This window comes from Bacillus sp. PK3-037, from assembly GCF_054161355.1.
Genome location: NZ_CP096408.1, coordinates 1,268,772 through 1,326,442 on the forward strand (window position 1 = coordinate 1,268,772; position 57,671 = coordinate 1,326,442).

Annotated in this window: 57 protein-coding genes and 1 other annotated feature (2 of these 58 cut by a window edge); of the genes, 47 read left to right on the forward strand and 10 right to left on the reverse strand. The window is 44.8% G+C overall.

Annotated features, from left to right (window positions below; all coding sequences use genetic code 11):
* From argH to M1D69_RS06545, 5 genes are all read left to right on the forward strand, one after another.
* A protein-coding gene (gene argH, locus M1D69_RS06525; RefSeq protein ID WP_458104220.1) for an argininosuccinate lyase crosses the window boundary here: on the forward strand, positions 1 to 535 show its final stretch. Its footprint begins 851 nt before the window's first position; the window shows 535 of its 1,386 coding nt (coding positions 852–1,386); the start codon falls outside the window, past its left edge; its stop codon occupies positions 533 to 535.
* A gap of 64 nt (positions 536 to 599) precedes the next feature.
* Positions 600 to 731, forward strand: a complete 132-nt coding sequence (locus M1D69_RS06530; protein WP_458104219.1) for a hypothetical protein — start codon at positions 600 to 602, stop codon at positions 729 to 731.
* 127 nt (positions 732 to 858) lie between these two features.
* On the forward strand, positions 859 to 1,626 hold the full coding sequence (locus M1D69_RS06535; protein WP_458104218.1) for an SDR family oxidoreductase: 768 nt from the start codon (positions 859 to 861) through the stop codon (positions 1,624 to 1,626).
* A gap of 63 nt (positions 1,627 to 1,689) precedes the next feature.
* Positions 1,690 to 2,373: a metal-dependent hydrolase gene (locus M1D69_RS06540; protein WP_044156693.1), complete on the forward strand. Its 684-nt coding sequence runs from the start codon at positions 1,690 to 1,692 to the stop codon at positions 2,371 to 2,373.
* Positions 2,374 to 2,490: 117 nt separating this feature from the next.
* On the forward strand, positions 2,491 to 3,810 hold the full coding sequence (locus M1D69_RS06545) for a DRTGG domain-containing protein (RefSeq protein ID WP_458104217.1): 1,320 nt from the start codon (positions 2,491 to 2,493) through the stop codon (positions 3,808 to 3,810).
* A gap of 19 nt (positions 3,811 to 3,829) precedes the next feature.
* Here M1D69_RS06545 and M1D69_RS06550 read toward each other — a convergent pair whose 3' ends face one another.
* The gene (locus M1D69_RS06550; protein ID WP_024122467.1) at positions 3,830 to 4,132 is read right to left on the reverse strand and encodes a YtpI family protein; all 303 of its coding nucleotides are present in this window, start codon (positions 4,130 to 4,132) and stop codon (positions 3,830 to 3,832) included.
* A 130-nt stretch (positions 4,133 to 4,262) separates the two neighbouring features.
* Here M1D69_RS06550 and nrnA point away from each other — a divergent pair, with 130 nt between their 5' ends.
* Entirely contained in the window at positions 4,263 to 5,204 is a 942-nt protein-coding gene (gene nrnA / locus M1D69_RS06555; protein ID WP_458104216.1) for a bifunctional oligoribonuclease/PAP phosphatase NrnA, read from the forward strand.
* A gap of 17 nt (positions 5,205 to 5,221) precedes the next feature.
* On the opposite strand, the gene M1D69_RS06560 is transcribed toward nrnA, so the two are convergent.
* From M1D69_RS06560 to ytrH, 3 genes are all read right to left on the reverse strand, one after another.
* The gene (locus tag M1D69_RS06560) at positions 5,222 to 5,413 is read right to left on the reverse strand and encodes a hypothetical protein (RefSeq protein WP_010335284.1); all 192 of its coding nucleotides are present in this window, start codon (positions 5,411 to 5,413) and stop codon (positions 5,222 to 5,224) included.
* A 100-nt stretch (positions 5,414 to 5,513) separates the two neighbouring features.
* Positions 5,514 to 6,017: a sporulation membrane protein YtrI gene (gene ytrI / locus M1D69_RS06565; RefSeq protein WP_024122465.1), complete on the reverse strand. Its 504-nt coding sequence runs from the start codon at positions 6,015 to 6,017 to the stop codon at positions 5,514 to 5,516.
* Positions 6,014 to 6,355, reverse strand: a complete 342-nt coding sequence (gene ytrH / locus M1D69_RS06570) for a sporulation membrane protein YtrH (protein ID WP_024122464.1) — start codon at positions 6,353 to 6,355, stop codon at positions 6,014 to 6,016. The genes ytrI and ytrH overlap by 4 nt, the downstream gene beginning before the upstream one ends.
* Before the next feature lie 140 nt (positions 6,356 to 6,495).
* On the opposite strand from ytrH, the gene dnaE reads away from it, so the two are divergent.
* The 7 genes from dnaE (at position 6,496) to M1D69_RS06605 (ending at position 16,806) form a co-directional block, all read left to right on the forward strand.
* Positions 6,496 to 9,843 carry a DNA polymerase III subunit alpha gene (dnaE, locus tag M1D69_RS06575; protein ID WP_458104215.1) on the forward strand — a complete coding sequence of 1,116 codons (3,348 nt, stop codon included), beginning with the start codon at positions 6,496 to 6,498 and terminating at the stop codon, positions 9,841 to 9,843.
* A gap of 136 nt (positions 9,844 to 9,979) precedes the next feature.
* Positions 9,980 to 11,212 (forward strand): NADP-dependent malic enzyme, encoded by a 1,233-nt coding sequence (maeB, locus tag M1D69_RS06580; RefSeq protein ID WP_044153862.1) that lies wholly within the window; start codon positions 9,980 to 9,982, stop codon positions 11,210 to 11,212.
* 334 nt (positions 11,213 to 11,546) lie between these two features.
* Positions 11,547 to 12,419 carry an acetyl-CoA carboxylase, carboxyltransferase subunit beta gene (gene accD / locus M1D69_RS06585; RefSeq protein ID WP_044153863.1) on the forward strand — a complete coding sequence of 291 codons (873 nt, stop codon included), beginning with the start codon at positions 11,547 to 11,549 and terminating at the stop codon, positions 12,417 to 12,419.
* Positions 12,404 to 13,381, forward strand: coding sequence for an acetyl-CoA carboxylase carboxyl transferase subunit alpha (accA, locus tag M1D69_RS06590; RefSeq protein WP_458104214.1), 978 nt, complete (start codon positions 12,404 to 12,406; stop codon positions 13,379 to 13,381). The genes accD and accA overlap by 16 nt, the downstream gene beginning before the upstream one ends.
* A gap of 185 nt (positions 13,382 to 13,566) precedes the next feature.
* Positions 13,567 to 14,526, forward strand: coding sequence for a 6-phosphofructokinase (pfkA, locus tag M1D69_RS06595; protein WP_044153864.1), 960 nt, complete (start codon positions 13,567 to 13,569; stop codon positions 14,524 to 14,526).
* A 43-nt stretch (positions 14,527 to 14,569) separates the two neighbouring features.
* Positions 14,570 to 16,327, forward strand: coding sequence for a pyruvate kinase (gene pyk / locus M1D69_RS06600; protein ID WP_458104213.1), 1,758 nt, complete (start codon positions 14,570 to 14,572; stop codon positions 16,325 to 16,327).
* Positions 16,328 to 16,422: 95 nt separating this feature from the next.
* Positions 16,423 to 16,806: an FxsA family protein gene (locus M1D69_RS06605; protein ID WP_024122457.1), complete on the forward strand. Its 384-nt coding sequence runs from the start codon at positions 16,423 to 16,425 to the stop codon at positions 16,804 to 16,806.
* A 29-nt stretch (positions 16,807 to 16,835) separates the two neighbouring features.
* Here M1D69_RS06605 and ytvI read toward each other — a convergent pair whose 3' ends face one another.
* Complete coding sequence (gene ytvI / locus M1D69_RS06610; protein ID WP_458104212.1) at positions 16,836 to 17,951, reverse strand: sporulation integral membrane protein YtvI; 1,116 nt, start codon at positions 17,949 to 17,951, stop codon at positions 16,836 to 16,838.
* A gap of 95 nt (positions 17,952 to 18,046) precedes the next feature.
* On the opposite strand from ytvI, the gene M1D69_RS06615 reads away from it, so the two are divergent.
* The 10 genes from M1D69_RS06615 to coaE all read left to right on the forward strand — a co-directional run bounded on the left by M1D69_RS06615 (position 18,047) and on the right by coaE (position 30,206).
* Positions 18,047 to 18,511 (forward strand): DUF441 domain-containing protein, encoded by a 465-nt coding sequence (locus M1D69_RS06615; RefSeq protein ID WP_010335274.1) that lies wholly within the window; start codon positions 18,047 to 18,049, stop codon positions 18,509 to 18,511.
* A 331-nt stretch (positions 18,512 to 18,842) separates the two neighbouring features.
* Entirely contained in the window at positions 18,843 to 19,961 is a 1,119-nt protein-coding gene (gene citZ / locus M1D69_RS06620) for a citrate synthase (RefSeq protein WP_458104211.1), read from the forward strand.
* Between the two features lie 160 nt (positions 19,962 to 20,121).
* Entirely contained in the window at positions 20,122 to 21,393 is a 1,272-nt protein-coding gene (icd, locus tag M1D69_RS06625) for an NADP-dependent isocitrate dehydrogenase (RefSeq protein WP_458104210.1), read from the forward strand.
* A 43-nt stretch (positions 21,394 to 21,436) separates the two neighbouring features.
* Positions 21,437 to 22,375 (forward strand): malate dehydrogenase, encoded by a 939-nt coding sequence (gene mdh / locus M1D69_RS06630; RefSeq protein WP_010335270.1) that lies wholly within the window; start codon positions 21,437 to 21,439, stop codon positions 22,373 to 22,375.
* Between the two features lie 226 nt (positions 22,376 to 22,601).
* A complete protein-coding gene (phoP, locus tag M1D69_RS06635) occupies positions 22,602 to 23,324 on the forward strand; it encodes a two-component system response regulator PhoP (RefSeq protein ID WP_458104209.1) in 723 nt (240 codons plus the stop codon).
* The gene (gene pnpS, locus M1D69_RS06640) at positions 23,317 to 25,056 is read left to right on the forward strand and encodes a two-component system histidine kinase PnpS (RefSeq protein ID WP_458104208.1); all 1,740 of its coding nucleotides are present in this window, start codon (positions 23,317 to 23,319) and stop codon (positions 25,054 to 25,056) included. Before phoP ends, pnpS begins: the two co-directional genes overlap by 8 nt.
* 243 nt (positions 25,057 to 25,299) lie before the next feature.
* Positions 25,300 to 27,942, forward strand: a complete 2,643-nt coding sequence (gene polA, locus M1D69_RS06645; protein WP_458104207.1) for a DNA polymerase I — start codon at positions 25,300 to 25,302, stop codon at positions 27,940 to 27,942.
* Positions 27,943 to 27,966: 24 nt separating this feature from the next.
* Positions 27,967 to 28,794 (forward strand): DNA-formamidopyrimidine glycosylase, encoded by an 828-nt coding sequence (mutM, locus tag M1D69_RS06650; protein WP_458104206.1) that lies wholly within the window; start codon positions 27,967 to 27,969, stop codon positions 28,792 to 28,794.
* 170 nt (positions 28,795 to 28,964) lie between these two features.
* The gene (gene ytaF / locus M1D69_RS06655) at positions 28,965 to 29,597 is read left to right on the forward strand and encodes a sporulation membrane protein YtaF (RefSeq protein WP_059293433.1); all 633 of its coding nucleotides are present in this window, start codon (positions 28,965 to 28,967) and stop codon (positions 29,595 to 29,597) included.
* 15 nt (positions 29,598 to 29,612) lie between these two features.
* Positions 29,613 to 30,206 (forward strand): dephospho-CoA kinase, encoded by a 594-nt coding sequence (coaE, locus tag M1D69_RS06660; RefSeq protein ID WP_458104205.1) that lies wholly within the window; start codon positions 29,613 to 29,615, stop codon positions 30,204 to 30,206.
* A 35-nt stretch (positions 30,207 to 30,241) separates the two neighbouring features.
* Here coaE and M1D69_RS06665 read toward each other — a convergent pair whose 3' ends face one another.
* Together M1D69_RS06665 and M1D69_RS06670 are read right to left on the reverse strand one after the other, a co-directional pair.
* A complete protein-coding gene (locus M1D69_RS06665) occupies positions 30,242 to 31,084 on the reverse strand; it encodes an aldo/keto reductase (RefSeq protein WP_458104204.1) in 843 nt (280 codons plus the stop codon).
* Positions 31,085 to 31,108: 24 nt separating this feature from the next.
* On the reverse strand, positions 31,109 to 32,299 hold the full coding sequence (locus tag M1D69_RS06670; RefSeq protein WP_458104203.1) for an MFS transporter: 1,191 nt from the start codon (positions 32,297 to 32,299) through the stop codon (positions 31,109 to 31,111).
* A 183-nt stretch (positions 32,300 to 32,482) separates the two neighbouring features.
* Between M1D69_RS06670 and M1D69_RS06675 the strand changes: the two genes are divergently transcribed.
* From M1D69_RS06675 to thrS, 9 genes are all read left to right on the forward strand, one after another.
* Positions 32,483 to 32,863, forward strand: coding sequence for a winged helix-turn-helix transcriptional regulator (locus M1D69_RS06675; RefSeq protein ID WP_024122445.1), 381 nt, complete (start codon positions 32,483 to 32,485; stop codon positions 32,861 to 32,863).
* A 206-nt stretch (positions 32,864 to 33,069) separates the two neighbouring features.
* The gene (locus M1D69_RS06680) at positions 33,070 to 34,092 is read left to right on the forward strand and encodes a glyceraldehyde-3-phosphate dehydrogenase (RefSeq protein ID WP_059293437.1); all 1,023 of its coding nucleotides are present in this window, start codon (positions 33,070 to 33,072) and stop codon (positions 34,090 to 34,092) included.
* Between the two features lie 237 nt (positions 34,093 to 34,329).
* Positions 34,330 to 34,710, forward strand: coding sequence for an adenosylmethionine decarboxylase (speD, locus tag M1D69_RS06685; RefSeq protein WP_003223584.1), 381 nt, complete (start codon positions 34,330 to 34,332; stop codon positions 34,708 to 34,710).
* Positions 34,711 to 34,983: 273 nt separating this feature from the next.
* Positions 34,984 to 35,442, forward strand: a complete 459-nt coding sequence (gene nrdR / locus M1D69_RS06690) for a transcriptional regulator NrdR (RefSeq protein ID WP_059335579.1) — start codon at positions 34,984 to 34,986, stop codon at positions 35,440 to 35,442.
* Between the two features lie 113 nt (positions 35,443 to 35,555).
* The gene (gene dnaB / locus M1D69_RS06695; protein ID WP_458104202.1) at positions 35,556 to 36,977 is read left to right on the forward strand and encodes a replication initiation membrane attachment protein DnaB; all 1,422 of its coding nucleotides are present in this window, start codon (positions 35,556 to 35,558) and stop codon (positions 36,975 to 36,977) included.
* A 27-nt stretch (positions 36,978 to 37,004) separates the two neighbouring features.
* Positions 37,005 to 37,937, forward strand: coding sequence for a primosomal protein DnaI (gene dnaI, locus M1D69_RS06700; protein WP_458104201.1), 933 nt, complete (start codon positions 37,005 to 37,007; stop codon positions 37,935 to 37,937).
* Between the two features lie 36 nt (positions 37,938 to 37,973).
* Positions 37,974 to 38,615 (forward strand): TVP38/TMEM64 family protein, encoded by a 642-nt coding sequence (locus tag M1D69_RS06705; protein ID WP_044153927.1) that lies wholly within the window; start codon positions 37,974 to 37,976, stop codon positions 38,613 to 38,615.
* A 78-nt stretch (positions 38,616 to 38,693) separates the two neighbouring features.
* Positions 38,694 to 39,539: a putative sporulation protein YtxC gene (ytxC, locus tag M1D69_RS06710; protein ID WP_458104200.1), complete on the forward strand. Its 846-nt coding sequence runs from the start codon at positions 38,694 to 38,696 to the stop codon at positions 39,537 to 39,539.
* 395 nt (positions 39,540 to 39,934) lie between these two features.
* Entirely contained in the window at positions 39,935 to 41,866 is a 1,932-nt protein-coding gene (thrS, locus tag M1D69_RS06715) for a threonine--tRNA ligase (RefSeq protein ID WP_458104199.1), read from the forward strand.
* A gap of 39 nt (positions 41,867 to 41,905) precedes the next feature.
* Here the strand turns inward: thrS and M1D69_RS06720 are convergent, their stop codons facing one another.
* On the reverse strand, positions 41,906 to 42,691 hold the full coding sequence (locus M1D69_RS06720; RefSeq protein ID WP_458104198.1) for an HAD family hydrolase: 786 nt from the start codon (positions 42,689 to 42,691) through the stop codon (positions 41,906 to 41,908).
* 174 nt (positions 42,692 to 42,865) lie between these two features.
* Here M1D69_RS06720 and lytS point away from each other — a divergent pair, with 174 nt between their 5' ends.
* The 4 genes from lytS to lrgB all read left to right on the forward strand — a co-directional run bounded on the left by lytS (position 42,866) and on the right by lrgB (position 46,642).
* Positions 42,866 to 44,647, forward strand: coding sequence for a two-component system sensor histidine kinase LytS (gene lytS, locus M1D69_RS06725; protein WP_458104197.1), 1,782 nt, complete (start codon positions 42,866 to 42,868; stop codon positions 44,645 to 44,647).
* Positions 44,625 to 45,350, forward strand: coding sequence for a LytR/AlgR family response regulator transcription factor (locus tag M1D69_RS06730; protein ID WP_458104196.1), 726 nt, complete (start codon positions 44,625 to 44,627; stop codon positions 45,348 to 45,350). The genes lytS and M1D69_RS06730 overlap by 23 nt, the downstream gene beginning before the upstream one ends.
* Positions 45,351 to 45,484: 134 nt before the next feature.
* Positions 45,485 to 45,925, forward strand: a complete 441-nt coding sequence (gene lrgA, locus M1D69_RS06735; protein WP_458104195.1) for an antiholin-like murein hydrolase modulator LrgA — start codon at positions 45,485 to 45,487, stop codon at positions 45,923 to 45,925.
* Positions 45,926 to 45,946: 21 nt separating this feature from the next.
* Positions 45,947 to 46,642 (forward strand): antiholin-like protein LrgB, encoded by a 696-nt coding sequence (gene lrgB / locus M1D69_RS06740; RefSeq protein ID WP_339233740.1) that lies wholly within the window; start codon positions 45,947 to 45,949, stop codon positions 46,640 to 46,642.
* A 29-nt stretch (positions 46,643 to 46,671) separates the two neighbouring features.
* Here lrgB and M1D69_RS06745 read toward each other — a convergent pair whose 3' ends face one another.
* Positions 46,672 to 47,322, reverse strand: a complete 651-nt coding sequence (locus tag M1D69_RS06745) for a hypothetical protein (RefSeq protein ID WP_458104194.1) — start codon at positions 47,320 to 47,322, stop codon at positions 46,672 to 46,674.
* Positions 47,323 to 48,047: 725 nt separating this feature from the next.
* Positions 48,048 to 48,178: a sequence feature (ribosomal protein L20 leader region), on the forward strand.
* A 57-nt stretch (positions 48,179 to 48,235) separates the two neighbouring features.
* Here M1D69_RS06745 and infC point away from each other — a divergent pair.
* From infC to M1D69_RS06765, 4 genes are read left to right on the forward strand one after another with little or no spacing between them, the layout of a single operon-like run.
* Entirely contained in the window at positions 48,236 to 48,757 is a 522-nt protein-coding gene (infC, locus tag M1D69_RS06750; RefSeq protein WP_071543361.1) for a translation initiation factor IF-3, read from the forward strand.
* A 12-nt stretch (positions 48,758 to 48,769) separates the two neighbouring features.
* Positions 48,770 to 48,970 carry a 50S ribosomal protein L35 gene (rpmI, locus tag M1D69_RS06755; RefSeq protein ID WP_003222418.1) on the forward strand — a complete coding sequence of 67 codons (201 nt, stop codon included), beginning with the start codon at positions 48,770 to 48,772 and terminating at the stop codon, positions 48,968 to 48,970.
* A 31-nt stretch (positions 48,971 to 49,001) separates the two neighbouring features.
* The gene (gene rplT / locus M1D69_RS06760; protein ID WP_003222420.1) at positions 49,002 to 49,361 is read left to right on the forward strand and encodes a 50S ribosomal protein L20; all 360 of its coding nucleotides are present in this window, start codon (positions 49,002 to 49,004) and stop codon (positions 49,359 to 49,361) included.
* A 53-nt stretch (positions 49,362 to 49,414) separates the two neighbouring features.
* Positions 49,415 to 49,684, forward strand: a complete 270-nt coding sequence (locus M1D69_RS06765; RefSeq protein WP_059352217.1) for a DUF1294 domain-containing protein — start codon at positions 49,415 to 49,417, stop codon at positions 49,682 to 49,684.
* Between the two features lie 16 nt (positions 49,685 to 49,700).
* On the opposite strand, the gene ysdB is transcribed toward M1D69_RS06765, so the two are convergent.
* Positions 49,701 to 50,093, reverse strand: a complete 393-nt coding sequence (gene ysdB, locus M1D69_RS06770; RefSeq protein ID WP_024122432.1) for a sigma W pathway protein YsdB — start codon at positions 50,091 to 50,093, stop codon at positions 49,701 to 49,703.
* 187 nt (positions 50,094 to 50,280) lie between these two features.
* Here ysdB and M1D69_RS06775 point away from each other — a divergent pair, with 187 nt between their 5' ends.
* The 7 genes from M1D69_RS06775 to egsA all read left to right on the forward strand — a co-directional run.
* Positions 50,281 to 51,366 (forward strand): M42 family metallopeptidase, encoded by a 1,086-nt coding sequence (locus M1D69_RS06775; RefSeq protein WP_458104193.1) that lies wholly within the window; start codon positions 50,281 to 50,283, stop codon positions 51,364 to 51,366.
* Positions 51,367 to 51,563: 197 nt separating this feature from the next.
* Positions 51,564 to 52,535 (forward strand): glycoside hydrolase family 43 protein, encoded by a 972-nt coding sequence (locus tag M1D69_RS06780; protein ID WP_458104192.1) that lies wholly within the window; start codon positions 51,564 to 51,566, stop codon positions 52,533 to 52,535.
* Positions 52,536 to 52,715: 180 nt separating this feature from the next.
* The gene (araA, locus tag M1D69_RS06785; RefSeq protein WP_458104191.1) at positions 52,716 to 54,206 is read left to right on the forward strand and encodes an L-arabinose isomerase; all 1,491 of its coding nucleotides are present in this window, start codon (positions 52,716 to 52,718) and stop codon (positions 54,204 to 54,206) included.
* Positions 54,207 to 54,221: 15 nt separating this feature from the next.
* Complete coding sequence (araB, locus tag M1D69_RS06790) at positions 54,222 to 55,907, forward strand: ribulokinase (protein WP_458104190.1); 1,686 nt, start codon at positions 54,222 to 54,224, stop codon at positions 55,905 to 55,907.
* Positions 55,908 to 55,919: 12 nt separating this feature from the next.
* Positions 55,920 to 56,609: an L-ribulose-5-phosphate 4-epimerase gene (araD, locus tag M1D69_RS06795; RefSeq protein WP_458104189.1), complete on the forward strand. Its 690-nt coding sequence runs from the start codon at positions 55,920 to 55,922 to the stop codon at positions 56,607 to 56,609.
* Positions 56,587 to 57,405, forward strand: coding sequence for an HAD-IIA family hydrolase (locus tag M1D69_RS06800; protein ID WP_458104188.1), 819 nt, complete (start codon positions 56,587 to 56,589; stop codon positions 57,403 to 57,405). Before araD ends, M1D69_RS06800 begins: the two co-directional genes overlap by 23 nt.
* Positions 57,402 to 57,671, forward strand: partial view of a sn-glycerol-1-phosphate dehydrogenase gene (gene egsA, locus M1D69_RS06805; RefSeq protein WP_458104187.1) — the beginning only. It continues 915 nt past the right edge of the window; only the first 270 of its 1,185 coding nucleotides appear in the window; its start codon is at positions 57,402 to 57,404; its stop codon lies off the right edge, out of view. Before M1D69_RS06800 ends, egsA begins: the two co-directional genes overlap by 4 nt.

Sequence of the window (57,671 nt, forward strand, 5' to 3'; positions counted from 1 at the left end):
AAACCCGGATATGGCTGAGCTGATCCGCGGCAAAACGGGGCGCGTGTACGGTGACATGATAGGGCTGTTTACGATCATGAAAGGCCTTCCGCTCGCTTACAACAAAGATCTGCAGGAAGACAAAGAAGGCATGTTTGACACGGTGAAAACGGTCGAAGGCAGCCTGCAAATCTTCACAGGCATGATTCAAACAATGACTGTTAACAAAGACGTCATGAAGCAAGCGACAAAACAAGACTTTTCAAATGCGACGGAACTGGCCGATTATTTAGCGAAAAAAGGAATGCCATTCAGAGAAGCGCACGAAGTGGTCGGAAAGCTTGTGTACACATGCATCGAAAAAGGAATCTATTTAAGCGACATGCCGTTTGACGATTTTCAGAAGGCGAGCGATCTCTTCGAAGAGGATATTTACACTGTTTTGGATCCTTATCATGCGGTCGAAAAAAGAATGAGCGCAGGAGGCACGGGCTTCAAACAGGTAGAGGAGGCGCTCGTAAAGGCGAAAGCTTGCGTGGCTGCCGGAGTTTGTTAAAATTTCCTTCATAAAATCCCGTCATTATAGCCAACCTACCCCTATAATGATGGGAGGCAGAAGGATGAAAAAAGAACCGGAACGCTATATTTATGATGAACAAGAAAGCCAGGAGACAACAAGGCTCATTTCCGAAGCATATCAAAGCGGTTATGTGGATATCCCGGATCAAGAGCCTTCGTCTTCTTCGGAATAAGCTGTCTATTATAGGCAGCTTTTTTGTATGGCAAAGTGTAAAAAGTGATATTGCCGGCCTTTTATAGTAAAGTAGAAGAAGAAACACTTTATTGAAAAGCGGCGACGTTGCTTTGGGAGGTATTCATGTGCGACATGCTTTAATTACTGCCGGTTCGAAGGGATTAGGCCGCAAAGTGACTGAAACATTGCTTGCAAAGGGGTATTCAGTAACAGTGAATTACAGGCAGGATGAAGAGGCAGTAAACCGCCTGAAGGAAGCCTGTCCTGATGACCTTGACCGGCTGCAATTTGTAAAAGGTGATGTCACTAAAAAAGAAGATTTGCTGCGCATCGCAGACGCTGCCTTGGACCGCTTCGGGAGAATCGACTTTTTGATTAACAACGCGGGGCCATACATATTTGAACGAAAAAAGTTAGCTGATTATACCGATGACGAATGGTACGGTATGCTGGAAGGGAATTTAAGCGCCGTCTTTCACTTATTCAAAGCAGTTATTCCGGTCATGAGGAAACAGCAATTCGGGCGTATCATCACGTACGGATTTCAAGGCGCGGCACACGCACCCGGCTGGCTTCACCGCTCCGCTTTCGGCGCCGCAAAAGTGGGATTGGCTTCTTTAACAAAAACAATTGCGATAGAAGAAGCCGAATCGGGCATAACCGCCAATATGGTTTGCCCGGGCGACATTGTCGGCGACATGAAGGAAGCGTCAATTGAGGAAGCCAGACAGCGTATCGGCAAAGAAAAAACGCCGATAGGAAGATCCGGCACCGGTGAAGATATCGCCAGAATCATTGCCTTTTTGTGCGAAGAGAACTCAGACCTGGTGACAGGAACTGTAATTGAAGCAACCGGTGGCCTCAATGTGATTAACAAGAATCATTCCTCATAAGTTTTTCAGCATCTTAAAAAGGGAAAATGAAAACATCAAAAACAAAGTGACGAGGTGAAGGAAATGAAAGTAACGTATCACGGACATTCTGTAGTTGCAGTAGAAACGAATGACCACCATATTTTATTTGACCCGTTTTTAACAGGAAATTCGTTAACCGACTTGAAGCCGGAGGATGCAAAAGCGGACGCTATCTTATTGACTCACGGCCACAATGACCATGTGGGTGACACTGAGCAAATCGCAAAGCAAAATAACGCGCTGGTTGTGGCACCGAATGAGCTGGCTGTATATTTGGGATGGAAAGGGTTAAATGTTCACCCTATGCACATCGGCGGCTCCCATCAGTTTGATTTTGGGAAAGTGAAGCTTACACAGGCCTTTCATGGATCTGCTATATCTGACGAAGAAAATAAAACGATCACCTACACAGGCATGCCATCCGGTATTCTGCTGACTGTCGAAGGCAAAACAATCTTCCACGCCGGCGATACGGCCCTTTTCTCTGACATGAAGCTGATCGGGGAGCTGAACCATATTGATCTTGCCTTCCTGCCGATTGGCGACAACTTTACGATGGGGCCTGAAGACGCCAAGCTAGCTGCAGAATGGCTGCGGGCAAAACAAGTTGTGCCGGTTCATTACAATACATTCCCGGTCATCGAGCAAGACCCGGAAGCATTTGCAGACAGCCTGCCAGGCGGAGTCGGAAAAGTCATGGCCGTCGGTGAAACAATTGAGCTTTAAACGCTGAAAGCATCTCCTGACAATCAGGAGATGCTTTTTATTTTCCTGCCTCATTGCGAATCAATCATCCGAGCCCTTATAATAAAAGCAGAAGACTGTCCCTTAGAGGTGAAAGGTTTGGCAACTAAGCATGAACAAATTTTAACATATATTGATTCGCTGCCTGTCGGTGAAAAAATTTCTGTGCGGAGAATCGCAAAGGAAATGAAAGTAAGCGAAGGCACGGCGTACAGAGCCATCAAGGAAGCAGAGAATAAAGGCTTTGTCAGTACGATTGAACGAGTCGGAACAATCAGAATTGAACAAAAGAAAAAAGAAAATATCGAAAAGCTTACCTATGCAGAGGTTGTAAACGTCATAGACGGACAAGTGCTCGGAGGCCGGGCCGGACTCCATAAGACATTAAATAAATTTGTCATAGGCGCAATGGAGCTGGACGCGATGATGCGGTACACCGCAGCCGGGAATCTTTTGATTGTCGGAAATCGAATCAATGCACACAGACAGGCGCTTGAGGCAGGCGCCGCTGTACTTGTAACGGGCGGATTTAACACAGATGACAGCATCGTGCAGCTGGCAGACGAGCTTGAGCTGCCGATTTTATCCACGAGCTATGACACTTTTACAGTCGCCGCTATGATTAACCGGGCGATTTATGACCAGCTGATCAAAAAAGAAATCGTTCTGGTGGAGGACATTTTAACGCCCGCTGACCGTACGATATATCTTTCACCTAAGGATAAACTTGAAAAATGGTACGAGAAAAATTTTGAAACGGGCCATGGGCGTTTCCCGGTTGTCGACGAACAAATGAAAATTCACGGGATCTTGACCTCGAAAGATATCGCAGGTCACGACCGGAATGCACCCATTGAAAAAGTCATGACAAAAAATCCGGTTACGGTTATTGGAAAAACGTCTGTCGCCTCAGCGGCGCAAATGATGGTATGGGAAGGGATCGAAGTGCTCCCCGTCACTAACGGGCACCAAAAGCTGATTGGCATGATCAGCCGCCAAGACGTATTGAAAGCTCTTCAAATGATTCAAAAGCAGCCTCAAGTCGGGGAAAAACTTGATGATATCGTCTCAAGAGGATTTAAAGATGAGGATGAGGATAAACAGGATCAGACGGTTTATCATTATGAAGTAACACCGCAAATGACAAATCAGCTGGGGACGATTTCTTATGGCGTGTTTACGACCATTTTGACGCAAGCGGCCAATCGGTTTTTGCGCTCGAAAAAACGCGGCGAACTAGTGATAGAAAGCATCACCATTTTCTTTTTGAAGCCTGTGCAGATGGAGTCGGTCATCGAAGTCAAGCCGCGCATTTTAGAGGCTGGAAGAAAGTTCGGAAAAATGGAAGTTGAAGTGCACAGCCAAGGCCATATCGTATCTAAAGCAATGCTGATGGTTCAGCTGATGGAAAGGAGCTAAGGGACGTCTCAGGCGCCCCTTACGCGTGATCTCTTTCAGCTTCTTTGGCGTGAAGGGGATTGTAATGGCTGTAGGCTTTATAACCTGCCCATGCGCTTCCGGCTCCGATGACGATAAAGATGCCGCCGATTACTAACGTTAATACTGAATGGAATAATATCATTTGATTGAGTCCGTAAAACAGCACCAGCGATCCTAATGCCATGCTAGATTTTGCTGAAAAGATTTCTTTTTCCAAAGATTGCTTTGCCCGTACGCCTTTTACTTTATAGTACACATAAAAGCAGGCTGAAAGCCCAATCAAAAAAACAAGAACCAGCATAAATGAAATCCTCCATCGTAAAAGTTTACAAACCCATTCTATACAAAAACGGGCTTGGTTTTGACGTTATTTTTCTTTTCCGTCGGCAGAGAATGTGATTTAATGAAAAAAAACAATAAAGGAGTATCAAATGAAAACAGAATTGATCAGAACCATATCATTATATGACACGATTATCTTACATAGACATGTGCGCCCTGACCCGGATGCCTACGGATCTCAGTGCGGACTTACGGAGATCCTGCGTGAAACGTATCCTGAAAAAAATATTTTTGCAGTCGGCACGCCAGAACCGTCCCTTTCTTTCTTATATACCCTCGATGAGGTGGACGATGAAACATATAAAGGCGCCCTTGTGATCGTCTGTGATACGGCAAATCAGGAAAGAGTCGACGATCAGCGTTATTTATCAGGCGCCAAACTAATGAAAATCGACCACCATCCGAACGAAGATCCTTACGGCGATCTTCTGTGGGTCGATACGAATGCAAGCTCAGTGAGTGAAATGATTTACGAGCTGTATTTAGAAGGAAAAGAGCACGGCTGGAAGCTGAATACAAAAGCCGCAGAGCTGATCTATGCCGGCATTGTCGGTGATACCGGACGCTTCTTATTTCCGAATACAACGGAAAAAACATTAAAATATGCAGGTGAGCTCATTAAGTATCCGTTCTCTTCTTCAGAGCTGTTTAATCAATTGTATGAAACAAAACTGAATGTGGTGAAGCTTAACGGCTATATCTTTCAAAATGTGTCTTTGTCTGAAAATGGCGCTGCTTCTGTTTTCATCAAAAAGGATACTCTGGAAACGTTCGGCACAACGGCTTCTGAAGCGTCGCAGCTTGTCGGGACGCTTGGAAATATCTCAGGCATTCGCGCATGGGTGTTTTTCGTAGAAGAAGACGATCAAATCAGAGTCAGATTCCGTTCAAAGGGGCCTGTTATTAACGGACTCGCCCGGAAATATAACGGCGGAGGGCATCCTCTGGCTTCAGGCGCCTCCATTTACAGCTGGGATGAAGCGGAACAGATTTTAGCTGATCTGGAGACGTTATGTAAAGAACACAAGTAGAGGGGAGACCCTCTCTCTTAGTGTTCATCTGTGACGGGGATGAACCAGCAGCCGAACTCAGTAAGGTCCTCGTAGACTTGGAGATTGTGAGATTGAAGTTCTTTTTTGATGAGGGAAGCGAGTGAGTTTGTTTCGGCATATGCAGAAAAACCTTGTCTGAGTCGGGCTGCTTGATCTTTTGCTAATTGACGGTCACTGTAAACCTCCATTTCCCTTCCTCCTCCTTTCGCTATTAAGCCTCATTTATAGTTTATAAAAAAGAATGGGAAAAAGCGACAGGAGTTTGAAAAATTTAAAAAAATTCCATATTTACGTCGCGAATGATATTTCGATTTCTACCGAAAGCCTTGTGTAAATAATTAATTCCTTGACGGCTGCCTCATATTTTTTTTCATTGATCGTATAGACTTTATTTTCAATTGTCCGTTTTAAAAGCTCCTTCGTTTTATAGACGCTTTCTATATCCTTTGTAATGACCTCTGAAATATCATCCTTTACATGTTCCTCGAATTTTGTTTTATCAGGCTGCGAGATTTTATATTTTTCTCCATTCAGCAATTTGACATCGACGCTTTGAATAAGCAGTTTTCTTTTATTGTCTTCATTTAGTTTGTGGAGGTCTTCCTGATAGATGGAAATTTGGTCGTTCAAGTCTTTGACGTGCTCTTTTTGTTTTTCGATGAGGGAAACCTGCTCCTCCTGGAATGTTCCGTATGTAAACAGGAAAAAAAACCAGCTGATCACGGCTCCGCACATCATACCAGCAAAAAAACGCTGCCATCCCGGTTTCTTGTAATGCTGCGGCACTCTCATGAAGAAATATGCTCCTGCGTCAGCCATGAAATAATAAGCCAGCCGCTTTGCGCCCCGCCCATGGCCGAGATAATGAGAAGAATCTGCTTGAATAAATCTCTCGTATTGCCTTCAAGAATACCCCGTTCAAAGCTGTATACCGCATCGAATGTACCGCCGATAGCGGCGACCAGCGCCCATATTTTTAATCTGTTCGCAAGCTTTGTAATGACCGTAAGCGGGGCTTCGCCTGCCAAATATGCTCCAAGGCCTCCGATGAGTGCGCCTCCAATCAGCACCCCTAATGCAATAAAATAACTGTTGATAAAATTTACCATAAAACCAGCTTCCTGATCCATCTTGATCACCTCACCTTTTATATCATATTGAGCATTCGGGACAAGTATGATGACGACTCGAAAAAGAACATTTGTTTCTTTTGAAAACCCGACTTATAATGAAGAAAGAAATGGATCGTAATGGAGAAAGAGGTGATAGCATGTCTTTTGTTCACCTGCAAGTGCATAGCGGGTACAGCCTGCTAAACAGCGCCGCGGCTGTGGAAGAGCTCGTCAGTGAAGCTGACAGGCTCGGATATGCGTCTTTGGCGCTGACAGATGATCATGTCATGTACGGAGCTATACAATTTTATAAAGCATGCAAGGCGAGGGGGATCAACCCGATTATCGGCTTGACGGCTTCTGTTTTCACAGATGATGACGAGCTCGAAGCCTACCCTCTTGTCCTGCTGGCAAAATCAAATACAGGCTATCAAAACCTGCTGAAAATCAGCAGCGTCCTGCAATCGAAATCAAAAAACGGCCTGAAGCCAAAATGGCTTAACAGCTATCGCGAAGGCATTATTGCGATCACCCCCGGCGAGAAGGGCTATATTGAAATGCTGCTTGAAGGAGGGCTGTTTGACCAGGCCGCTCAAGCCGCACTTCATTTTCAGTCTATATTCGGAAAAGGCGCTTTTTATTTATCTTTTCAACCGTTTAAAGAAAATAAATTCTTATCTGAGCAAATCCTCCGGCTGTCTGAAGAAACGGGAATTCCGGTCACGGCGACAGGCGATGTTCATTATATAAGGAAAGAAGATCAGGCTGCCTATCGCTGTTTGAAAGCGATAAAGTCAGGTGAAAAACTCACTGAGGCATCAAACGAAGAGATGCCGGATCTCGACTTGAAATCCATTGATGACATGCGTGTTATATACCAAGAGTATCCTGAAGCATTGCAAGCATCTGTTGAGATTGCAGAACAATGCCGGGTTGACGTCAGTCTGGGACAGACCCGCCTGCCATCGTTTCCGACTCCAGACGGTACATCCGCGGATGATTATTTGACGGATGTTTGTATGACAGGGCTTCGCCGCCGCTTCGATACACCAGATGAACAGTATATTCGACGTCTTCAATATGAACTTGATGTCATCAAGCGGATGAAGTTCAGCGATTATTTTCTGATCGTATGGGATTTTATGAAGCACGCCCATGAAAAAGGGATTGTGACAGGGCCGGGAAGGGGTTCTGCGGCGGGATCGCTCGTGGCTTATGTCCTCTATATCACGGACGTTGATCCGATCAAGCATCATCTGCTGTTTGAGAGGTTTTTAAACCCGGAGCGAATCAGTATGCCGGATATTGATATCGACTTTCCGGATACAAGAAGGGACGAGGTCATTCAATACGTTCAGCAGAAATACGGCGCAATGCACGTCGCCCAGATTATTACCTTCGGGACGCTGGCGGCAAAAGCGGCGCTTCGGGACGTCGGAAGGGTATTCGGTGTAAGCCCGAAGGAAGCGGATCAGCTTGCGAAGCTCATTCCTTCAAGGCCGGGCATGACCTTGGATGATGCGAGAAAACAATCGCCGGAGCTGAATAAGCGACTCAGTGAGTCAAGTCTGCTTCAGCAAGTGTTTACGATTGCCAGAAAAATAGAAGGTCTTCCGAGACATACGTCAACCCACGCGGCAGGCGTTGTCTTAAGTGAGGAACCGTTAACTGATGTTGTCCCGCTTCAGGAAGGACATGAAGGGATCTATTTAACGCAATACGCGATGGATCACCTCGAAGATCTGGGCCTTTTGAAAATGGATTTCTTGGGCTTGCGCAACCTGACACTCATCGAGTCCATCACTTCAATGATTGAAAAAGAAAAAAATATTAAAATAGATCTTTCGAGTATTTCTTATCAAGACGAAAAAACATTCTCCCTGCTGTCAAAAGGGGATACGACAGGGATTTTCCAGCTTGAATCCTCAGGAATGAGAAGCGTTTTGAAAAGGCTTAAGCCTTCAGGATTAGAAGATATTGTCGCGGTAAACGCGCTGTACCGGCCAGGCCCCATGGAAAATATTCCGTTATTTATCGACCGTAAACACGGGCGCGTGCCGGTTCATTATCCCCATGAAGATTTAAGAGGGATATTGGAAGATACGTATGGCGTCATCGTTTATCAGGAGCAAATTATGGTGATTGCATCGCGTATGGCAGGATTTTCTTTAGGTGAGGCGGACCTGCTCAGACGTGCAGTCAGCAAAAAAAAGAAAGACATTCTTGACCGAGAGCGAAGCCATTTTGTTGAAGGGTGCTTAAAAAAGGAGTATTCTGTAGACACTGCAAATGAAGTCTACGATTTAATCGTCAAATTCGCAAACTATGGCTTCAACAGAAGCCATGCGGTGGCATACAGCATGATCGGCTGCCAGCTTGCGTATTTGAAGGCTCATTATCCTTTATATTTTATGTGCGGATTGCTTACAAGCGTCATTGGCAATGAGGATAAAATAGCTCAATATCTTTACGAAGCGAAGGGGAGCGGGATTCGTATCCTTCCTCCGTCAGTGAACAAAAGCAGCTATCCGTTTACAGTTGAAGACGGAGCTGTCAGGTACAGCCTCCGTGCGATAAAAAGTGTAGGCGTCTCAGCAGTCAAAGATATATATAAAGCAAGGAAAGAGAAACCATTTGAAGATCTTTTCGATTTCTGCTTTCGCGTGCTGTCAAAAAGCGTAAATCGCAAAACGCTTGAAGCACTCATATTTTCTGGTGCAATGGACGAATTCGATCAAAACCGGGCTACGCTGCTCGCATCGATTGACGTTGCGTTAGAGCATGCCGAGCTATTCGCCGCGGACGATGACCAAATGGGATTGTTTTTAGATGAATCGTTTTCCATTAAACCGAAGTACGTGGAAACCGAGGAGCTTCCGCTTGTGGATATTCTTGCATTTGAAAAAGAAACGCTCGGTATTTATTTTTCAAATCATCCGCTCTCTGCCTTTAGAAACCAGCTGACAGCGCGCGGAGCGGTATCCATTCAGCAGGCTCAGCAGGCTGTTAAAAAACAGGTTTCACTCGGTGTCCTGCTGTCGAAAATCAAAACGATTCGGACAAAAACAGGTCAAAACATGGCGTTTTTAACGTTAAGTGATGAGACCGGTGAAATGGAAGCCGTTGTGTTCCCTGAACAATTCAGACAGCTTTCCCCGGTTTTAAGAGAGGGCGCTCTATTGTTCTCAGCAGGGAAATGTGAAATCAGGCAGGAAAAAGTCCAATTTATTATGTCCAGAGCGGAATTGCTGGAAAATATGAATGCTGAAAAAGCGCCATCGGTTTATATGAAGATAGAAAGCAGTCAGCACAGTCAGGAGATCCTGACAAAGATCAAGCGCATTTTGCTGGAGCATAAGGGGGAAACCGGCGTTTATCTCTATTATGAAAGGCAAAAACAGACGATAAAGCTTCCTGAGGCGTTCCATATCGATGCGGATCACCAGGTGTTATACCGCTTAAAAGAGCTGTTAGGTCAAAAAAACGTCGTTTTAAAACAGTGGTAACCATTTGCTTTTTGTTATACAATTGGAGCAATTATGTTACTCTGTTTAAATATTCTGATAGATTAACTCCGCAGAATGCAGTAATCAATGCAGCAGCATACGAATCAAAAAATTCCATTAAGGAGTGTTTAGGAGAATGTCATTAAGAGAAGAAGCATTACATCTGCATAAAGTGAATCAGGGGAAGCTCGAATCCAAATCTAAAGTAGAGGTTAAAAATGCGAAAGATTTAAGCCTTGCTTATTCCCCGGGTGTAGCAGAACCATGTAAGGATATTCATGAAGACATTAACAAAGTATATGATTATACAATGAAGGGGAACATGGTAGCAGTTGTAACTGACGGTACAGCTGTGCTCGGCCTTGGAAACATCGGCCCTGAAGCCGCACTTCCTGTTATGGAAGGGAAAGCCGTTCTTTTCAAAAGCTTTGCCGGCGTAGACGCGTTCCCGATTGCTTTAAACACAAACGATGTTGATAAAATCGTTGAAACCGTTAAATTGCTTGAACCGACATTTGGCGGCGTCAACCTTGAAGATATCGCGGCGCCAAACTGCTTTATCATTGAAGAGCGCCTCAAAAAAGAAACAAATATCCCGGTTTTCCATGATGATCAGCACGGTACTGCCATTGTAACCGTAGCAGGTCTTGTAAACGCGCTGAAACTGTCTGGAAAATCCATGTCATCCATTAAAGTTGTCGCAAACGGCGCTGGTGCGGCTGGCATTGCGATTATCAAGCTTCTTCATCATTATGGTGTTCGCGACATTGTGATGTGCGATTCCAAAGGGGCCATTTATGAAGGGCGCCCGAACGGCATGAACGATGTCAAAAATGAAGTGGCGAAGTTCACGAACCAAGACCGCAAAGACGGTTCTCTGAAAGATGTCATCGTTGATGCTGACGTATTTATCGGTGTCTCTGTAGCAGGCGCGTTAACAAAAGAAATGGTTCAAAGCATGGCAAAAGATCCAATTATCTTTGCAATGGCAAATCCAAATCCGGAAATTATGCCGGAAGATGCGCGTGAAGCTGGAGCGAGCGTTATCGGAACAGGCCGTTCAGATTTCCCGAACCAAGTAAACAATGTGCTTGCCTTCCCGGGAATTTTCCGCGGAGCGCTTGACGTGCGCGCCACTCACATTAACGAAGAAATGAAGATTGCAGCGGTTGAAGCCATTGCTTCACTAGTATCAGACGATGAGCTTAGCCCAGAGTACGTCATCCCTGCACCGTTTGATAAACGTGTTGCGCCAGCTGTGGCTAAGGCTGTGGCGAAAGCGGCGATGGAAACAGGAGTAGCAAGAATCACTGTTGACCCTGAGGAAGTCGCAGAAAAAACAAGAAAACTTACGATTATTGGCGAATAATTTTAATTCATTCCAAAAATGGCAGCGCGTTGGCGGAGACCGGCGCGCTGTTCTCAAGTTAAACTTGCGGCTGAAATTTTTTTGGGGTCAGGACTTAAAAAAATTTCAGCCGAGTTTAACATGATTTTTGAATACGTTACCAACCTTACTGGTTCAACGATTTATTAGGTTTATCATGAGCCTGTCCGCACGCGCCTGCGGATAAAAAGTTGTCGAATTGAGGATGACAGCGTTTGACAAAAAAAGTACAATAGTTTCGGTAAAGTTATTAGCAAGTCTATCTGTCTGGATGGCATGCGGTGAAGAGAACCCTTCACAAAAGGGAGGTAATCATTTGTTAAAGGATATATTCACGAAAAAGAAAAAGTATGCTTCCGTACCGTCAGATCAAGCGAAGCACGATGTTCCGGAAGGCATTATGACAAAATGTCCTAAGTGTAAAAAAATCATGCTCACTAAAGAGTTGGATAAAAATATGCGGGTATGCATGAACTGCGATTATCATTTCCCAATGAATGCAAAACAGCGTATCGAAAGCTTGATGGATGAACAGTCCTTTGAGGAATTCAATCAGGGGATGTTATCGGAAAACCCGCTCGGTTTCCCAGGTTATCTGGAAAAGCTTGAAAAAGATCGCGAGAAAACATCCTTAAACGAGGCTGTTGTCACAGGCAAGGGCACCATCGGGGGATTTCCTGCTGTTGTCGCGGTAATGGATTCTTCATTCCGTATGGGCAGCATGGGCTCTGTCGTCGGTGAAAAAATAACGCTTGCGATTGAAAAAGCAAAAGCGGATAAAGTTCCGTTTATTATTTTTACTGCTTCCGGCGGTGCAAGGATGCAGGAAGGCATATTAAGCCTTATGCAAATGGCAAAGACAAGCTCTGCCTTAAAATTATTCAGTGAGGAACAGGGTCTCATTATCTCAGTCATGACGCATCCGACTACCGGCGGGGTATCGGCAAGCTTTGCTTCTCTTGGCGATTATAATTTCGCGGAGCCCGGCGCGCTGATCGGTTTTGCCGGAAGAAGGATTATCGAACAGACTATAGGCGAAAAACTGCCGGAGGACTTCCAAACGGCGGAATTCTTATTAAAACATGGACAGCTTGATGCGGTTATTCACCGCGACGACATGAAAAAAACGTTAGAGAATCTGCTGGATATGCATCAAACAGGAGGTGACATTGAGTGGCTGCAAGATTAGAATTTGAAAAACCGGTGATTGAACTGCAAACCAAAATCGCCGAATTAAAAAAATTCACCCAGGATTCGGAAATGGATCTGAGTGCAGAAATCGAACGGCTTGAAGACCGTCTCGCTAAGCTTCAGGATGATATTTATAAAAATCTGAAGCCTTGGGACCGTGTTCAAATCGCACGTCTGCCGGACCGTCCGACAACACTTGATTATATTCATTACCTGTTTACAGACTTTTTTGAATGTCACGGAGACAGAGCGTACGGAGACGATGAAGCCATTGTCGGCGGGATTGCCAAGTTTCACGGCCTGCCTGTGACAGTTATCGGACATCAGCGTGGAAAAGACACGAAGGAAAACCTGGTCCGCAACTTTGGAATGCCTCATCCTGAGGGCTATCGAAAAGCGCTTCGTCTGATGAAACAGGCTGATAAATTTAACAGACCGATTATCTGTTTTATTGACACGAAGGGGGCATACCCTGGACGAGCAGCTGAAGAAAGAGGACAAAGCGAAGCAATCGCCAAAAACCTGTTTGAAATGGCCGGCCTTAGAGTGCCTGTTGTTTGTATCGTCATCGGCGAAGGCGGAAGCGGCGGAGCTCTAGGTTTAGGTGTGGGCAACCACTTGCATATGCTGGAAAACTCTACTTATTCTGTTATTTCTCCTGAAGGTGCTGCGGCACTCTTATGGAAGGACTCCAGTCTTGCCAAAAAAGCGGCGGAAACAATGAAAATCACTGCGCCTGACCTAAAAGAATTAGGTATTATAGATCATATGATAAAAGAAGTAAAAGGCGGAGCGCACCACGATATTAAGCTGCAGGCAAGCTACATGGATGAAACCCTTAAACAATCGTTAAAGACTTTGCTGAAGCTGAATGAAGAAGAATTAATTCAGCAGCGCTATGAAAAATACAAAGCAATTGGGAAAGTATCGATTAAAGATCAATATATCGGGGTAAACTAAATAAACGTGAAGCCTTTGGCTCACGTTTATTTTTTGTGACATTCTTTAAATTTTATTTAAAAACAATTTATTTAATTGTATAATAGGTAAGGTTTCATAGGGAGGATGGAGATCCCTTTTCATTGTTTTTAGGGCAATGATCATGTTATGTTTTAATCATATATGTTTGCTGAGGTGAATGGAGAATGAAACGTATAGGGGTATTGACGAGTGGCGGGGATTCCCCGGGAATGAATGCAGCGGTTCGCGCAGTTGTCAGAAAAGCGATTTATCATGACGTTGAAGTTTACGGCATTTATAACGGATACTCAGGATTGATCAACGGAAAGATTGAAAAGCTAGAGCTCGGTTCTGTAGGTGATATTATTCATCGCGGAGGAACAAAGCTTTATACAGCAAGATGTCCTGAATTCAAAACGGTTGAAGGCCGTGAAAAAGGGATCGAAAACTTGAAGAAGCTGGGTATCGAAGGGCTTGTCGTTATCGGCGGAGACGGCTCATACATGGGTGCGAAGAAATTAACAGAGCACGGGTTTCCATGTGTAGGTGTACCGGGTACAATTGATAATGACATTCCGGGTACTGATTTTACAATCGGTTTCGACACAGCTTTAAATACAGTAATTGACGCAATTGATAAGATCCGCGATACAGCGACTTCTCATGAACGTACATATGTGATCGAAGTGATGGGCCGCCATGCCGGCGATATTGCATTATGGGCCGGACTTGCAGGCGGCGCGGAATCAATCTTGATCCCTGAGGCTGATTACGACATGCACGAAATCATTGCCCGGTTAAAACGCGGCCATGAGCGCGGGAAGAAACACAGTATTATTATCGTTGCCGAAGGTGTAGGCAGCGGTGTTGAATTCGGGAAACGCATTGAAGAAGAAACAAATCTTGAAACTAGGGTATCTGTATTAGGCCATATCCAGCGCGGCGGTTCCCCAAGTGCTGCTGACCGTGTTCTGGCAAGCCGACTTGGCGCGTATGCGGTTGAACTGCTGCTTGAAGGAAAAGGCGGACGCTGTGTAGGTATACAAAACAATAAGCTTGTAGACCATGATATTATAGAAATACTGGATCAAAAACACACAGTTGAGCAAAACATGTATCAGCTTTCAAAAGAACTGTCTATTTAAGAATGCAGCAGAAGGCTGAAGATTTCAGAAGGAAGTGAACGAATTGAGAAAAACAAAAATTGTTTGTACCATCGGTCCGGCAAGTGAAAGTATTGAAATGCTTACGAAATTAATGGAGTCAGGAATGAATGTGGCTCGTTTAAATTTTTCTCACGGAGATTTTGAGGAGCACGGAGCACGTATTAAAAATATCCGCGAAGCGAGTAAAAAGCTCGGCAAAAACGTCGGAATCCTGCTTGATACAAAAGGCCCTGAAATCCGTACACATACTATGGAAAACGGTGCTATTGAGCTTGAAACAGGCAAAGAGCTTATCGTTTCAATGGACGAGGTAGTTGGAACAACTGATAAGATTTCAGTAACATATGAAGGCTTAGTAGAGGACGTTGAAAAAGGCTCAACGATTCTTTTAGATGACGGGCTTATCGGTCTTGAGGTACTTGAAGTGAATGCCGCTAAACGCGAAATCAAAACAAAAGTACTAAACAACGGAACACTGAAAAACAAAAAAGGCGTTAACGTGCCGGGTGTCAGCGTCAACCTTCCTGGTATTACTGAGAAAGACGCCAGAGATATCGTTTTCGGTATTGAGCAAGGAGTAGATTTCATCGCTGCGTCTTTTGTACGCCGTTCTACTGACGTGCTTGAAATCCGTGAACTTCTTGAGGAGCATAATGCTCAGGATATTCAAATTATCCCTAAAATTGAAAACCAAGAGGGTGTAGACAACATCGATTCTATTCTCGAAGTGTCTGACGGCTTAATGGTTGCGCGCGGAGACTTAGGTGTGGAAATCCCGGCTGAAGAAGTGCCGCTCGTGCAAAAAGACCTGATTAAAAAATGCAACGCACTGGGCAAACCGGTTATTACAGCGACACAAATGCTTGACAGCATGCAGCGCAACCCGCGTCCGACTCGTGCGGAAGCGAGTGACGTCGCAAACGCAATTTTCGACGGCACAGATGCGATCATGCTTTCTGGTGAAACAGCTGCCGGAAACTACCCGGTTGAAGCAGTTCAAACGATGCATAACATCGCATCCCGTTCTGAAGAGGCGCTGAATTACAAAGAGATTCTTTCAAAACGCAGAGACCAGGTAGGCATGACGATTACTGATGCAATCGGCCAATCGGTTGCACATACGGCCATTAACTTGAATGCTACTGCGATTGTGACTCCGACTGAAAGCGGCCATACAGCGCGTATGATTGCTAAATACCGCCCGCAGGCACCGATTGTCGCTGTGACTGTAAATGAGTCTGTTTCCAGAAAGCTCGCTCTTGTATCCGGCGTTTTCGCAGAAAGCGGTCAAAATGCAAGCTCAACTGATGAGATGCTGGAAGATGCTGTGCAAAAATCATTACACAGCGGGATTGTGAAAAATGGTGATCTGATCGTCATTACAGCAGGCACTGTCGGTGAGTCAGGAACAACGAATTTGATGAAAGTTCATACTGTCGGCGATATCATCGCTAAAGGCCAAGGTATCGGCCGTAAATCAGCTTACGGTCCTGTTGTCATTGCGCAAAACGCGAAAGAAGCCGAACAAAAAATGACTGACGGCGCTGTTTTGGTGACAACTAGCACTGACCGTGACATGATCGCGTCTCTTGAAAAAGCGTCTGCCCTTATTACAGAAGAAGGCGGCTTGACAAGCCATGCTGCAGTAGTCGGATTAAGCCTCGGCATTCCGGTTATTGTTGGTTTGGAAAATGCGACAACCATTTTGACAGAAGGCCAGGATATTACGGTTGACGCTTCTAGAGGGGCAGTCTACCAAGGCCGTGCAAGTGTACTTTAATCACATCTGAAAATGGGAAGGGAGCGTATTCCCTTCCTTTTCTCTATTTGTCACTATTTTGAACTAAGGCGTTTTACACATGTGGGGGGCTGGAGATGAGGTTTTTATTTTTGCTTTTTATTGTGTTTCCGGCAATTGAAATCGGCATATTTCTATTTTCGGGCAAGCTGATCGGCATTCTTCCGACGGTCCTTTTGATGATTCTGACCGGGATCATTGGGGCAGCAGCTGCCAAAAAACAAGGAACTGAAGTTTACTTCAAAGTTCAGCGTGACCTTCAATACGGCAAGATGCCTGGTGAAGCGATTGCTGACGGCCTGTGCATCTTTATTGGCGGCCTTTTGCTGATGCTGCCAGGCTTTTTATCAGACCTGGCCGGCGCATGCCTGCTTATCCCGTTCACCCGCAGCTGGTGTAAGCCGATCCTGTTCAAATGGCTGAGAGGCATGTCGAAGAACAAGCGGATCATTATAAAATAAAACGGCAGCCTGCATCATGGGCTGCTGTTTTATTTTTGCTGGACAGTGATGTAGGACCATATTTCCTTTAAGGCACCTGTTGTAATAAAAGCCTGGATGACGACGAGAACGGCAGGACCGGCAATCAGTCCTAAAAATCCGAACAATTTAAAGCCGGCAAAGAGGGCAATGAGTGTTGCCAGCGGATCGATTCCGATTGATTTACTTAATATTTTCGGCTCTGTCAGCTGCCGCTGAACGAGTACGACAAGGTACAGCACACCAATGCCAATTGCTTGAGGAAGCTGGCCTGTAATCGATAAATACAAAATCCACGGCACGAAGACGGATCCTGCTCCTAAATAAGGGAGAAGGTCGACTAGCCCGATTAAAAAAGCAATCGTTGCTGCATGCTCAACCTTTAAGAGAGAAAGACCGATGAATACAATGACCATCGTAAGGAATACAAGAACAGCCTGCGCTTTAATGAAACCGGCCATTGCTTTTTTCAGCTCGCTGCTGATCGCCTTTCCGTTTGCTGTTATTCGATCCGGCAGCACTGAAACGAGCATCGCTTTCAGCTTGTGCCAATCCTTTGTCATGAAAAATGTAGCAAGAAGTGAAAATATCAAAACAGCCGCGGTATTCGGAAGCAGCGCGAAAAACTTCGGGATCATTTCAAGAATGTGAGACAGCAGCAGTCCTGCGTTTTTGGCAGCGGAATCTCCAAGTGTCTGAATGTGAGTGACGATGGAAGCCTGCTGGTTGGTCTCCAATTCATGAAATAAAACGGTCAGTTCGTGATAGAGCGGCTGGATATGAGTGGTAAACAGTTTTTCACAATAAGAGATAAACGTGCTGATATGCGGGGGAAGGGTTTTTGCAAGATATGCGGTCCCTGTTACGATTTCTGCTACCACAATGGTCAGCACACCGAACGCTGCGAGCAGAAAAAAGGCGAGCACGCCGATGACATTTAAAGTTCGCGGGAATCCCGTCACCTTGTCCAAGTAGTCTACAACAGGGTGAATCGCTGTTGAAAGAATAAGGGCAATGAGGAACGGATATGTTAACGGAAACGAATAATAAACAGCGGCTGCTGATCCGGCTGTAAGCGACACGACAAAGAGGGTTCGGAAAAAAATAGTGATATAGGATTGATTCACAAAAACGCTCCTCCTCTCGTCAGCATGTCCTATTGTTATGTTTATTCACGGTACGGCTGTATATGAATACATTCATCTTAAAGGAGGGATAACGCGTGTTTACACAAGCGAATTTATTTTTAATATTACTCTTGGCTATTGCACTTATCGCAAAAAATCAATCGCTGCTTTTTGCTGTATCCGTCCTTTTGATCATTAAAATCGTGGGACTTGACCAAAAATTTTTCCCGACTATCCAGTCAAAAGGCATCAACTGGGGCGTGACCGTCATCACAATTGCTGTTCTTGTTCCAATCGCCACAGGAGAGATTGGATTTAAACAGCTTGGTGAGGCAATGCGTTCTTCTTACGCATGGATTGCATTGGGGGCGGGAATCGCCGTTGCGCTGATTGCCAAAAATGGCCTAACCCTGCTGGAAAACGATCCTCACATCACCACTGCTCTTGTCATCGGTACCATTCTCGCCGTCGCGCTTTTCGGCGGAGTCGCAGTGGGTCCGCTGATCGGAGCGGGGATTGCTTATATTGCGATGCAGCTCGTAAAACTGTTCACTTCATGAAAAAAGCGGCTTGCTGCCGCTTTTTTTAAATGCCAAAAACCCGCAAATAAAGGCGTTTTTTCGGGAAAATCATAGAATGAAAAAAAAAAATTATAGGTAAACATTTAACAAATGTCTGATTATTGTTTATAATAGGAATAGGCACAAACTTAAAAAAGCTTATAAGAATTTGTTATGTTCTTTCATAAGCAAAGGGTTTCAGCATCAGCAGGCAGTAAAATGTAAGCATTTTCTTTTGGGGGGAGAAATACTTACAACGTGCTTTTTAAGTTAGCCTCATGTTTTTACAACACTCTTAAAGGGGAAATTTATTGAAAAGGAGATGTTATATATGACAGCGACACGCGGTCTTGAAGGGGTTGTAGCAACAACATCATCTGTTAGTTCGATTATTGATGATACCCTTACATATGTGGGGTATGATATCGATGATTTGACAGAGAATGCGAGCTTTGAAGAAATCATTTACTTGCTTTGGCACTTAAGGCTGCCAAACAAAAAAGAGCTTGATGAGTTAAAACAGCAGTTAGCAAAAGAAGCTGCCGTTCCGCAAGAAATTATTGAGCACTTCAAATCTTATTCCCTCGAAAATGTTCATCCCATGGCTGCTCTTCGGACAGCGATTTCTTTACTAGGCCTGCTTGACAGCGAGGCTGATACCATGAACCCGGAAGCCAACTACAGAAAGGCGATCCGCCTTCAGGCAAAGGTGCCTGGTCTGGTTGCAGCGTTTTCCAGAATCCGCAAGGGTCATGAACCCGTTGAGCCAAGAGAAGACTACGGCATTGCCGAGAATTTTCTCTACACATTAAATGGAGAAGAGCCTTCACCGATTGAGGTTGAAGCCTTCAACAAAGCACTTATTTTACATGCCGATCACGAGCTGAACGCGTCAACGTTTACAGCGAGGGTCTGTGTGGCAACACTTTCGGATATCTATTCAGGAATTACTGCAGCGATCGGCGCACTGAAGGGCCCGCTTCACGGCGGTGCAAACGAAGGCGTCATGAAAATGCTGACAGAGATCGGCGAAGTGGAGAATGTCGAGCCTTTCGTTCGCGCCAAGATGGAAAAGAAAGAAAAAATAATGGGATTCGGCCATCGCGTTTATAAGCATGGCGATCCGCGCGCCAAACATTTAAAAGAAATGAGCAAACGTCTGACCAACCTGACCGGCGAAAGCAAATGGTATGACATGTCGATTCGCATCGAAGAAATCGTGACATCAGAAAAAAAGCTTCCGCCTAACGTTGATTTCTATTCCGCTTCTGTTTATCACAGCCTCGGAATTGACCATGACCTGTTCACACCGATTTTTGCTGTGAGCAGAATGTCCGGCTGGCTCGCTCATATCCTTGAGCAGTATGACAATAACCGCCTGATCCGCCCGCGTGCAGATTACACAGGCCCTGACAAACAAACTTTTGTTCCGATTGAAGAAAGAGCCTAAAGAACCATGGGAGGCTGGCTTATGTTAATGAAGTTAGCCTCTTGTTCAGAACATCAAAGATGGTTTACACTTTAGAATGTTAAGAAAAATCATTTTGTTTTCTATATAAGAAAAATAAAATGTTTTCTAAATATGAATTACATACTGGGAGGTTTTTATTGTGGCACAAGGTGAAAAAATTACAGTCTCTAACGGAGTATTAAACGTACCAAACAACCCGATTATCCCGTTTATTGAAGGAGACGGAACCGGTCCTGATATTTGGAATGCGGCTTCAAAAGTTTTGGAAGCCGCAGTAGAAAAAGCATATAAAGGTGAAAAGAAAATTACGTGGAAAGAAGTTTATGCCGGAGAAAAGGCTTATAATAAAACAGGTGAGTGGCTTCCTGCTGAAACATTAGATGTTATCCGCGAATATTTCATCGCGATTAAAGGCCCGTTAACGACACCTGTCGGCGGCGGTATTCGTTCTTTGAACGTAGCGCTCAGACAAGAGCTTGACCTATTCGTTTGCTTGAGACCGGTAAGATATTTTACTGGAGTGCCGTCACCGGTAAAACGCCCTGAGGATACTGACATGGTCATCTTCCGTGAAAATACAGAAGATATTTACGCGGGCATCGAGTACGCACAAGGCTCTGAAGAAGTGCAAAAGCTTATCAGCTTCCTGCAAAATGAATTGAATGTCAACAAAATCCGTTTCCCTGAAACATCAGGTATCGGTATTAAGCCTGTTTCTGAAGAAGGAACAAGCCGTCTGGTCAGAGCGGCAATTGAATATGCGATTGAGCACGGCCGCAAGTCTGTAACGCTTGTACACAAAGGAAACATCATGAAGTTCACGGAAGGCGCCTTCAAAAACTGGGGCTATGAGCTTGCAGAGAGAGAATACGGCGAAAAAGTCTTCACATGGGCTGAATATGACCGCATTGCTGAAAAAGACGGAAAAGACGCCGCTAATAAAGCGCAAAGCGAAGCAGAAGCAGCAGGCAAAATCATTATCAAAGACAGCATTGCTGATATTTTCCTTCAGCAGATTCTGACACGTCCAAGCGAATTTGATGTTGTTGCAACAATGAACCTTAACGGAGACTATATTTCTGACGCTCTTGCGGCGCAAGTAGGCGGAATCGGCATTGCTCCTGGGGCGAACATCAACTACGAAACAGGTCATGCGATTTTCGAGGCGACACACGGAACGGCTCCTAAATACGCCGGACTTGATAAAGTAAACCCATCTTCAGTTATTCTTTCAGGTGTGCTGCTGCTTGAGCATTTAGGATGGAATGAAGCGGCTGATTTAATCATTAAATCTATGGAAAAAACAATCGCTTCTAAAGTCGTAACTTACGATTTTGCCAGATTAATGGACGGCGCGACTGAAGTTAAATGTTCAGAGTTCGGAGAAGAACTGATTAAAAACATGGACTAAGCAAGGAAACAGCCTAAAATTAGCCATAAAGGAGAAGAGAGACATGGGAAATACTCGTAAAAAAGTTTCTGTTATCGGAGCAGGTTTTACCGGAGCGACAACAGCTTTCTTAACCGCTCAAAAAGAGCTGGCGGACGTTGTTCTCGTTGATATCCCGCAATTGGAGAACCCGACGAAAGGAAAAGCCCTTGATATGCTGGAAGCCAGCCCAGTTCAAGGCTTTGACGCGAAAATTACGGGTACATCTAATTATGAGGATACGGCGGGTTCTGACATTGTTGTCATTACAGCCGGTATTGCAAGAAAACCTGGTATGAGCAGGGATGATCTAGTCTCTACAAACGAAAAAATTATGAGAAGCGTCACACGAGAAATCGTGAAATATTCTCCTGACTCTATCATTGTAGTTTTGACAAATCCTGTTGATGCAATGACATACGCAGTATATAAAGAGTCTGGCTTCCCGAAAGAGCGCGTGATCGGCCAATCAGGTGTGCTTGATACGGCAAGATTCAGAACGTTTGTGGCGGAGGAATTAAACTTGTCAGTGAAAGATGTGACTGGTTTTGTTCTCGGGGGACACGGTGACGATATGGTGCCGCTTGTACGTTATTCTTATGCTGGCGGTATCCCGCTTGAAACCCTCATTCCAAAAGACCGGATTGACGCGATTGTGGAGCGCACAAGAAAAGGCGGCGGCGAGATCGTGAATCTTTTAGGAAACGGAAGCGCGTATTATGCGCCTGCGGCTTCACTGACAGAAATGATCGAAGCAATCTTAAAAGATCAGCGCCGCGTCCTTCCTACAATTGCTTATCTTGAAGGAGAATACGGCTATGAAGGCATCTACCTTGGTGTTCCTACAATTGTCGGCGGGAACGGACTTGAACAAATCATTGAGCTTGAATTGACAGAATATGAAAAAGAACAGCTGAATAAATCAGTTGAATCTGTCAAAAATGTGATGAAAGTATTATCCTAAAATAAAAAGAGGAAGGCTGGTTTAATTGAAGCCTTTCTCTTTTTATTACAAAATGAAAGCGCTTCCTAATGTTCTTCAGCTGCCTCTTGTATTTTTCTTTTAAAATGATATAAAAGGCGAATTGTCGGAATGTCCGGCTTTCGTTAAAATAAAATCATGAAACATGGTAAGATGACATAAAATAGAGAAATAGGATGTCGGGGAATTAAGATACTGGAGGCACAGCATGAACAAGAAAATTTTAGTTGTGGATGATGAAGAATCTATCGTTACACTTTTGCAGTACAATTTGGAGCGATCAGGCTATGAGGTTATTACTGCTTCGGATGGAGAAGAAGCACTCAAAAGAGCGGAAACAGAAAACCCTGATTTAATTGTGCTTGATGTGATGCTTCCAAAGCTGGATGGAATTGAAGTATGCAAGCAGCTGAGACAGCAAAAACTCATGTTTCCCATTTTAATGCTGACAGCGAAGGATGAAGAATTTGACAAAGTATTAGGGCTTGAGCTTGGTGCTGATGATTATATGACCAAGCCGTTCAGCCCTCGAGAAGTCAATGCAAGAGTAAAAGCTATTTTAAGGCGTTCTGAAATGGCTGCGCCCTCTAATGATATGAAAAACGAGGAAACAGAAGGACAAATTGTTATCGGCGATTTGAAGATTCTGCCCGATCATTATGAAGCTTATTTTAAAGAATATCAGCTTGAGCTGACACCGAAAGAATTTGAGCTGCTTTTGTATTTAGGCAGACATAAAGGCAGAGTGCTGACGAGAGATTTGCTTTTAAGTGCTGTCTGGAATTACGATTTTGCCGGAGATACGAGAATTGTTGATGTGCATATCAGTCATCTTCGAGACAAAATTGAAACGAATACAAAAAAACCGATCTATATTAAAACCATTAGGGGATTGGGGTATAAATTGGAGGAGCCAAAAATGAATGATTAAATATCGTGTGCGCCTTTTTTCTGTGCTCGTTGTCTGTATGATTGTGGTGTTTAGTGTACTCGGGCTGTTTTTACAGCAGCTCTTTGAATCTTCTGATCAAAAAAAATCGGAGGAACACATTGAAAAGGAAGCCAAATACATGGCTTCGCTGCTTGATGCCGGCAATCTGAATGACCAGGCAAATGAGAAAGTCATTAAAGATGCAGGCAGTGCGCTTGATGTAGAAGCGTCCGTGATCGATACAGAAGGAAAAGTGCTGTACGGGTCTGACGGCAGCGCGGCGGATTCTTCAAAGATTCAGGCGCTTGTCTCGGGTCATGAGGGAGTTCTCGCGAAAGAGGAGAACATGCTTTATTATGGGCTTTCGCTTAGGAGCAAAGGCGAAAAAACGGGGTATGTGCTGCTTACTTCCCGTGAAGAAAGCTCGGGTCTGAATGGCGAGATGTGGGGCATGCTGACAGCCAGTCTTTGTACCGCTTTTATTATTATTGTTTTCTTTTATTCTAATATGACCTCTCGCTACAAAAGATCTATTGAAGCAGCCACAAACATGGCAACAGAGCTGTCCAAGGGGAATTACGATGCCCGTACATACGGCGGTTATATCAGGCGTTCTGACAAGCTTGGCCGGGCCATGAACAGCCTTGCCGTTGATCTGATGGAAATGACGAGGACGCAGGAAATGCAGCGCGACCGCCTGCTGACTGTCATTGAAAACATCGGCTCCGGGCTGATTATGATTGATGGAAGAGGTTTTATCAATCTCGTCAACAGGTCTTACGCGAAGCAGTTTCATGTCAATCCGAATCAGATGCTTCGCCGTCTTTATCATGATGCATTTGAACATGAAGAAGTGATCCAGCTTGTTGAAGAGATTTTTATGACTGAGACGAAGAAATGTAAGCTATTAAGGCTTCCGATCAAAATTGAAAGGCGTTATTTTGAAGTGGACGGCGTTCCTATTATGGGGCCTGATGATGAATGGAAAGGGATCGTGCTCGTTTTTCATGACATGACGGAAACGAAAAAATTAGAGCAGATGAGAAAAGATTTTGTGGCCAATGTTTCCCACGAGCTGAAAACGCCGATTACATCGATCAAAGGGTTTACGGAAACGCTATTAGACGGGGCAATGGAGGACAAAGAGGCGCTTTCAGAATTCCTCTCGATTATTTTAAAGGAAAGCAAAAGGCTTCAGTCATTGGTGCAGGATTTGCTTGATCTTTCTAAGATTGAGCAGCAAAACTTTACGCTCAGCATCGAAACGTTCGATGCAGTGAAAATGCTGGCTGATATTGAAACGCTACTAAAGCATAAAGCGACGGAGAGAGGTATCTCTTTACAGCTGAACGTTGCGAAAGACCCTCTCTATGTAGCGGGCGACCCGCACCGGCTGAAACAGGTATTTTTAAATCTCGTAAACAATGCATTAACCTATACACCGGAGAAGGGTTCGGTAGCTATCAATGTCAAACCGGGAGAAACAGAGATTCAAATCGAAGTTTCCGATACCGGGATTGGCATCCAGAAAGAAGAAATTCCCCGCATCTTTGAACGGTTTTACCGCGTTGATAAAGACAGGAGCAGAAACTCAGGCGGGACCGGTCTCGGTCTCGCGATTGTCAAGCATTTAATAGAGGCTCATGAAGGGAAAATCGATGTGACAAGCGAGCCGGGCAGAGGCACTGTGTTTACAGTGACGCTGAAGCGGGCTGCTGAAAAGCCTGTTTAATGTTTACAAAGCTTTAACAATATCTTCATGCACTGTTAAACCTATGCTGGTAGGATGTAGTAGAACCCCTTCATCCAAGGAGCCAATTTTGACGGCGGGAACCTTTTTGTGTTCCCGTCCTTTTTTGTGTGTTCTCATCGGTTCGCGTATTTTCCTTTCAAATTGAACTTTGTTAAAATAAGAGAAGCTAAAGACTATTATTATGAGATGAATGGAAGCTACAGCTTCTTAGGAGGATATTGAATGACGGAACGAAAAAAATTAGTGCTTGTAGACGGAAACAGTCTGGCTTACCGGGCGTTTTTCGCATTGCCGCTGTTAAGCAATGATAAAGGAATTCATACAAATGCGGTTTACGGTTTTGCGATGATTTTGATGAAAATGCTTGAGGATGAAAAGCCCACGCATATGCTGGTTGCGTTTGATGCCGGGAAAACGACGTTTCGTCACGGCACATTTAAAGAGTATAAAGGCGGAAGACAGAAAACCCCGCCTGAGCTTTCAGAACAAATGCCGTTTATCCGCGAGCTGCTTGATGCCTATCAAATCAGCCGCTACGAACTGGAACAATACGAAGCTGACGACATTATCGGCACACTCGCCAAATCGGCTGAAAAAGACGGCTTTGAGGTAAAGGTTTTCTCGGGGGATAAGGATTTAACACAGCTGGCAACAGATCAGACGACGGTTGCCATTACGAGAAAAGGAATTACCGATGTTGAGTTTTACACACCAGAGCACGTCCGGGAGAAATACGGACTCACGCCTGACCAAATTATTGATATGAAGGGTTTAATGGGGGATTCTTCTGACAACATTCCGGGTGTGCCTGGTGTCGGGGAAAAAACCGCGATTAAGCTGTTAAAGCAATTCCATTCTGTTGAAAAGCTGCTCGAATCAATTGATGAGGTAAGCGGAAAAAAACTCAAGGAAAAGCTGGAAGAATTTAAGGATCAGGCCTTGATGAGCAAGGAATTAGCGACGATTATGACCGATGCGCCGATTGAGGTATCCGTTTCGGGTCTGGAATATCAAGGCTTTAATCGTGAACAGGTCATTGCCATCTTTAAAGACCTTGGGTTCAATACGCTACTTGAACGGCTCGGGGAAGACGGTGTAGAGGCGGAGCAGGATCAGTCGTTAGAAGAAATTGATGTCAAAACAGTCACCGAGGTGACTAGCGATATATTGGTTTCTCCATCTGCATTTGTCGTTGAACAGATTGGCGATAATTATCATGAAGTGCCGATTCTCGGTTTTTCGATAGTGAACGAAACGGGCGCCTACTTTATTCCAAAAGACGCTGCTGTCGAGTCTGCTGTGTTTAAAGAATGGGTGGAAAATGACGATCAGAAAAAATGGGTCTATGACAGCAAGCGGGCTGTCGTGGCTTTGCGCTGGCAGGGCATTGAGCTGAAAGGTGCGGAGTTTGATACGCTTCTTGCAGCTTATATCATAAATCCGGGCAATTCGTATGACGACGTTGCCAGTGTGGCTAAGGATTACGGCTTGCATATCGTTTCAAGCGATGAATCAGTTTACGGCAAGGGAGCAAAACGCGCAGTGCCGGCAGAAGGCGAACTGTCTGAGCATCTCGTCAGAAAGGCTCTAGCCATTCAAAGCCTCCGGGAAAAGCTCGTTCAGGAGCTGGAGAACAACGATCAGCTTGAATTGTTTGAGGAGCTGGAAATGCCGCTGGCGCTTATTCTCGGAGAAATGGAATCAACAGGCGTTAAGGTTGATGTTGACCGCTTAAAACGAATGGGAGAAGAACTGAGCGCCAAGCTGAAGGAATATGAAGAAAAAATTCATGACATTGCGGGGGAGTCGTTTAATATCAATTCTCCTAAACAGCTCGGCGTCATCCTGTTTGAAAAGATCGGCCTGCCAGTTGTGAAGAAAACGAAAACAGGCTATTCAACGTCTGCTGATGTGCTTGAAAAGCTGGCTGACAAACATGATATTGTTGACTATATTTTGCAGTACAGACAAATCGGCAAGCTGCAATCGACATACATCGAAGGGCTTTTAAAGGTGACAAGAAAAGATACACACAAGGTGCATACACGCTTTAACCAAGCCTTAACGCAAACAGGGCGCCTCAGCTCGACCGATCCGAACCTGCAAAATATACCGATCAGGCTTGAGGAAGGGCGCAAGATCCGCCAGGCCTTTGTTCCGTCTGAAAAAGACTGGCTCATTTTTGCGGCTGATTATTCGCAAATCGAGCTGCGGGTGCTTGCCCACATTTCAAAGGATGAAAATCTGATCGAAGCCTTTACAAACGACATGGATATTCATACAAAAACAGCAATGGATGTGTTCCATGTCGCTGAGGATGAAGTGACATCGGCGATGAGACGCCAGGCGAAAGCGGTCAATTTCGGGATCGTATACGGCATCAGTGATTACGGGCTATCACAGAATCTCGGCATTACGCGGAAAGAAGCCGGGGCATTCATCGACCGATATTTGGAAAGCTTCCAGGGCGTCAAAGCGTATATGGAGGACTCAGTGCAGGACGCGAAGCAAAAAGGCTACGTAACCACGCTGCTGCATCGCCGCCGATACATCCCTGAACTGACGAGCCGAAACTTTAATATCCGCAGCTTTGCTGAGCGGACGGCAATGAATACGCCAATTCAAGGAAGTGCCGCGGATATTATTAAAAAAGCCATGATTGATATGGCAGCCAAGCTGAAAGAAAAGCAGCTGAAGACAAGATTGCTGCTTCAAGTACACGATGAATTGATTTTTGAAGCGCCGAAGGAAGAAATTGAAATACTTGAAAAGCTTGTTCCAGAAGTGATGGAGCATGCGCTTGCATTAGATGTGCCATTAAAGGTGGACTTTGCTTCAGGCCCATCCTGGTACGATGCGAAATAAACAGAGATAAAGGAAGTGATGGATGTGCCGGAATTACCAGAGGTTGAAACCGTCCGGCGCACTCTGACCGGGCTTGTAAGAGGAAAAACTATCAAATCGGTAGAGATCAGATGGCCGAATATCATCAAACGGCCTGCCGAACCGGAGGAATTTGCGCGAAACTTAGCAGGAGAAACCATCCAGTCCATCGGAAGACGGGGAAAGTTTTTACTGTTTTACTTAGATCATTATGTCATGGTCTCCCACCTTCGTATGGAAGGGAAGTACGGGCTTCACCAAGAGGAGGAGCCGGACGATAAACACGTGCATGTCATATTTACGATGACGGACGGGACCCAGCTGCGTTACAGGGACGTTCGGAAATTCGGAACCATGCATTTATTTAAACCGGGAGAAGAAGCAGGGGAGCTGCCGCTTTCCCAACTCGGACCCGAACCGGATGCAAAAGAATTTACGAGTGCGTATTTGAAAGAACGGCTGGCGAAAACAAACCGAGCTGTCAAAACCGCTCTTCTGGATCAGAAAACGGTCGTCGGACTCGGGAACATTTATGTGGACGAGGCTCTGTTCAGAGCGGGCGTACATCCCGAGACAAAAGCAAACCAGCTATCAGATCAAAAAATCAAAAAACTTCATGCTGAAATTAAAAATACCCTTCAGGAAGCGATTGATGCCGGTGGAAGCACTGTCCGGTCGTATATCAATTCCCAAGGAGAAATCGGAATGTTTCAGCTGCAGCATTTTGTGTACGGGAAAAAAGATGAGCCCTGCAAAAATTGCGGCACCATGATTACCAAAATTGTCGTCGGAGGCAGAGGCACACATTTTTGCGCCAAGTGCCAAAAAAAATAGAGGAATTTTCATCGTCCAAGCTGTCGGTGCATATATCAGTAACTCTGTAATAGAGGAAGTGCCGTTTTTCGGAAACACGGATTTTTCACTTTTCCATATACATGATTGTGATGAATCTCCGGGCATTTAACATCTGATACAAGAGCACCAACAGAAAGGAAGAAACGGATATGCAAATGGTTTCTATACTGCTGCTGGCGTTAGCTGTCAGCTTGGACAGTTTTTCAGTCGGATTTACGTATGGATTGCGAAAAATGAAGATACCGCTAAAAGCCATAATTGTCATTGCCTTCTGTTCCGGCACTGTTATGTTTATATCCATGCTGATCGGAAGCTTTCTCACCAAGTTTTTTCCCGTATATGTGACTGAGAAGCTCGGCGGGTTAATATTGGTTGGAATCGGCGTGTGGGTTTTATATCAATTTTTCAGGCCGGCAAAAGACAAAGACTATCTATTGCATGAAAAAACGCTGCTTAATTTAGAGGTTCGGTCATTGGGCATTGTGATCCATATTTTGAGAAAACCGATGAGTGCGGATATCGACAAATCTGGTGTGATTAATGGGATTGAAGCGGTGTTATTGGGCTTCGCCCTGTCGATTGATGCCTTTGGAGCAGGTATGGGAGCTGCCATTCTCGGTTTTTCGCCCATTGCGATGAGCATAACCGTCGCGATGATGAGTTCGCTGTTTGTGTCAGTCGGCATCAATGCCGGCCATATTCTGTCTAAATGGAGATGGATCGATAAAATGGCGTTTTTGCCGGGGCTTCTGCTGATCACGATCGGGCTCTGGAAATTGTAAAAAGGAGTGGATCTCTTGACCTTAGTCATTGGTTTAACGGGAGGAATAGCAAGCGGCAAAAGTACGGTTGCCAATATGATGACAGAAAAAGGAATCACTGTCATAGATGCGGATATCATTGCAAAACAAGCGGTAGAAAAAGGGATGCCGGCCTACCGGCAGATCATTGGCGAATTCGGTGAAGACATTCTGCTCGAAAATGGTGATATAGACAGAAGAAAGCTTGGGGCGCTGGTCTTTACAAATGAACAGAAGCGTCTTGCTTTGAATTCAATTGTTCATCCTGCGGTCAGAGAGGAAATGCTCAAGCGGCGTGATGAGTCCATTGCAAATCAGGAGACATTTGTAGTATTAGATATCCCGCTTTTGTTCGAAAGCAAATTGGAGTCTTTAGTGGATAAAATTATTGTGGTCAGTGTAACAAAAGAGCTTCAGCTTGCACGCCTGACCAAGCGCAACCAATTAACGGAGGAAGAAGCGCTTAGCCGGATCCGCTCCCAAATACCATTAGAGGAAAAAGTGTCAAGAGCGGATAACGTAATAGACAATAGCGGCACACTCGAAGAGACAAAACAGCAGCTTGAGGAAATTCTCAGCTGCTGGGCATAACAAAACACCGTTCATTATGAACGGTGTTTTTGTGATTAAAAATCAAAATTGTCCGGATCAGGACCGACGCGCAGATTTTCATTTAACGCATCAATTCTGTTCATGTCATCCTGTGATAATTCAAAATCAAATATGTTCGCGTTCGCTTTAATTCGATGTTCCTTTGTTGATTTAGGAATGGTGATGACGCCGTGCTGTAAATCCCAGCGTAAAATGATTTGCGCGACGGATTTGTTATATGATTTTGCAATGTCTGTCAGTTCGGGATGATCAAGCAATTGTCCCTGCATTAAAGGTGACCATGCTTCCATTTGAATGCCTTGCTTCTTGCAATAAGCCATCAGCTCTTTTTGCGTGAGGCGCGGGTGGAATTCCACTTGGTTGATCATAGGCTTCATTTCAGCACCCTTCAGCAGATCTTCCAGGTGGTGGATTTGGAAATTGCTCACACCGATCGCTTTGACACGGCCTTCTTTATACAATGTTTCAAGCGCTCTCCAAGCTTCTTTATATTTGCCTTCCACAGGCCAGTGAATGAGGTATAGATCTAAATATTCCAAACCGAGTTTTGACAGGCTTGTTTCAAATGCCGCCAATGTTTCCTCATACCCTAAATCCGCATTCCACACTTTTGATGTGACAAATAGATCCTCTCTGGAGATGCCGGCTTCTTCAATTCCTTGTCGCAAGCCTTCCCCGACTCCCGCTTCATTTCCATAGATTGCGGCAGTATCAATACTGCGGTAACCGTGAACAATGGCGGTTTTAACCGCATTGACGAGTTCCGATCCTTCTTCCACTTGGAATACACCGAGGCCGAACCACGGCATTTTCACCCCGTTATGAAGTGTTGCTGCTGCTTGTAAATGTGTTGTCATGTTTGTTTCCTCCTTATTGAAATGTTAGGCTGCCTGCCGATCCTGTTTTTCCAGAAGGCGGCTCCAGCCTGTTAAGATGACGGCTCCAGCTACCATTAAAGCTCCAATCCACGCGGTATGAATCAGTCCGATGGAATCGGTAATCAAGCCTCCCAAAAAAGATCCTAGGGCAATTCCTGCGTTAAATGCTGCAATATTAATCGCGGATGCTACGTCTACTGCGCTCGGTACAAAACGTTCAGCCAGCATGACGACATATACTTGCAGGCCGGGCACATTCATAAAGGCCAGCAAGCCCATAAAGAGAATCGTAATGAGGCCGGCAATTTTATAAGGAGCCGTAAATGTTAACGTAAACAGGACGAGCGCCTGTACGATAAACATATAAAACAGCGCGGCGATCGGATTTCGATTGGACAGTTTTCCGCCAATCATATTGCCGATGGCAATGGCAATTCCGTATACGAGCAGGATAATGGCTACAGTGCCGGCTTTAAAGCCCGTCACTTCCTGAAGCAGGGGAGACAGGTAAGTGAACACAACAAATGTTCCTCCGTAGCCTAAAGCTGTTATGACAAATAAAAGCAGTAAACGGCCGTTTGTCACAAGCTTCAATTGGTCCCGCATCGTTGTTTTCGTCCCTTTTCGTAAATTGGAAGGGACAAGAATGCCATTTGCAATGACAGCGATAATGCCGACGGCGATAATAACCATAAAGGCAAACCGCCAGCCGAGCTGCTGGCCGATAAACGTGCCGAAAGGAACTCCGGTTACTGTTGCGACGGTGAGTCCTGTAAACATAATGGAAATCGCACTCGCCCTTTTATTTTCAGGGACAAGATCAGCTGCGATCGTCGAGCCGATCGACATAAACACACCGTGTGAAAAAGCGGATATCACACGTGCTGCTAAAAGAATCCCGATGCTTGAGGCCGACGCGGCCATCGTATTCCCGGCGATAAAAATGATCATGATCCAAAGCAATAGCGTCTTTCGTGACATGCTTGAGGTCAATGACGTTAAAATAGGCGCGCCGAACGTAACACCCAGTGCGTATAGCGAAACGGTCAATCCCGCTGTTGTTACAGGAATGTGTAAATCATCAGATATTAACGGCAAAAGGCCGACGCTGATAAATTCGGTTGTCCCTATCGCGAATGCACTAATGGCGAGTGCCAGAAGTGCAGGAATGCTGCTTTTATTGGCTGAAGTCATTCAAGATCCTCCTTTTCTGTTATGTGTTGTATGATTGAAATTCTGCCGAACAAGCTATATAAATAAAAGAGCAGATTCAATTCAGCCGGCAAATGTGATTATGAAAGATATCATCAAAAAAGAAAAGTACGTACTTTTAAGTGCTATAGACACTTTTTGGTGCCTGTAAGGAGAGTGAACCGCATGGAGAAGAAAAAATATAACATTTCAGTTGAAGCGACTCTTGAAGTAATAGGCGGGAAATGGAAATGCGTGATTTTATGCCACCTGACACACGGAAAAAAACGAACAAGTGAGTTAAAGCGTTTAATGCCGAATATCACTCAAAAAATGCTGACCCAGCAGCTGCGCGAGTTGGAAGCTGACGGTGTCATTAACCGTATCGTGTACAATCAGGTTCCTCCTAAAGTGGAATACGAACTGAGTGAATACGGCCGCAGCTTAGAAGGCATTTTAGATATGCTCTGCGATTGGGGAGCGAATCATATCAACAAGGTATACGGCGATACTTTCTCTGTATTAGAAGAAAGTGTGCTCAATGATAAATTGAAACAGGAATCATAAGAAAATAAAGCAGGCAGTGCGCAGCGCTGGCTGCTTTTTTGATTCTTTATCCTCATATTGTGTGCAAGAAAACGTATGATACATCATAAATTAGCGTTATAATCGCTGATTTTTATCAATATGTACTGGCGAATTCTTTTTAATGTGTTATACTAATTTCAGATGACAACAATTTAGAATGACATAATTGATGAGGGGTGACCAACGTGAAGGTAAAAGTGGCGATAAACGGGTTTGGAAGAATCGGAAGAATGGTCTTTAGAAAAGCAATGTTAGACGATCAAATTCAAGTAGTGGCTATTAACGCCAGCTATTCGGCTGAAACGCTGGCTCATTTAATAAAGTATGACACAAATCACGGACGGTACGACAAAGAGGTTGAGGCTGGAGAAGACAGCCTGATTGTGAATGGAAAAAAAGTACTCTTGTTAAACAGCCGTGATCCGCAACAGCTGCCTTGGCGGGAATATGATATTGACATTGTCGTTGAAGCAACAGGGAAGTTTAATTCAAAAGAAAAAGCGATGGGACATATTGAAGCGGGCGCGAAAAAAGTCATTCTGACCGCTCCGGGGAAAAATGAAGACGTTACCATTGTGATGGGTGTTAATGAAGACCAATTTGATGCTGAACGCCACGTGATTATTTCAAATGCGTCATGCACGACAAATTGCCTTGCACCGGTTGTGAAAGTGCTTGATGATGAATTTGGCATTGAGAGCGGTCTAATGACGACAGTGCACGCTTATACGAATGATCAAAAAAATATTGATAATCCGCACAAAGATTTGCGCCGCGCCCGGGCATGCGGTGAATCCATCATTCCGACGACAACAGGAGCGGCAAAGGCGCTTTCGCTTGTTCTGCCTCACCTGAAAGGAAAGCTTCACGGTCTCGCATTGCGTGTGCCCGTACCGAACGTCTCATTAGTTGATCTTGTTGTCGACTTGAAAACGGATGTAACGGCAGAAGAGGTAAACGAAGCATTCAAACAGGCTGCCAAAACGTCAATGTACGGAGTGCTTGATTATTCGGATGAACCGCTCGTGTCGACAGATTATAATACGAATCCGCATTCGGCGGTTATTGACGGGCTTACGACAATGGTGATGGAAGACAGGAAAGTAAAGGTTCTCGCATGGTATGACAATGAATGGGGCTACTCATGCAGAGTAGTTGATCTCATCCGCCATGTGGCGGCACGAATGAAACATCCATCTGCTGTATAGAATAAGGTCATGGACACAATTTAAGAAAAAACCCTTAACAGCATATTTCTGAAAAAACGCTTCTTGCAAATTAGACTTAAACACAGTATACTATTTTTCGTGAACTTCTTGCTTGAGACTGTTTCGGGATTACTTAAAGGGTTAGGACCTCTCCGGACTAACTTTCCCCCGTGGTAAATAGCCGACCCAGTTGTTGGAACTTCACTTTTTAATTCTTGTTAAGGGGGGTCCATGACTATGGAAACAATGGGGCGTCACGTTATCTCCGAGCTATGGGGATGCGATTTTGATAAGCTGAATGACATGGATTTTATTGAAAAAACGTTTGTAAATGCTGCTTTAAAATCAGGAGCTGAGGTGCGCGAGGTTGCATTTCACAAATTTGCACCGCAGGGCGTAAGCGGAGTCGTTATTATTTCTGAATCACATTTAACGATTCACAGTTTTCCTGAGCACGGATATGCAAGCATTGATGTTTATACTTGTGGAGACTTAGATCCTAATGTCGCTGCTGACTACATTGCAGAGGCATTACATGCTGATACAAGAGAAAACATTGAAATACCAAGAGGAATGGGGCCTGTGCAGATTAAGCAGGCGCAAGCGAAAGTACTATAAAGTAAACACGAACACAAAGGGAGCTGGAGCTAGAAAGCCGTTACGCGCTTTTTAGCTTATGCTCCTTTTATTTTTATGAACAAACAGGGGCGGCTAGCTTTTTCTTTTTCCGTTTTTTTTGTAAAATAAGAAAGAGATATGTCATAAACCGCCTGATGCTGTGAGACACAGCCTAAACAACGGCTCTCCCGACAGATGCCTGTCACATCACTTTATAGCCGGAGGCTGCCGAATATACATTGCAGGGAACGAAATAGTTGGGAGCTGATTTTATTGAAATGTCCTTCATGCCATCATAACGGAACGCGAGTCCTCGATTCACGGCCTGTGGATGACGGAAAATCCATTCGCAGAAGACGGGAATGCGAAGCCTGCCATTACCGCTTTACTACCTTTGAGAAAGTGGAGGAAACCCCGCTCATCGTTGTAAAAAAAGAAGGCGTGCGAGAGGAATTCAGCAGGGAAAAAATGCTGCGCGGCCTTATTAAAGCGTGTGAAAAAAGGCCTGTTTCACTCAAAACGCTGGAAGATATGTGTTTTGACATTGAAAAAGAACTGCGCAATCAAGGCTGTTCCGAAGTGAAAAGCGAGTTCGTCGGAGAAATGGTCATGGACCGCCTGGCTAAGGTTGATGAAGTCGCATACGTGCGGTTCGCGTCCGTCTATAGGCAGTTTAAAGATATTAATGTCTTTATCGATGAATTAAAAGATTTAATAAAGAAAGAGCGTTAAAGAGCTAAAAGGATTCTTCTAGCTCTTTTCTCATGTGCAAAATTGGCATTTGATAGATATTCGAAACGGTGTAAAATGAGAGGTAGAAACATAATCGGAAGGTTTGAGAATGTATGGCTGACTATTGGAAAGATGTACTGCCTGTAGACCCTTATGTGGTGAAGAGCAAATCAATGCTGCAGGATATTGACAGACAAATTATTACACAACTGTACCAGCCCTTAATCGGCCCTGTTGCATTCTCTCTTTATATGACATTGTGGGGAGAACTTGAACAAAACCGTCTGTGGGGCGGAGAATCCACACATAGACAGCTGATGGGAATGACCCAGTCCAATTTGAAAACGATCCATCAGGAACAGGGAAAGCTCGAGGGCATCGGATTGCTAAAAGTCTATATGAAAGAATCCGAGCGGCAGGAGCGCCTCTTTATATATGAACTGCTGCCGCCGCTGCGGCCGAATGAATTTTTCGAAGACGGCATGCTGAACGTTTTTCTGTATAACAGAGTCGGAAAAACAAAATATCAGCAGTTAAAACAATTTTTTACGCATCCGGCGATTTCAGAAGACGCCAAAGACATTACAAGGCCGTTTAATCATGCGTTTGAATCACTGCAGCCGAGTGAATGGAACCTCACATCCGATATGGAGGAAACGGTGAGACTTGCGACGGGAAGGGAGTATACAACTGTCGGACAGGCTCCGTCCTATACCGTTACAGAGGATGTGTTCGATTTTGATTTGTTTTTAGCGGGGCTTTCGGAGACGATGATTCCAAGAAAAGCAATGACGCAGCAGGTGCGGGAAACGATTAAAAAGCTTTCTTATTTGTATGGCATTGATCCTTTGCAGATGCAAAACGTCGTCATGAGCGCGATCGATGAGCATGAAGTGATTACCACAGAAGCTTTAAGAAAAGCGGCAAGCGACTGGTACCAAATTGAGAGGAACGGACAGCTGCCGGACTTAGTGGAGAAAACACAGCCGGTACATCTGCGTGAAGGCGGAAAAGCGGCAGAAGAGGATTCGCTGGATAGTGAGCTGATCGCATTGCTGGAGGTCATCTCACCGAAAAAGCTTCTTCAGGATATCGCGGACGGAACCGAACCCTCAAAAGCAGATCTAAAAATTATAGAAGAGATTATGTTTGAACAGAAGCTGGAGCCAGGCGTCACAAATGTATTGATTTATTACGTCATGCTGAAAACCGACATGAAGCTGTCGAAAAACTATATACAAAAAATTGCCTCCCATTGGGCGCGCAAAAAAGTCAAAACGGTCAGAGAAGCGATGAAGCTTGCCATAGAAGAAAACCGCCAGTATCTCGAATGGGCTGAAGGGAAAACGAGCCAATCTTCTAAACGAAATCAAAAAGTGATTCGCGAAGAAAAACTTCCTGACTGGATGAAAGAAAAGAAAACGGCGTCCGATTCTGAAACCGGACAGCAAATGCTGCATGAACAGGACTTGGAAGAACAGAAGAAAAAGATGATGGAAGAAATGAAAAAACTGAAAAAATACTCTGCCTATTAAGAGCAGAGATGCGGGGTGAAGTAATACATGGAACCAATCAGCCGTTCCCTGCAGGGCGTAACCGGCAGACCGGATTTCCAAAAGCGTCTTGAACAAATGAAGGAAAAAGTGATGAAGGATCAAGACGTTCAGGCATTTTTAAAGGAAAATGAAAACGTCATCGATCAAAAAATGATTGAAAGAAGCTTAAATAAGCTTTATGAATATATTGGACAGAGCAAGCACTGCTCTTATTGTTCAGAAGACGAAAGCAGCAATAATCTGTTGGAGGGCTACCATCCGAAGCTTGTAATGACCGGCCGCTCTATTGATATCGAGTATTACGAATGTCCGGTCAAACGAAAGCTCGATCAGCAGAAAAAACAGAAGTCTCTCATGAAAAGCATGTATATTCAGCAGGATCTTCTCGGAGCGACGTTCCAGCAGGTCGATATTAATGATCCGAGCAGACTTGCAATGTTCCAGCATGTCACGGATTTTCTGAAAAGCTATAATGAGACGGGAAAAGGGAAAGGATTATATTTGTACGGCAAGTTCGGTGTAGGAAAAACCTTTATGCTCGCCGCTATTGCCAATGAGCTGGCGGAAAAAGAGTATTCCTCCATGATCGTCTATGTGCCCGAATTTGTCAGAGAGCTGAAAAATTCGCTTCAAGATCATTCGTTGGAAGAAAAGCTGAACATGGTAAAAACAACGCCTGTATTGATGCTCGACGACATCGGAGCGGAATCGATGACGAGCTGGGTCAGGGATGAAGTCATCGGGACAGTGCTTCAGCACAGAATGTCCCAGCAGCTGCCGACTTTCTTCTCTTCTAATTTCTCGCCTGATGAACTGAAGCATCATTTTACGTATTCCCAAAGGGGAGAAAAGGAAGAAGTGAAAGCGGCAAGATTAATGGAGCGGATTTTATATCTGGCTGCTCCTATCCGTCTTGACGGAGAAAACCGCCGCCATTAATAACCGCTGCGGTTCAAAGGGGAAGGAACTGAGGGTATGAAACTTAAAACGGCTGTTAAATGGCTGGCAGTGCTTGCGGGAGCAGGCTTGATTTTTTGGGCAAATAAAAGGTATTTAAATCTATCTCCGAAAGAAATCCGGATATGGGTTTTATCATTCGGCATCTTTGCGCCGCTTATCTTTATCGGGATATCGATCGTCAGGCCGCTTGTATTATTTCCGGTATCAGTTATTTCTATTGCGGGCGGTCTGGCCTTTGGCCCGATTCTCGGCACGCTTTACACACTATTTGGGTCGATGTGCGCTTCGGCTGTCTCATTTTTTGCAGCCGGTCTGTTTGCGGCAAAAACCAACAGCCATCACGAAAGGCTGGAAAACATCCAGAAACAGATGGAAGAAAACGGTTTTTTCTATATCTTTCTTCTGCGGATCCTTCCGATTAATTTTGACTTCGTCAGCTATGCGGCAGGGCTTTCTAATGTCAAGCCGCTCCCATATTTTGCGGCGACGGCTGCGGGAATCATCCCTGGGACCGTTGCACTGAACGTGCTGGGAGCAAGCTTTTTCACGGGCAATTTGCCCGCCTTCTTTTTGGTCCTCGGATTTTATATCATTTTTATGGCGCTGCCATTTATCTTCAGAAAGAAAATGCAAAGCTTGTTTCAAGAATCAAATTAAGATTTGCCGGTGACCTTTACGTCTATTTTAAAAACATCCCCCATATACTTGTAACAGATGCCGTAAGGGGGGACAAACATGCTTGAAATAATCTTTGAAGATGACCATGATACAGCCGCTTTTTTACATCTCATTCAGCATTCGGACGATCGGAAAAACATCATTGTCCGTGAAGGCATACGAAAAATCGGGATTGAAAAAGCTGAGCCGGCTTTCTCTATTCAGGGTTTTATGGAGCCGATTCTGGTCAAGTTTTTTTTAGATTGCAAAGAAGACGAGCATATGCTGTCGTTGATTGAAGAGACGTATTGTTTCACGGACCAGGATGAACAGCAGCAAATCCTTCAGCTCGCACACAGTATTATAGAAGGAGAAGCTGATGTTCTTCCGTTTGAACCGATGAAGCCGCCGCGCAAGCAGTGTATTTTAGATGAGCTCCAAACGATTTGTTTAGAGGACGGGGTATTTTCAATTCGTTCCTTTCAAACCTTTCGCCTTGGACAGTACTACGAACAGCTTAGAGAAACTGTGGAAGCGGCAATAGACGAATATAAGATGGAGCAGGAGTACCAAAACTTTATTCAGACACTCAGAGACTATGTAATGGCTAAACCGCCGCGAATCAAAAAGGTGCACATTGTCCATGATGGTTCATTTACACTGTGGGAGATGCGCTATGTGCCGGAGCGGGAAAAAATGAAATACATAGACAGGCGATTTGTCCGGGATCATCCCATGTACATTGACTCCCATTTGCTTGCGCCGCTGATCTCCATCGCGCCTGATGAGGTGATTCTCTATACAGACCAGCCCGAGCATATGATGGTAAGGACGATTCAAAACGTATTTCAAGAGCGTGTGCAAATGCTTCCGCTTCAGGCGTTTTCAAACGCTGAAACACCGGTCAAGCACTCAGAGGGATAAGTGCCGGCAGCCTGTAAACATAAGGCTGCCGCTTGAAAAAAAGGAAATACAATCGTGTTGATTTTTTGGAACGAACAATTTATAATACATAGGAGATTAAGATTGACACACGTACTGATAAGGACATGAAGGAATGATACCGGCTTAAAGAGAGGGAAGTCACGGCTGCAAGCTTCCCAGCTAAGGACCATTCGCTTTACCGCCTTTGAACTTCAGCTGTGAACCCCTTTATAAGGAACAGTAATAGCTGACGGGAACTCCCGTTACAGAGTTTAGAGCCGCAGATGCCGGTGTATTGGCTTGCGGAAAAAAGGGTGGAACCACGATTCCGTTTATTCAACCTCGTCCCTTTCATAGGGGCGGGGTTTTTATATGCAAAAAAAGGAGTGACAATGATGTCAGATATGGTAAAAATCACATTTCCTGATGGAGCAGTCAAAGAGTTTGCGAAAGGAACAACAACAGAAGATATCGCGGCATCCATCAGTCCGGGATTAAAAAAGAAATCATTAGCCGGAAAACTGAACGGAAAAGAAATCGATTTGAAAACGCCGATCAACGAAGACGGCACTGTGGAAATCATTACTGAAGGATCAGAAGAGGGTCTTGAGATTATGCGCCACAGTACGGCTCACTTGCTGGCACAAGCGATTAAACGCATTTACAAAGACGTGAAATTCGGTGTCGGTCCTGTTATCGAAAACGGTTTTTACTATGATGTAGAAATGGAAGAAGCGATTACGCCGGAGGATCTGCCGAAAATCGAGAAAGAAATGAAAAAAATCGTCAATGCGAACCTTCCGATCGTTCGAAAAGAAGTCAGCCGTGAAGAAGCGAAAGCCCGCTTTGCGGAAATCGGCGATGACCTGAAGCTGGAACTGCTGGATGCGATTCCTGAGGGAGAAACCGTATCGATTTACGAGCAGGGCGAATTCTTTGACCTGTGCCGCGGCGTACACGTTCCATCAACAGGAAAAATTAAAGAGTTTAAGCTGTTAAGCCTTGCAGGTGCATATTGGCGCGGTGACAGCAATAATCAAATGCTTCAGCGTGTATACGGAACAGCTTTCTTCAAAAAAGCTGATCTTGACGAGCATCTTCGCATGCTTGAAGAAGCAAAAGAGCGTGACCACAGAAAACTCGGCAAAGAATTAAAGCTGTTTGCGAATTCTCAAAAAGTCGGACAAGGTCTGCCGCTTTGGCTGCCAAAAGGCGCGACAATCCGCCGCACGATCGAACGCTACATTGTCGATAAAGAAATCAGCCTCGGCTATGAACACGTCTATACACCAGTGCTTGGAAGCAAAGAGCTGTATGAAACATCAGGACACTGGGATCATTATCAAGAAGGCATGTTCCCTCCGATGGAAATGGACAACGAAACACTTGTATTGCGTCCAATGAACTGCCCGCACCATATGATGATTTACAAACAAGACATTCACAGCTACCGCGAACTTCCAATCCGTATTGCGGAGCTGGGAACGATGCACCGCTATGAAATGTCAGGTGCGCTGTCAGGGCTTCAGCGCGTACGCGGCATGACACTGAATGATGCACACATCTTTGTGCGCCCGGATCAAATTAAGGATGAGTTTATCCGTACAGTCCGTTTAATCCAGGATGTATATGAAGATTTCGGTTTAAGTGATTACACATTCCGTCTGTCTTACCGTGATCCGGAAGACACAGAGAAATACTTTGATGACGATGAAATGTGGAACAAAGCGCAATCCATGCTGAAATCTGCAATGGACGAAATCGGCCACGACTATTACGAAGCAGAAGGTGAAGCGGCATTCTACGGCCCTAAACTTGATGTTCAGGTGAAAACAGCGATCGGCAAGGAAGAAACATTGTCTACTGTTCAGCTGGACTTCTTGCTGCCTGAACGCTTCGATCTGACATATATCGGTGAAGACGGCAAGCAGCATCGTCCGGTTGTTATTCACAGAGGTGTGGTATCAACAATGGAACGCTTTGTTGCATTCTTAATCGAAGAGCATAAAGGCGCACTTCCAACATGGCTTGCACCGGTTCAGTTCCAAGTCATCCCGGTTTCTCCGGCTGTGCATTTGGATTATGCGAAGCAAGTACAAGAGCGCCTCCAGCGTGAAGGCCTGCGTGTAGAAGTCGACAGCCGTGATGAAAAAATCGGCTACAAAATCCGCGAAGCGCAAATGCAAAAAATTCCGTACATGCTTGTGGTCGGTGACCAAGAAGCAGAAAACGGTGCGGTAAACGTCCGTAAATACGGAGAGCAGGAGTCTGAAACCATTTCACTTGATGATTTTGTGAAAAAGGCCGTAGCTGAGGCGAAGAAATAATACAAAAAAGCATGATCTCATGAAAGAGATCATGCTTTTTTATTTATGTTCTAAAATAGGAAACAAATCATGAAGGCTGCTGATGATGTGATCAGGCGTCACTTCTGTTTCATTTTTCTTATCCGTCCGGTTGATCCAAACGGTTTTGATACCGGCTCTGGCAGCGCCTAAAATGTCTGTATTCGGGTTATCGCCGACCATGATGGCATCCTCTTTCTGGATCTTCATCAGCTGCAGGCAATGCTCGAAAATAGAAGCATCGGGTTTCCCTTTGCCAAAAGCGCCTGAGATGACAATTTCATTGAAATAAGGGGCGAGCTCAGGCACGCCGGCGAGCTTCTCCTTTTGCAGACTCGGATCTCCGTTAGTCAAAAGCAGCAACTCGTACTTTCCTTTTAATTGATCAAGCACATCAAATGTTTCATCGTAAACAAACGGGCGTTTTCGGCGTTCCGCTGCAAAAAACTCTCCCAAATATTCACCATATGCCGGATCGTCGACACCAAGCGTTTTCAGGCCGTTTGTCCATGCGTTTCGTCTGTACTCCGGCACAATCTTATTCAGCTTCTGAAATCCTTCACTGATCGGCTCGGAGAAATTCGACCACAGCCCTTCAAATGGGTTAATGCCGATCATCACCGTATAAGAGTATGTCTCGTAAGACATATACAATTCTCTCGCCGCTTCCCGAACAGCTGCTTCGAATTCCTTAGGGTCAAGGCCATATTTTTTCTCGGCCTGTAAACATGTTTCTGCAAATGTTGTTCTGACGCTTTTCTCATCCCAAAGTAGTGTATCGTCTAAATCAAAAAATACGGCTTTCATGATCTTCTCCTCTGCTTCAGATTCAATTCTTTCTGCCAATAGGCTCATGTTTATTCTACAATAGATAAAAGCCTTGTGAAATATGTTTTCAGATGATTTTAAAAAAACAGTCAGCCGTGAAACGGTTTACCGAAAAAAATGATAAAATGAAATGGGAAAGAACAGGTGACACAGATGATTCAATTAATGATCATGATGCTGGAAAGGGTAGGGATTATTGTTATATTGGGATTTATTCTGGCCCACACTAAACTTTTCAGACAGGCTCTTCAAAATCCGGAGGGCTACAAAGGAAAAGCCGTATTGATTTCTATTTTTTCTCTTTTCAGCATCATCAGCAATTATACCGGCATCGAAATTCAAAAACATATGATTGTGAATAATGATTGGGTGTTTACAATAGATCCGTCGGGCTCTATTGCGAATACCCGTATTTTGGGCGTAGAAATAGGCGGGCTTTTAGGCGGGCCGTTTGTAGGAGCGGGAATCGGTTTATTAGCAGGCCTTCATCGTTTTTCGCTCGGCGGCAGCACGGCTTTAAGCTGTGCGGTCTCATCCGTTTTAGCAGGGTTTCTAGCGGGATGGATCGGCAGGTATTTTACGAAGCGCTATCGAATGCCGACACCGCGTATCGCAGCCCTCGTCGGGATCGGTATGGAGACCTTGCAAATGGTTATTATTTTGCTGATGGCAAAGCCTTTCAATGACGCTTGGGAGCTTGTCAGCATGATCGGGATTCCGATGATCCTCATTAACGGAACAGGCAGCTTTATTTTCCTGTCGATTATTCAAGCCATTATTCGCAAGGAAGAACAGGCAAGGGCGCTTGAAACGCACAGGGTGCTGACCATTGCCGATCAGACGCTTCCTTTTTTCCGTCAAGGGTTAAATGAAAGCTCTTGTAAAAGTGTAGCGGCCATCATCCATAAGATGACCGGAACGGATGCGGTATCTCTGACGGACAATGAGAAAATACTTGCGCATGTCGGCGCGGGAATGGACCATCATATCCCATCTAAAAGCCTGATCACAGGCCTGTCTAAAAAGGTAATTAAAACAGGGCGTATCATGAAGGCTACTTCACAGGAAGAGATTGAATGCACCCATTCGGAATGCCCTTTGCACGCGGCGATTGTACTGCCTTTGACATCAAATGGCAACACAATCGGAACGTTAAAAATGTATTTTAAAAGCCCGGCCGGTCTCAGTCAGGTAGAGGAGGAGCTTGCCGAGGGGCTGGCCATGCTGTTTTCGACACAGCTTGAGCTCGGTGAAGCCGAGCTGCAAAGCAAGCTTCTGAAGGATGCGGAAATCAAAGCGCTTCAAGCACAGGTTAACCCGCATTTTTTATTTAATGCCATCAATACGATTTCTGCTTTATGCCGGACAGATGTTGAAAAAACCCGTAAGCTTTTGCTGCAGCTTAGCGTGTACTTTCGTTCTAATCTCCAGGGAGCAAGGCAGCTGCTGATCCCGCTTTCAAAGGAGCTGAACCATCTTCAAGCCTATCTGTCATTAGAACAGGCGCGTTTTCCCGGGAAATATAAGATTGAGTTTGATATTGACAGCAGGCTGGAACAAATTGAGATTCCTCCGTTTGTCTTGCAGGTGCTTGTTGAAAACGCATTACGGCACGCATTTCCAAAAAAACAAGACATGTGCAAGGTAACGGTTTGTGTCTTATCTGTTGAGTCATCCGTCTATATGAAGGTCACGGACAATGGACGCGGAATTCCGCCGGACGTCTTGCCGGAACTGGGGAATAAACCGCTGCCTTCTAAGGAAGGAACAGGGACTGCGCTTTATAATCTGAATCAGCGGCTGATCGGTTTATTCGGCCAGCAGGCTGCATTACATATCAAGAGTGAGGTACATAAAGGGACAGAGGTTTCCTTTCAAGTACCTATGCAGCAAATGAAAGAGGGAGAAGAACATGCTCAGGGCGTTAATAGTTGATGATGAGATTCTGGCAAGAGATGAACTGGCTTATTTACTCAAAAGGACAAATGAGGAATTAGAAATCAATGAAGCGGAAAATATTGAATCAGCGTTTGACCAAATGATGGATCAAAAGCCTGATTTGCTGTTTTTAGACGTTGACTTATCCGGAGAGAATGGTTTTGATATCGCAAAACGATTGAAGAATATGAAGAATCCCCCGGCTATTGTGTTTGCGACGGCTTATGACCAGTATGCACTTAAAGCTTTTGAAGTGGACGCTCTTGATTACTTAACCAAACCTTTCGATGAAGAAAGGGTTAGGCAAACAATGAAAAAGTATAAAAAGGTAAAGCGGGAGATTGATGAACCAGAACAGATCAGCCATGCCAGCCAGCATAAACTAGCCTTATCTGTCGGCGAATCGATTGTGATTGTGGATACGAAGGATATAATCTTTGCGGGAACCGAAGACGGGCATGTCCATGTAAAAACCTTTGATGCATCTTATTCAGTCAATGATACGCTCGTTGTCATTGAAAAAAAGCTTCCGGAAACTGATTTTCTCCGCGTCCATCGAAGCTTTGTCGTTAATACCGAGTACATCAAAGAGATCCAGCCATGGTTTAATTCCACCTATAATCTGATCATGAAAGACGGATCGAAAATACCGGTCAGCCGGACATATGCCAAGGAATTAAAAAAGCTGCTCCATATTTGACGGGGCGGCTTTTTGTATTTCATCCTTTTTATGCTGCAACTCACCTTTAATATTCGGCAAGTTATCATGTAAGCGCTTAATAGAGAGGGATTCTTATTTATAATGAGGGTACAAAAGAGAAAGAGGTGAAGAAAATGAGTGCTAAAAAAGTGTACGGATTTTTAACACAAGCATTTATTTTTGCCGTCATTATGCTGGTTTCCAATATGATTGCCGCTTTTGTCCCAATTCCTATACCAGCGTCGGTTGTAGGTTTGGTCTTATTATTTCTCCTATTATGTTTGAAAGTGATTAAACTGGAACAAGTAGAAACGCTCGGATCGTCTTTAACCTCATTGATCGGATTTTTATTTGTTCCATCAGGTATATCTGTTATGAATTCTCTCGGTGTGATGCAGCAATACGGCCTGCAAATCGTCCTTGTCATTCTTCTCGCAACGATTATTTTATTGGGGGCAACAGGATTGTTTTCTCAGCTTATTCTTACACTGAGCGGAAAACGCAAGACTGCTGATGACATAAAAGCAAAAACAGTACAGCCCCCGCAGAAGAAAAACGAACTTGTTCATCATTAAGAGAAGCAGGAGGTTCATGAAATGGAAAGCACAATGAGTCCATATTTCGGAATTGTCGTATCACTGGCCGCTTTCGGCATCGGCACCTTTTTATTTAAAAAAACAAAAGGGTTCTTCCTTTTCACTCCATTGTTTGTTGCGATGGTACTAGGGATTGCATTTTTAAAAATCGGCGGTTTCTCCTACGCTGACTATAATAACGGGGGAGAAATCATTAAGTTTTTCCTGGAACCCGCGACGATTGCCTTTGCCATACCATTGTACAAACAAAGAGATAAACTGAAAAAATACTGGTGGCAAATTATGTCCTCTATTATCGCAGGCTCTATCTGCTCTGTCACGATTGTCTATTTGCTTGCAAAAGGGATTCACCTTGATGAGGCTGTTATGAAAAGTATGCTTCCGCAGGCGGCAACAACGGCGATTGCGCTGCCTTTATCAAAAGATATTGGCGGCATCAGCGATATCACAGCTTTTGCTGTTATCTTTAACGCCGTCATTGTGTATGCGCTCGGCGCTCTGTTCTTAAAAGTATTTAAAGTGAAGAATCCCATTTCGAAAGGGTTGGCTCTCGGAACGTCCGGACACGCACTCGGTGTAGCTGTCGGGATCGAGATGGGTGAAGTCGAAGCCGCGATGGCAAGTATCGCTGTTGTCGTTGTCGGGGTCGTAACGGTTCTGGTCATTCCTGTGTTCGTGCAGCTGATCGGAGGTTAAGCCAAGGTTGAACCTTGGCTTTTTCTATTTTATGGTGCTTCTTCCGGGTCGATATATCCTTGTTTAATGCCCCATTCCACTTGATCGTCATGCCACTTTTTTCGTTCTTCATAACCATAGCCGTCGTCATCAGGAAGCTCTGAAGCCGGCTGTTGAATGGCATCATCTGTCTGGCTCGGGGAAGATGGCGCATTTTGGCTGTTAGATGAGGATGCCTCATTCTGCTGACGCTGTGCCTGCGCTTGCCGTTCTTTTTCGGCGTCCACTTCCTGCTGTTTTTGGAGTGCTGCCTGACGCTGCCTTTCAAGCTCAGCTTGTCTTTCTGCTTCCGCTAATCGCTGTCTCTCTGCTGCAGCCTGTGCCAATCGTTGCCGTTCCGCTTCTTCCTCCTGTTGTTTTTTTCGTTTCGCTCTCTGCTCTTTTTCACGTTTTTTCGCTGCAGCGATTTTCCTTTGTTTCTCGGCTTCTTCCTTCGCCTTTCCTAATTCAGTTGCGAGAGGATTCACCATTTTCAATGAAACGGGTTTTAGGTTTTTCAGCTCTTTCTCCAGCTTGTTTTCATGAAACGCTACGGCTGTGATAACGGTCTCTTCTTTTGGCTCTGAAGATATGCTGTTGCTATTGGAGCAGCCGGTTACTATCAATGTTAAAAATAGAGTAAGCTGTATCAGTTTGTTCATGTGTCAGACTCCCTTCTCGTTCTTATATCGGATTTTTTAGTGTGAGGTTCACTTTGTTTTGCATTTTTTCCTATATGTGGTTTTTGGTAAACTGCGAAATAAGGAGAAGGATGGGGAGTATATTGGATCTTCATATAACAGAATCTGTTGCAGAGCATCAGCAACTTCTGATTTTTATTCATGGCGTGGGTGTCAGCGGCTTGATGGGGAAGAACAAATCAGCCATTTTTAACATTTGTGGCGCCGTTTTGATCTTTTCCAGGCTCAGACAAAAATGCTTTATCTTCATGCCAGCCAATTCGTCGAAACATACTATAAAGAAAGCAGTCAATCAGATACGCTATATCAAATACTAATATGACATGCACGATACCCGATTCGTTCAGACAAAGCAGTGCCATCCTGCTGTTGACAGACGGGGAAAAAGAAAGAAAAGTGATGAAAGCGTCGGCAGCTGAAATCGCAAAGATGAATGAAAATTCAAGAACGCTATGTTTCCAGGGATCTGCCATGGAGCGTCGCTGGCTCAGCCGATGCTGTTTAACAAAATCCTTCATGATTGGCTGGAGGGTTCAGAACCTTGCAATTCTGGATAAGGATAAAAGATTTTCTTTTTCTCTCTTGCACTCATAAATAACCCATGTTACAATGAGAAAGTTGTTCCGGATAAGTCTTCCTTGACTAAACATCCGGCATTGTGTAGAATAGTTATTGAATTGAATATAAATCACAAGCAGAAGCACCCGCTTCTCACCTGATTGACACATTCATGTAGTTGGCAGGTTGACCGTACATTTTTATTGATACAGATGTTCGTAGTGTGGGTGTTTTATAATGCCCGCACTTTTTGTTTGCCTGCAGAATGCAGTCAAAAGAGTTGTGAATCAATTCGAAGAAACTATGGAGGTGGCTCATTATTAGCAAAGATCAATTGGTTAATGAGGGTATCCGTGCACGTGAGGTCCGCTTAATCGGACAAAATGGCGACCAGCTTGGAATCAAGTCCCGTCAGGAAGCACTTGAAATAGCCGGCCGCGCAAATCTTGACCTTGTGTTAGTTGCAGCAAATGCAAAACCGCCTGTCTGCCGCATCATGGACTACGGAAAGTTCAGATTCGAGCAGCAGAAAAAGGACAAAGAAGCACGCAAAAATCAAAAAATCATTAACTTAAAAGAAGTTAGATTAAGCCCGACAATCGATGAGCACGACTTTAACACGAAGTTGCGCAATGCGATTAAATTCCTTGAAAAAGGCGATAAAGTGAAAGCTTCTATCCGCTTTAAAGGACGCGCAATCACTCATAAAGAAATCGGCCAGCGTGTACTAGACCGTTTTTCTGAAGCATGTGCTGAGGTTGCGACAGTCGAAACAAAACCAAAAATGGACGGCCGCAGCATGTTCTTAATGCTCGCGCCGAAAAACGAAAAGCAATAAGGAGGAAATCCCATGCCAAAAATGAAAACTCACCGCGGATCTGCTAAACGTTTTAAAAAGACAGGTTCTGGGAAGTTAAAACGTTCTCATGCATACACAAGTCACTTATTCGCCAACAAATCTCAAAAGCAAAAGCGTAAGCTTCGCAAGAGTGCTGTTGTAAGCGCAGGAGACTTCAAACGTATCAAACAAATGCTTGCTAACATCAAGTAATCGGACAAGGAACAATTAGGAGGGAAATTTAATGCCAAGAGTAAAAGGCGGAACTGTTACACGTAAGCGTCGTAAAAAGGTTCTTAAATTAGCAAAAGGTTATTTCGGTTCAAAACATACATTATACAAAGTAGCTAACCAGCAGGTCATGAAATCTGGAAACTATGCTTTCCGTGACCGTCGTCAGAAAAAACGTGATTTCCGTAAGCTTTGGATCACTCGTATCAACGCAGCTGCGCGCATGAACGGTCTTTCTTACAGCCGTTTAATGCACGGTCTTAAGCTTTCTGGTATCGAAGTAAACCGTAAAATGCTTGCTGATCTTGCTGTAAACGATCTTACTGCATTCAATCAGCTTGCTGATGCTGCTAAAGCTCAATTAAACAAATAATGACATAGAGCCGCTCTCTAAGAGCGGCTTTTTTATATAAAGGATGAGGCAACATGATAATTGCTGTATATCTAGTTCTGATCAATCTGTGCGGTTTTTGGGTGATGGGCGCAGATAAACGAAGAGCGCAGCGCCACAAATGGAGAATTTCTGAAGACCGGCTGTGGCTGATCGCCATCGTGTTTGGAGCGCTTGGTGTCTGGCTCGGCATGCAAACATTCAGACATAAAACGAAGCACACATCATTTCAATACGGTGTGCCGTTTCTTTTGGTGATTGAAGCGGTGTTGATCGGTATCTATTACAGTCCGTTTGATTTATAAAAAAGCAGAAAAGCGTTTACCGCTCTTCTGCTTTTTTTGCAAGTTTAATGGGCAGATCCCAGTCAATTTTACAATCCGGATATCGTTCCAGTACTTTTTCTTCAATATTCTCAAAATCTTTTGCGGAAAAGTTTTTTAGCTTCTCAGGAGACTCCGTCCATACAAAGATGGTGTGGATGAACAGCGGATGATCCTTGGAAGGAATATGCTTTTCTCCTTCAAAAAGCACGCCTTTATACGTCAATTGAAAGTTCTTTCGGGTATTGTTCTGTTCATCGATAATATAAAAAAGTTCTTTTGATTGGGCCAGCTTCAGTCTTCTCTTTGGATTTGCGACATATTTGACCAAGGCATAAATACAGTAAGCAAATAGAGCAAGCAATAAAATCCGGAGAACCATGATAAACATTGTGTGAAGGCACCTCCCTCATTGTGATGATCTGATGTAATACGTAGAGCATAGAAAAAGGTTTCACTTTTTCTAAAAGAAGTTTGTTAAAAAAGATATACCCGCTTTTTAAGTGAAATAGTCGTATGGTTACCGTCAGGTTTTGTATAATAATAATGCAGGACAGATGAAGGAGGTTTTTGGAATCATGGCAAAATTGGATGAAACGTTAACCATGCTGAAGGAATTAACTGATGCAAAAGGCATTCCGGGAAATGAAAGAGAAGTAAGGCAAGTGATGAAATCATACATAGAACCATTTGCTGATGAAGTGACAACTGACCGGCTTGGCAGTTTAATTGCGAAAAAAACAGGTGCGGAAAACGGTCCGAAAATTATGATTGCCGGGCATTTGGACGAAGTCGGCTTTATGGTGACACAAATCACCGATAAAGGTTTTATCCGTTTTCAAACTGTCGGCGGCTGGTGGTCTCAAGTCATGCTGGCTCAGCGTGTCACCATCGTGACGAAAAAGGGAGAGGTCACAGGTGTTATCGGATCTAAGCCGCCGCACATTTTATCTGCTGAAGCGAGAAAAAAACCGGTCGATATCAAAGAGATGTTCGTTGATATCGGGGCTTCAAGCCGTGAGGAAGCATTGGAATGGGGCGTACTCCCAGGTGATATGATCGTTCCGCATTTTGAATTCACGGTCATGAACAATGAAAAATTTCTTTTAGCAAAGGCGTGGGACAACCGTATCGGCTGTGCGATCGCCATTGATGTTTTGAGGAATTTAAAAGACACAGCTCATCCAAACGTTGTGTATGGCGTTGGAACTGTACAGGAAGAGGTCGGCCTAAGAGGAGCGAAGACCTCTGCGCACACGATACAGCCTGATATTGCTTTTGGAGTTGATGTAGGGATAGCCGGAGATACGCCAGGTATTTCTGAGAAGGAAGCGCAAAGCAAAATGGGAGAAGGGCCGCAGATTATTCTGTACGATGCATCTATGGTCTCCCACAAAGGACTTCGTGACTTAGTTGTCAATACAGCAGAAGAAGCAGGCATTCCATATCAATTTGATGCGATCGCCGGCGGAGGAACTGATTCCGGGTCGATTCATTTGACGGCAAACGGTGTTCCGGCGCTGTCCATTACCATTGCCACACGATACATTCATACGCACGCCGCCATGTTGCACCGTGACGATTATGAAAACGCGGTAAAATTAATCACCGAAGTCATTAAGAAGTTAGACCGGCAAACGGTTGACGATATTACGTACCAATAAAGATACGGAAGAATCCGCCTTGTGAGGCGGATTCTATTTTTTTGTCTGTACAAATTTTGGCGGAGTGACTACAATAAGGGAGAAACCGAAAATTTCCTGATTCTGACCATGTACGAGATGCAGACCATTTGTAAGGAAAGGAGGCTTCAATTTCACATTTTGTAAGCGCTTTCTAAAATAAGGGAGGTTTGAAAAAATTGAAAAAGAAAAAAGCATGGAAACGGTTCTTTCACTTTTCGAGTGCTGCTCTGACAGCGGGTTTGTTATTGTCATCCGCTTCTCCGGCATCCGCTGCATTTTGGGGAGCGTCTAATGAACTGCTTCATGATCCAACGATGATCAAAGAGGGAAGCTCGTGGTACGCGTTTGGAACAGGCCTTACGGAAGAAAGAGGGCTGCGGGTTCTCAAATCGTCGGATGCTAAAAATTGGACCGTGCAAAAATCGATTTTCAGCACACCTTTATCATGGTGGTCCACTTATGTGCCGAATTACGGCCAAAACCAGTGGGCACCGGACATTCAATATTATAACGGAAAGTACTGGCTGTATTATTCAGTTTCTTCTTTCGGAAAAAATGTCTCTGCCATAGGCCTTGCTTCTTCAACAAACATCAGCTCGGGAAGCTGGAAAGACGAAGGCCTGGTGATCCGGTCGACGAGCTCCAATAATTATAACGCCATCGACCCGGAACTCACCTTTGACAAGGATGGCAACCCGTGGCTTGCGTTCGGCTCATTTTGGAGCGGAATCAAGCTGACCAAGCTGGATAAGAACACGATGAAGCCTACCGGATCGCTTTATTCCATTGCATCGAGACCGAGTAATAGCGGAGCGCTGGAGGCTCCTACCCTCACGTATCAAAATGGTTACTACTATTTAATGGTTTCATTTGATAAATGCTGTGACGGGGTAAATAGTACGTACAAAATTGCTTATGGGAGATCTAAAAGCATAACAGGGCCTTATCTTGATAAAAGCGGAAAAAGCATGCTGGAAGGAGGGGGCACCATCTTAGATTCCGGCAATGATCAATGGAAAGGGCCTGGAGGTCAGGATATTGTAAATGGAAACATACTTGTGCGCCATGCCTATGACGCGAAAGATAACGGCATTCCCAAGCTACTAATCAATGATTTGAATTGGAGTTCGGGCTGGCCGTCCTATTAAACTGATAAGCCGGGTGAACACCTGGCTTTTTTAAAAGAAAAGATTGACAGTATCCTACTGAATTACTATAATGAAGTTGTTCGTACAAATTAATGATAATTAACTAGTTTTTGTTTATTAGTACGTATCTATCAATTTAGAATTGGAAGCGTTTTATTTTATAAGAAAGGGGCAGTTAACATGCTTCAGACAAGAGATTATGAATTCTGGTTTGTAACAGGAAGCCAGCATCTATACGGAGAAGAAACGCTGCAGCTGGTCGACCAGCATGCAAAAAGCATTTGTGAGGGGCTTAGCGGCATTTCTTCCAGATATAAAATTAAGCATAAACCTGTTGTAACTTCCTCGGAAACCATCAGACAGCTGTTAAGAGAAGCGGAGTACAGTGAAACATGCGCCGGAATCATTACATGGATGCACACATTTTCTCCCGCAAAAATGTGGATAGAAGGCCTTTCCTCTTACCAAAAACCGCTTATGCATCTGCACACTCAATACAATCGGGATATTCCGTGGAATACGATTGATATGGATTTTATGAACAGCAACCAATCCGCACATGGCGACCGCGAGTACGGGTACATCAATTCCCGTATGGGGCTGAGCCGTAAAGTTGTCGCGGGCTATTGGGATGATGAAGAGGTAAAGAAAGAAATGTCTCAGTGGATGAATACGGCGGCTGCGTTAAATGAAAGCAGACATATCAAGGTTGCCAGATTCGGAGATAACATGCGCCATGTTGCAGTAACGGACGGAGACAAGGTGGGAGCGCATATCCAGTTCGGCTGGCAGGTTGACGGCTATGGCATCGGGGATCTTGTCGAAGTGATGAATGGAATTTCTGACGATGAGGTCGAAACACTTTATGCAGCGTATGACAAGCTTTATGTCATCAGCGAGGAAACGAAACGAGACGAAGCAAAGATAGCGTCCGTTAAAGAGCAGGCGAAAATTGAACTTGGCCTAACCGCTTTTCTTGAACAAGGCGGATACACGGCTTTTACGACTTCATTTGAAGTGCTGCACGGAATGAAACAGCTGCCTGGGCTGGCCGTTCAGAGGCTGATGGAAAAAGGCTACGGGTTCGCCGGAGAAGGTGATTGGAAGACGGCTGCTCTCGTCCGGATGATGAAAATCATGGCTGAAGGTAAAAGAACGTCCTTCATGGAAGACTATACGTACCATTTTGAACCTGGAAATGAAATGATTCTTGGCTCACACATGCTTGAGGTGTGCCCGACAGTTGCTTTGGATCAGCCGAAAATTGAAGTTCATCCGCTGTCTATCGGAGGCAAGGATGACCCGGCGCGGTTTGTATTCAATGGCATCAGCGGATCAGCCATTCAAGCGAGTCTGGTTGATATCGGAGGGCGTTTCCGTCTTGTGCTCAATGAGGTAAACGGACAGGAAATTGAGAAAGATATGCCGAATCTGCCTGTCGCCCGCGTTCTCTGGAAGCCTGAGCCTTCATTAAAAACAGCGGCGGAGGCATGGATTTTAGCCGGCGGCGCACACCATACCTGCTTGTCTTACGAATTGACAGCGGAGCAATTGATGGATTGGGCGGAAATGGCGGGGGTTGAAAGTATCTTGATTTCTCGCGATACATCGATTCACAAGCTGAAACATGAATTGAAATGGAACGAGGCGCTTTACAGGCTTCAAAAGTAGAGAGGAGGATGTCACTTGGCTTACACAATAGGTGTTGATTTCGGAACATTATCAGGAAGAGCGGTGCTCGTTCACGTCAAAACTGGAGAAGAGCTGGCGGCGGCTGTCAAAGAATATCCACACGCCGTCATTGATACCGTCCTTCCCAAAACGGGTCAAAAGCTGCCGCGGGACTGGGCGCTTCAGCATCCGGCAGATTATCTGGAAGTCTTGGAAACAACGATTCCGTCATTACTTGAACAGACGGGTGTTGATCCAAAAGAGATCATCGGGATCGGAATTGATTTTACGGCATGTACGATCTTGCCTGTCGACAGTGAAGGACAGCCATTATGTATGCTGCCGGAATTTGAAGAGGAGCCGCACAGCTATGTGAAGCTTTGGAAGCATCACGCCGCCCAAAAGCATGCTGATCGGCTCAATCAAATCGCCGAAGAAGAAGGGGAAGCTTTTTTACAGCGCTACGGAGGAAAGATTTCATCAGAATGGATGATTCCGAAGGTGATGCAAATTGCCGAAGAAGCGCCGCACATTTATGAAGCAGCTGATCGGATAATCGAGGCAGCTGACTGGATCGTGTATCAGCTGTGCGGCTCGCTGAAGCGAAGCAACTGTACAGCAGGGTATAAAGCGATTTGGAGTGAAAAAGCGGGATATCCTTCAGAGAATTTCTTTGAAAAACTTCACCCTGTAGTGAAAACGATTACAAAAGACAAGTTAGCGGGATCGATTCACTCAGTAGGGGAAAAAGCAGGCGGGCTGACGGAAAAAATGGCACAGCTGACCGGTCTCCTTCCGGGAACAGCGGTGGCTGTTGCTAATGTTGACGCTCATGTTTCTGTTCCTGCTGTCGGTATCACAGAACCAGGAAAAATGCTGATGATTATGGGAACCTCAACATGCCACGTTCTCTTAGGAGACGAGGTAAACATTGTGCCCGGCATGTGCGGGGTCGTGGACAACGGCATTCTACCGGGATTTGCGGGGTATGAAGCCGGACAGTCCTGTGTGGGCGATCATTTTGAATGGTTCGTGAAAACGTGTGTCCCGCAAGCCTATAAAGACGAAGCGGAGAAAAAAAATGTCAGCATTCACGAGCTGCTGAGCGAGAAGGCAAACATGCAAGCACCGGGTGAGAGCGGCCTCCTTGCCCTGGATTGGTGGAATGGAAACCGTTCAACCCTTGTTGATGCTGATCTAACGGGGATGCTGCTTGGCATGACGCTGCTGACGAAACCCGAAGAGCTTTACCGAGCGTTAGTTGAAGCAACAGCATACGGCACAAGGATGATTATTGAAACATTTAGAGAAAGCGGAGTGCCAATTGAAGAGCTTTACGCAGCTGGCGGTATTGCTGAGAAAAACCCGTTTGTCATGCAGATTTATGCGGATGTCACAAACATGGATATTAAAATCTCAGGTTCACCGCAAGCCCCTGCCTTAGGATCTGCCATTTTCGGCGCGCTTGCGGCCGGTAAAGAAAACGGCGGCTATGATGACGTCACAGAGGCAGCGGCGCACATGGGGAAACTGAAAGATATAGCCTATACGCCAAATGCTGAACATGCCGCCATATATGAAAAGCTATACGCTGAATATAAAGAGCTGGTTCAATATTTTGGAAAAGAGAATCATGTCATGAAGCGTCTGAAAACAATAAAAAATCTTCAATTTTCATCTGCCGCACAAAAGAATTCATAAAGGGTGATGAGCATGCTTGAAACGTTAAAAAAAGAGGTGCTGGCTGCCAACCTGAAGCTTCAAGAGCATCAGCTGGTGACCTTTACGTGGGGAAATGTGAGCGGTATTGACCGTGAAAAAGAGTTAATCGTCATTAAACCGAGCGGAGTCGAATACAGCGAGCTGACAGCCGATGACTTGGTTGTTTTGAATTTGGACGGTGAGGTCGTAGAAGGCTCGCTCAAACCTTCTTCTGATACACCCACTCATGTTTATTTGTATAACGCGTTTCCAAACATCGGCGGGATTGTCCATACCCATTCTCAATGGGCGACAAGCTGGGCGCAAGCCGGAAGAGACATACCGCCTTTAGGCACGACACATGCCGATTATTTCGACAGTGCGATTCCGTGTACACGTGAAATGTACGAGGAAGAAATCATTCATGACTACGAACTGAATACGGGCAAAGTGATCGCGGAGACCTTTCAGCATCATAAATACGAGCAGGTGCCGGGCGTGCTCGTTAATAACCACGGCCCGTTCTGCTGGGGCACAGATGCCTTAAACGCCATTCATAACGCGGTGGTGTTAGAAATGGTCGCGGAAATGGCGTATCACTCTATGATGCTGAACAAGAATGTCAACCCGATCAATACTGTTCTCCACGAAAAGCACTTTTATCGAAAACACGGAGCAAATGCGTATTATGGCCAGTCATAATCCCGCAGTATCACCGGCCGGTTTTCTGATTGATTTGGACGGTACCGTATTCAGAGGAAACGAACTGATCGATGGAGCAAAAGAAACCATCAGTACACTTCGAAATATGGGAAAGAAAATCGTCTTTTTGAGCAACCGGGGAAATATCTCCCGTGACATGTGCAGAAAAAAACTGCTTGGTGCCGGAATAGATGCAGATGTAAGCGAAATTGTCCTGTCATCAAGTGTGACAGCAGCCTTTTTAAAAAGGAACTATCGTTTTTCAAAGGTATGGGTGCTTGGAGAACAGGGCTTGATTGACGAACTGAGGCTGGCAGGCGTCCAGACAGCAGATGAACCGAAGGAGGCGGATTGGCTTGTCATCTCGCTTCATGAAACACTCACCTACGAAGACTTGAATCAAGCCTTTAAAGCGGCCGCCGCAGGCGCTCGTATAATTGCCACGAACAAAGACCGCTATTTTCCTAATGAGGACGGGAATGCCATCGACGTCGCCGGAATGATTGGGGCGATAGAAGCTTCTGCTCAGGCGAAGACGGAGCTTGTCATCGGAAAGCCGTCGTGGCTGATGGCGGAGGCTGCCTGTACTGCGCTGGGGCTTTCTGCACATGAATGTATGATTATAGGGGACAGCATTGAATCTGATATCGCAATGGGAAAGCTGTATGGCATGAAGAGCGCTTTAGTGCTGACCGGTTCAGCGAAACCGGGAGAACAGCGTTTGTATACGCCGGATTATGTACTGGAGTCCATTAAGGATGTAACCAAACTGGCTGAGGAGGGGATTCTGCTATGAATCATATCGCAGCTGACGTTCAGCGTGCTTTTGAACACGCGGGGGAGATGACATTTCCTGTAGAAGTAGAAGAAATTGTTCTAGAAAAACAAGCAGCCGATCGGTTGTTGGATTATGTAAAAAGAAAGAATGATCAGCGTATCGTCCTTGTCTGTGATCGGAATACGCACCGCATAGCGGGGATCGAGTTAGAAGACCGCTTGATAAAGGAAGGGCTTCAGGCGGAGTGTCTGATCATTCCGGAAAATGAAGCGGGAGATGTGGCG

Coding starts and splice junctions, on each gene's coding strand:
- M1D69_RS06540 (WP_044156693.1), top strand. CDS start 1,690: ATGAAAGTAACGTATCACGGACATTCTGTAGTTGCAGTAGAAACGAAT.
- dnaE (WP_458104215.1), top strand. CDS start 6,496: ATGTCTTTTGTTCACCTGCAAGTGCATAGCGGGTACAGCCTGCTAAAC.
- ytrH (WP_024122464.1), bottom strand. CDS start 6,355: ATGGATCAGGAAGCTGGTTTTATGGTAAATTTTATCAACAGTTATTTT.
- M1D69_RS06745 (WP_458104194.1), bottom strand. CDS start 47,322: ATGAACAAACTGATACAGCTTACTCTATTTTTAACATTGATAGTAACC.
- dnaI (WP_458104201.1), top strand. CDS start 37,005: ATGGAACCAATCAGCCGTTCCCTGCAGGGCGTAACCGGCAGACCGGAT.
- lytS (WP_458104197.1), top strand. CDS start 42,866: ATGATTCAATTAATGATCATGATGCTGGAAAGGGTAGGGATTATTGTT.
- mdh (WP_010335270.1), top strand. CDS start 21,437: ATGGGAAATACTCGTAAAAAAGTTTCTGTTATCGGAGCAGGTTTTACC.
- ytaF (WP_059293433.1), top strand. CDS start 28,965: ATGCAAATGGTTTCTATACTGCTGCTGGCGTTAGCTGTCAGCTTGGAC.
- M1D69_RS06730 (WP_458104196.1), top strand. CDS start 44,625: ATGCTCAGGGCGTTAATAGTTGATGATGAGATTCTGGCAAGAGATGAA.
- ysdB (WP_024122432.1), bottom strand. CDS start 50,093: ATGTTTATCATGGTTCTCCGGATTTTATTGCTTGCTCTATTTGCTTAC.
- M1D69_RS06530 (WP_458104219.1), top strand. CDS start 600: ATGAAAAAAGAACCGGAACGCTATATTTATGATGAACAAGAAAGCCAG.
- ytxC (WP_458104200.1), top strand. CDS start 38,694: ATGCTTGAAATAATCTTTGAAGATGACCATGATACAGCCGCTTTTTTA.
- rpmI (WP_003222418.1), top strand. CDS start 48,770: ATGCCAAAAATGAAAACTCACCGCGGATCTGCTAAACGTTTTAAAAAG.
- M1D69_RS06800 (WP_458104188.1), top strand. CDS start 56,587: ATGCGTATTATGGCCAGTCATAATCCCGCAGTATCACCGGCCGGTTTT.
- M1D69_RS06605 (WP_024122457.1), top strand. CDS start 16,423: ATGAGGTTTTTATTTTTGCTTTTTATTGTGTTTCCGGCAATTGAAATC.
- araA (WP_458104191.1), top strand. CDS start 52,716: ATGCTTCAGACAAGAGATTATGAATTCTGGTTTGTAACAGGAAGCCAG.
- lrgA (WP_458104195.1), top strand. CDS start 45,485: ATGAGTGCTAAAAAAGTGTACGGATTTTTAACACAAGCATTTATTTTT.
- thrS (WP_458104199.1), top strand. CDS start 39,935: ATGTCAGATATGGTAAAAATCACATTTCCTGATGGAGCAGTCAAAGAG.
- rplT (WP_003222420.1), top strand. CDS start 49,002: ATGCCAAGAGTAAAAGGCGGAACTGTTACACGTAAGCGTCGTAAAAAG.
- M1D69_RS06720 (WP_458104198.1), bottom strand. CDS start 42,691: ATGAAAGCCGTATTTTTTGATTTAGACGATACACTACTTTGGGATGAG.
- M1D69_RS06705 (WP_044153927.1), top strand. CDS start 37,974: ATGAAACTTAAAACGGCTGTTAAATGGCTGGCAGTGCTTGCGGGAGCA.
- dnaB (WP_458104202.1), top strand. CDS start 35,556: ATGGCTGACTATTGGAAAGATGTACTGCCTGTAGACCCTTATGTGGTG.
- M1D69_RS06550 (WP_024122467.1), bottom strand. CDS start 4,132: ATGCTGGTTCTTGTTTTTTTGATTGGGCTTTCAGCCTGCTTTTATGTG.
- M1D69_RS06665 (WP_458104204.1), bottom strand. CDS start 31,084: ATGACAACACATTTACAAGCAGCAGCAACACTTCATAACGGGGTGAAA.
- citZ (WP_458104211.1), top strand. CDS start 18,843: ATGACAGCGACACGCGGTCTTGAAGGGGTTGTAGCAACAACATCATCT.
- M1D69_RS06675 (WP_024122445.1), top strand. CDS start 32,483: ATGGAGAAGAAAAAATATAACATTTCAGTTGAAGCGACTCTTGAAGTA.
- lrgB (WP_339233740.1), top strand. CDS start 45,947: ATGGAAAGCACAATGAGTCCATATTTCGGAATTGTCGTATCACTGGCC.
- pfkA (WP_044153864.1), top strand. CDS start 13,567: ATGAAACGTATAGGGGTATTGACGAGTGGCGGGGATTCCCCGGGAATG.
- araD (WP_458104189.1), top strand. CDS start 55,920: ATGCTTGAAACGTTAAAAAAAGAGGTGCTGGCTGCCAACCTGAAGCTT.
- phoP (WP_458104209.1), top strand. CDS start 22,602: ATGAACAAGAAAATTTTAGTTGTGGATGATGAAGAATCTATCGTTACA.
- ytrI (WP_024122465.1), bottom strand. CDS start 6,017: ATGAGAGTGCCGCAGCATTACAAGAAACCGGGATGGCAGCGTTTTTTT.
- pnpS (WP_458104208.1), top strand. CDS start 23,317: ATGATTAAATATCGTGTGCGCCTTTTTTCTGTGCTCGTTGTCTGTATG.
- M1D69_RS06670 (WP_458104203.1), bottom strand. CDS start 32,299: ATGACTTCAGCCAATAAAAGCAGCATTCCTGCACTTCTGGCACTCGCC.
- maeB (WP_044153862.1), top strand. CDS start 9,980: ATGTCATTAAGAGAAGAAGCATTACATCTGCATAAAGTGAATCAGGGG.
- M1D69_RS06560 (WP_010335284.1), bottom strand. CDS start 5,413: ATGGAGGTTTACAGTGACCGTCAATTAGCAAAAGATCAAGCAGCCCGA.
- nrnA (WP_458104216.1), top strand. CDS start 4,263: ATGAAAACAGAATTGATCAGAACCATATCATTATATGACACGATTATC.
- polA (WP_458104207.1), top strand. CDS start 25,300: ATGACGGAACGAAAAAAATTAGTGCTTGTAGACGGAAACAGTCTGGCT.
- M1D69_RS06775 (WP_458104193.1), top strand. CDS start 50,281: ATGGCAAAATTGGATGAAACGTTAACCATGCTGAAGGAATTAACTGAT.
- speD (WP_003223584.1), top strand. CDS start 34,330: ATGGAAACAATGGGGCGTCACGTTATCTCCGAGCTATGGGGATGCGAT.
- M1D69_RS06765 (WP_059352217.1), top strand. CDS start 49,415: ATGATAATTGCTGTATATCTAGTTCTGATCAATCTGTGCGGTTTTTGG.